At 53.9% G+C, this 57,671-nt stretch carries 50 protein-coding genes (2 of these 50 cut by a window edge); 34 read left to right on the forward strand and 16 right to left on the reverse strand.

Annotation, left to right across the window (positions count from 1 at the left end; translation table 11 throughout):
- Both ompA and DBR37_RS04720 read right to left on the reverse strand, forming a co-directional pair.
- Positions 1–145, reverse strand: the beginning of a protein-coding gene (ompA, locus tag DBR37_RS04715) for an outer membrane protein OmpA (protein WP_124573344.1). It extends 476 nt beyond the left edge of the window; 145 of the gene's 621 nt are visible here — the first part of the coding sequence; its start codon is at positions 143–145; its stop codon lies off the left edge, out of view.
- 316 nt (positions 146–461) lie between these two features.
- Positions 462–1,130, reverse strand: coding sequence for an OmpA family protein (locus DBR37_RS04720; RefSeq protein ID WP_124573345.1), 669 nt, complete (start codon positions 1,128–1,130; stop codon positions 462–464).
- Positions 1,131–1,383: 253 nt separating this feature from the next.
- Here DBR37_RS04720 and gyrA point away from each other — a divergent pair, with 253 nt between their 5' ends.
- The 13 genes from gyrA (at position 1,384) to cysM (ending at position 15,917) form a co-directional block, all read left to right on the forward strand.
- Positions 1,384–4,005 (forward strand): DNA gyrase subunit A, encoded by a 2,622-nt coding sequence (gene gyrA, locus DBR37_RS04725; protein WP_124573346.1) that lies wholly within the window; start codon positions 1,384–1,386, stop codon positions 4,003–4,005.
- The gene (gene serC / locus DBR37_RS04730; protein ID WP_124573347.1) at positions 4,005–5,099 is read left to right on the forward strand and encodes a 3-phosphoserine/phosphohydroxythreonine transaminase; all 1,095 of its coding nucleotides are present in this window, start codon (positions 4,005–4,007) and stop codon (positions 5,097–5,099) included. The genes gyrA and serC overlap by 1 nt, the downstream gene beginning before the upstream one ends.
- Positions 5,100–5,132: 33 nt before the next feature.
- Positions 5,133–6,209 (forward strand): prephenate dehydratase, encoded by a 1,077-nt coding sequence (pheA, locus tag DBR37_RS04735; protein ID WP_124573348.1) that lies wholly within the window; start codon positions 5,133–5,135, stop codon positions 6,207–6,209.
- A gap of 76 nt (positions 6,210–6,285) precedes the next feature.
- Complete coding sequence (hisC, locus tag DBR37_RS04740) at positions 6,286–7,392, forward strand: histidinol-phosphate transaminase (protein WP_124573349.1); 1,107 nt, start codon at positions 6,286–6,288, stop codon at positions 7,390–7,392.
- 39 nt (positions 7,393–7,431) lie between these two features.
- On the forward strand, positions 7,432–8,334 hold the full coding sequence (locus DBR37_RS04745; RefSeq protein ID WP_124573350.1) for a prephenate dehydrogenase/arogenate dehydrogenase family protein: 903 nt from the start codon (positions 7,432–7,434) through the stop codon (positions 8,332–8,334).
- A complete protein-coding gene (gene aroA, locus DBR37_RS04750) occupies positions 8,331–9,656 on the forward strand; it encodes a 3-phosphoshikimate 1-carboxyvinyltransferase (protein WP_124573351.1) in 1,326 nt (441 codons plus the stop codon). Before DBR37_RS04745 ends, aroA begins: the two co-directional genes overlap by 4 nt.
- Positions 9,657–9,749: 93 nt before the next feature.
- Positions 9,750–10,427, forward strand: coding sequence for a (d)CMP kinase (cmk, locus tag DBR37_RS04755; protein WP_124573352.1), 678 nt, complete (start codon positions 9,750–9,752; stop codon positions 10,425–10,427).
- 207 nt (positions 10,428–10,634) lie between these two features.
- Positions 10,635–12,311: a 30S ribosomal protein S1 gene (gene rpsA / locus DBR37_RS04760; protein ID WP_041296608.1), complete on the forward strand. Its 1,677-nt coding sequence runs from the start codon at positions 10,635–10,637 to the stop codon at positions 12,309–12,311.
- An 11-nt stretch (positions 12,312–12,322) separates the two neighbouring features.
- Positions 12,323–12,628: an integration host factor subunit beta gene (locus DBR37_RS04765; RefSeq protein ID WP_011871954.1), complete on the forward strand. Its 306-nt coding sequence runs from the start codon at positions 12,323–12,325 to the stop codon at positions 12,626–12,628.
- A gap of 130 nt (positions 12,629–12,758) precedes the next feature.
- A complete protein-coding gene (locus tag DBR37_RS04770; RefSeq protein WP_124573353.1) occupies positions 12,759–13,073 on the forward strand; it encodes a lipopolysaccharide assembly LapA domain-containing protein in 315 nt (104 codons plus the stop codon).
- Between the two features lie 57 nt (positions 13,074–13,130).
- Positions 13,131–14,306, forward strand: a complete 1,176-nt coding sequence (lapB, locus tag DBR37_RS04775) for a lipopolysaccharide assembly protein LapB (RefSeq protein ID WP_124573354.1) — start codon at positions 13,131–13,133, stop codon at positions 14,304–14,306.
- Positions 14,307–14,531: 225 nt separating this feature from the next.
- Positions 14,532–14,861: a helix-hairpin-helix domain-containing protein gene (locus DBR37_RS04780; RefSeq protein WP_124573355.1), complete on the forward strand. Its 330-nt coding sequence runs from the start codon at positions 14,532–14,534 to the stop codon at positions 14,859–14,861.
- Between the two features lie 153 nt (positions 14,862–15,014).
- Positions 15,015–15,917, forward strand: a complete 903-nt coding sequence (gene cysM, locus DBR37_RS04785; RefSeq protein ID WP_124573356.1) for a cysteine synthase CysM — start codon at positions 15,015–15,017, stop codon at positions 15,915–15,917.
- Positions 15,918–15,945: 28 nt separating this feature from the next.
- On the opposite strand, the gene DBR37_RS04790 is transcribed toward cysM, so the two are convergent.
- Positions 15,946–16,281, reverse strand: a complete 336-nt coding sequence (locus DBR37_RS04790; RefSeq protein WP_124573357.1) for a hypothetical protein — start codon at positions 16,279–16,281, stop codon at positions 15,946–15,948.
- A gap of 397 nt (positions 16,282–16,678) precedes the next feature.
- Positions 16,679–17,260: a DUF1415 domain-containing protein gene (locus tag DBR37_RS04795; protein WP_124573358.1), complete on the reverse strand. Its 582-nt coding sequence runs from the start codon at positions 17,258–17,260 to the stop codon at positions 16,679–16,681.
- A 183-nt stretch (positions 17,261–17,443) separates the two neighbouring features.
- On the opposite strand from DBR37_RS04795, the gene DBR37_RS04800 reads away from it, so the two are divergent.
- The gene (locus DBR37_RS04800; protein ID WP_124573359.1) at positions 17,444–17,998 is read left to right on the forward strand and encodes a YaeQ family protein; all 555 of its coding nucleotides are present in this window, start codon (positions 17,444–17,446) and stop codon (positions 17,996–17,998) included.
- Between the two features lie 32 nt (positions 17,999–18,030).
- On the opposite strand, the gene mltB is transcribed toward DBR37_RS04800, so the two are convergent.
- From mltB to DBR37_RS04825, 5 genes are all read right to left on the reverse strand, one after another.
- Positions 18,031–19,149 carry a lytic murein transglycosylase B gene (mltB, locus tag DBR37_RS04805; RefSeq protein WP_124573360.1) on the reverse strand — a complete coding sequence of 373 codons (1,119 nt, stop codon included), beginning with the start codon at positions 19,147–19,149 and terminating at the stop codon, positions 18,031–18,033.
- The gene (locus DBR37_RS04810; protein ID WP_124573361.1) at positions 19,146–21,155 is read right to left on the reverse strand and encodes a DUF3488 and transglutaminase-like domain-containing protein; all 2,010 of its coding nucleotides are present in this window, start codon (positions 21,153–21,155) and stop codon (positions 19,146–19,148) included. The genes mltB and DBR37_RS04810 overlap by 4 nt, the downstream gene beginning before the upstream one ends.
- Positions 21,152–22,147 carry a DUF58 domain-containing protein gene (locus tag DBR37_RS04815; protein ID WP_124573362.1) on the reverse strand — a complete coding sequence of 332 codons (996 nt, stop codon included), beginning with the start codon at positions 22,145–22,147 and terminating at the stop codon, positions 21,152–21,154. The genes DBR37_RS04810 and DBR37_RS04815 overlap by 4 nt, the downstream gene beginning before the upstream one ends.
- 14 nt (positions 22,148–22,161) lie before the next feature.
- Complete coding sequence (locus DBR37_RS04820) at positions 22,162–23,082, reverse strand: MoxR family ATPase (RefSeq protein ID WP_124573363.1); 921 nt, start codon at positions 23,080–23,082, stop codon at positions 22,162–22,164.
- A 164-nt stretch (positions 23,083–23,246) separates the two neighbouring features.
- Complete coding sequence (locus DBR37_RS04825) at positions 23,247–24,272, reverse strand: transporter (RefSeq protein ID WP_370454228.1); 1,026 nt, start codon at positions 24,270–24,272, stop codon at positions 23,247–23,249.
- Between the two features lie 330 nt (positions 24,273–24,602).
- Here DBR37_RS04825 and ylqF point away from each other — a divergent pair, with 330 nt between their 5' ends.
- Complete coding sequence (gene ylqF, locus DBR37_RS04830; protein WP_124573364.1) at positions 24,603–25,514, forward strand: ribosome biogenesis GTPase YlqF; 912 nt, start codon at positions 24,603–24,605, stop codon at positions 25,512–25,514.
- A 139-nt stretch (positions 25,515–25,653) separates the two neighbouring features.
- Here the strand turns inward: ylqF and groL are convergent, their stop codons facing one another.
- Positions 25,654–27,300: a chaperonin GroEL gene (gene groL, locus DBR37_RS04835; RefSeq protein ID WP_124573365.1), complete on the reverse strand. Its 1,647-nt coding sequence runs from the start codon at positions 27,298–27,300 to the stop codon at positions 25,654–25,656.
- A 106-nt stretch (positions 27,301–27,406) separates the two neighbouring features.
- A complete protein-coding gene (gene groES, locus DBR37_RS04840; RefSeq protein ID WP_012080503.1) occupies positions 27,407–27,697 on the reverse strand; it encodes a co-chaperone GroES in 291 nt (96 codons plus the stop codon).
- 395 nt (positions 27,698–28,092) lie between these two features.
- Here groES and DBR37_RS04845 point away from each other — a divergent pair, with 395 nt between their 5' ends.
- On the forward strand, positions 28,093–28,554 hold the full coding sequence (locus DBR37_RS04845; protein ID WP_124573366.1) for a Panacea domain-containing protein: 462 nt from the start codon (positions 28,093–28,095) through the stop codon (positions 28,552–28,554).
- A 3-nt stretch (positions 28,555–28,557) separates the two neighbouring features.
- The gene (locus DBR37_RS04850) at positions 28,558–29,493 is read left to right on the forward strand and encodes a hypothetical protein (RefSeq protein ID WP_233588273.1); all 936 of its coding nucleotides are present in this window, start codon (positions 28,558–28,560) and stop codon (positions 29,491–29,493) included.
- Between the two features lie 314 nt (positions 29,494–29,807).
- Here the strand turns inward: DBR37_RS04850 and DBR37_RS04855 are convergent, their stop codons facing one another.
- The 4 genes from DBR37_RS04855 to DBR37_RS04870 are packed head-to-tail and all read right to left on the reverse strand — an operon-like array spanning position 29,808 to position 33,802.
- On the reverse strand, positions 29,808–30,932 hold the full coding sequence (locus DBR37_RS04855) for a DUF1116 domain-containing protein (RefSeq protein ID WP_158610225.1): 1,125 nt from the start codon (positions 30,930–30,932) through the stop codon (positions 29,808–29,810).
- A gap of 19 nt (positions 30,933–30,951) precedes the next feature.
- Positions 30,952–32,160: an amidase gene (locus DBR37_RS04860; RefSeq protein WP_233588274.1), complete on the reverse strand. Its 1,209-nt coding sequence runs from the start codon at positions 32,158–32,160 to the stop codon at positions 30,952–30,954.
- Complete coding sequence (gene hpxZ / locus DBR37_RS04865; protein ID WP_124573368.1) at positions 32,157–32,540, reverse strand: oxalurate catabolism protein HpxZ; 384 nt, start codon at positions 32,538–32,540, stop codon at positions 32,157–32,159. The genes DBR37_RS04860 and hpxZ overlap by 4 nt, the downstream gene beginning before the upstream one ends.
- A complete protein-coding gene (locus DBR37_RS04870; RefSeq protein WP_124573369.1) occupies positions 32,537–33,802 on the reverse strand; it encodes an amidohydrolase/deacetylase family metallohydrolase in 1,266 nt (421 codons plus the stop codon). The genes hpxZ and DBR37_RS04870 overlap by 4 nt, the downstream gene beginning before the upstream one ends.
- Before the next feature lie 180 nt (positions 33,803–33,982).
- Here DBR37_RS04870 and DBR37_RS04875 point away from each other — a divergent pair, with 180 nt between their 5' ends.
- The 12 genes from DBR37_RS04875 (at position 33,983) to DBR37_RS04930 (ending at position 46,545) form a co-directional block, all read left to right on the forward strand.
- Entirely contained in the window at positions 33,983–34,498 is a 516-nt protein-coding gene (locus DBR37_RS04875) for a MarR family winged helix-turn-helix transcriptional regulator (RefSeq protein ID WP_124573370.1), read from the forward strand.
- 681 nt (positions 34,499–35,179) lie between these two features.
- A complete protein-coding gene (locus tag DBR37_RS04880; protein WP_233588275.1) occupies positions 35,180–37,579 on the forward strand; it encodes a xanthine dehydrogenase family protein molybdopterin-binding subunit in 2,400 nt (799 codons plus the stop codon).
- On the forward strand, positions 37,576–38,394 hold the full coding sequence (locus DBR37_RS04885; RefSeq protein WP_124573371.1) for a xanthine dehydrogenase family protein subunit M: 819 nt from the start codon (positions 37,576–37,578) through the stop codon (positions 38,392–38,394). The genes DBR37_RS04880 and DBR37_RS04885 overlap by 4 nt, the downstream gene beginning before the upstream one ends.
- Positions 38,391–38,927, forward strand: coding sequence for a (2Fe-2S)-binding protein (locus DBR37_RS04890; protein ID WP_199739042.1), 537 nt, complete (start codon positions 38,391–38,393; stop codon positions 38,925–38,927). The genes DBR37_RS04885 and DBR37_RS04890 overlap by 4 nt, the downstream gene beginning before the upstream one ends.
- Positions 38,917–39,528, forward strand: coding sequence for an SRPBCC family protein (locus DBR37_RS04895; RefSeq protein WP_124573372.1), 612 nt, complete (start codon positions 38,917–38,919; stop codon positions 39,526–39,528). The genes DBR37_RS04890 and DBR37_RS04895 overlap by 11 nt, the downstream gene beginning before the upstream one ends.
- A 70-nt stretch (positions 39,529–39,598) precedes the next feature.
- On the forward strand, positions 39,599–40,756 hold the full coding sequence (locus DBR37_RS04900; RefSeq protein WP_124573373.1) for an ABC transporter substrate-binding protein: 1,158 nt from the start codon (positions 39,599–39,601) through the stop codon (positions 40,754–40,756).
- A 127-nt stretch (positions 40,757–40,883) separates the two neighbouring features.
- Entirely contained in the window at positions 40,884–41,756 is an 873-nt protein-coding gene (locus DBR37_RS04905; protein ID WP_124573374.1) for a branched-chain amino acid ABC transporter permease, read from the forward strand.
- 14 nt (positions 41,757–41,770) lie between these two features.
- A complete protein-coding gene (locus DBR37_RS04910; RefSeq protein WP_233588276.1) occupies positions 41,771–42,799 on the forward strand; it encodes a branched-chain amino acid ABC transporter permease in 1,029 nt (342 codons plus the stop codon).
- Positions 42,796–43,590 (forward strand): ABC transporter ATP-binding protein, encoded by a 795-nt coding sequence (locus DBR37_RS04915; RefSeq protein ID WP_124573376.1) that lies wholly within the window; start codon positions 42,796–42,798, stop codon positions 43,588–43,590. The genes DBR37_RS04910 and DBR37_RS04915 overlap by 4 nt, the downstream gene beginning before the upstream one ends.
- Positions 43,577–44,281, forward strand: coding sequence for an ABC transporter ATP-binding protein (locus DBR37_RS04920; protein WP_199739043.1), 705 nt, complete (start codon positions 43,577–43,579; stop codon positions 44,279–44,281). The genes DBR37_RS04915 and DBR37_RS04920 overlap by 14 nt, the downstream gene beginning before the upstream one ends.
- Before the next feature lie 9 nt (positions 44,282–44,290).
- On the forward strand, positions 44,291–45,325 hold the full coding sequence (locus DBR37_RS04925; RefSeq protein WP_124574152.1) for an XdhC family protein: 1,035 nt from the start codon (positions 44,291–44,293) through the stop codon (positions 45,323–45,325).
- A 149-nt stretch (positions 45,326–45,474) separates the two neighbouring features.
- A complete protein-coding gene (locus DBR37_RS04930; RefSeq protein ID WP_124573378.1) occupies positions 45,475–46,545 on the forward strand; it encodes a linear amide C-N hydrolase in 1,071 nt (356 codons plus the stop codon).
- Positions 46,546–46,554: 9 nt separating this feature from the next.
- Here DBR37_RS04930 and DBR37_RS04935 read toward each other — a convergent pair whose 3' ends face one another.
- Positions 46,555–47,238 (reverse strand): response regulator transcription factor, encoded by a 684-nt coding sequence (locus tag DBR37_RS04935; protein ID WP_124573379.1) that lies wholly within the window; start codon positions 47,236–47,238, stop codon positions 46,555–46,557.
- Positions 47,239–47,317: 79 nt separating this feature from the next.
- Between DBR37_RS04935 and DBR37_RS04940 the strand changes: the two genes are divergently transcribed.
- From DBR37_RS04940 to pgaB, 5 genes are all read left to right on the forward strand, one after another.
- Complete coding sequence (locus DBR37_RS04940; protein WP_158610226.1) at positions 47,318–49,345, forward strand: sensor histidine kinase; 2,028 nt, start codon at positions 47,318–47,320, stop codon at positions 49,343–49,345.
- A gap of 150 nt (positions 49,346–49,495) precedes the next feature.
- Positions 49,496–52,585 carry an autotransporter domain-containing protein gene (locus tag DBR37_RS04945; protein WP_124573381.1) on the forward strand — a complete coding sequence of 1,030 codons (3,090 nt, stop codon included), beginning with the start codon at positions 49,496–49,498 and terminating at the stop codon, positions 52,583–52,585.
- A 674-nt stretch (positions 52,586–53,259) separates the two neighbouring features.
- Positions 53,260–53,889, forward strand: coding sequence for a tetratricopeptide repeat protein (locus tag DBR37_RS04950; protein ID WP_233588277.1), 630 nt, complete (start codon positions 53,260–53,262; stop codon positions 53,887–53,889).
- Between the two features lie 9 nt (positions 53,890–53,898).
- Positions 53,899–55,740, forward strand: a complete 1,842-nt coding sequence (pgaA, locus tag DBR37_RS04955) for a poly-beta-1,6 N-acetyl-D-glucosamine export porin PgaA (protein ID WP_124573383.1) — start codon at positions 53,899–53,901, stop codon at positions 55,738–55,740.
- Positions 55,737–57,671, forward strand: the 5' portion of a protein-coding gene (gene pgaB / locus DBR37_RS04960) for a poly-beta-1,6-N-acetyl-D-glucosamine N-deacetylase PgaB (protein ID WP_233588278.1). The gene runs 144 nt beyond the window's last position; only the first 1,935 of its 2,079 coding nucleotides appear in the window; its start codon is at positions 55,737–55,739; its stop codon lies beyond the right edge, outside the window. The genes pgaA and pgaB overlap by 4 nt, the downstream gene beginning before the upstream one ends.

The raw sequence follows: 57,671 nt of genomic DNA on the forward strand, positions 1-57,671 counted from the left end.
AACCGGTCGAGTTGCGAACGATCGTACCGTTAGTAGCTTGTGCATAAGCGCTGTTTGGTGTGCTTGCTTTGATGTCGGTCTGTGCTTGAGCAGACATTGCGACAATCGCGGACGCAGCGAAGACGAGTTTTGCTAATTTATTCATATTTCTTTCTCCTCTCGAGTGAGATATCCGCAGACTAAACTGCGCAAAATTACGTGAATGACATCGGAAATGGATATTAACACGCGCTTCAACAACCACATGAAACAAATTGTTCGCATGCAATGGTTTAACTTGGCTCCATTCTGCCACAGCCAGTCACGACAACGACCGATTGCTAAATCGACTAATTAACGTTTTTTCCAAAGCGTTGTGTTTAAACAACGCTTGCTAAGAATCATTTCCCCTGGCAAAACATTGACCTTTGGACATCAAAAACGTTCATGTTTTGAGGAAATTTTTAATAAAAAGCACTCTTTTATTTCGGCAAATTGTGCACTTCTATTAAAACGCGCCGATTTGGTGCTAAACATGTAACTAATTTGGTGCGGCTCAATTTGCTGTCACATTCCTTGATGGGTTGTGTTGCACCTGCACCGACAACCTTCATATTGACCGTTACGCCCTTTTTCTTTAGATAGTCGGCGACCGCGGCGGCACGCTTTTCCGACAAGGCCTGATTGGCGTGTGCGTTGCCCAGCAGATCTGTGTATCCGGTAATTGTCATACCGCTGGCGCCATTGCAGGTGGTCAGTTTCGGCAAGACATCGCGATCGATGCGATTTTTGGCTGCTCTATTTAATACTGCCTGGTTCAGGCCAAAAGTCTGGTCGCTTTCCAGTGCGATAGTGAAATCGCAAGATTTGGCGACCACGGCAACCGGCGCCACCTTGCCATCCAGGTGGCTGGCGACATCAGGTGCGATCGGATTCGGGATAGGGGATGCCAGTGCGCCGTCGCAACCTGCGACCGCATCAGCCGGTGTCCATGTGCCGGAGCGCCAGCACAGGCCAAAAGCACTGCGTGTTACTACGCCGCGGCTATCCTGGGCGTAGGCATTGTTTGCCGGGACCTGAATATCAGTTTGCGCGGCAACGTAGGACGAGGAGGCGCCAAGCAGCAAACCAAGGACCACTTTGTTGATCATGTTTTTCTCTTATTAATAGATGAGTGCCGAAAAAGCAGCATATTTTCGATAGTCAGCATTTAAACATATTTTCTTCTTGCCACGTGACCGCAATGGTCGCCACGGTGAAAGCTCCCGGATTGCCGAAAGCGGGGAGCGGAGGCCTCTGCCGTGTTAAAATCTTACGATTTGCCGGATCGCCCGTAACTAAGCTTTACTGCTCAAGCGATTCTTCATTATTAAAACCCCTAGCCAAAGACCAGACGAACCGCCAATGGATCAATTCGCTAAAGAAACAATTCCTATTTCACTCGAAGAAGAGATGCGCAAGAGCTACCTCGATTACGCGATGAGCGTTATCGTTGGCCGCGCATTGCCCGATGTGCGTGACGGCTTGAAACCGGTGCATCGCCGGGTATTGTTTGCCATGCATGAGATGAATAACGTGTGGAACCGCCCGTTCGTAAAATGTGCGCGCGTGGTCGGTGAAACCATGGGTAAGTATCACCCGCACGGCGACGCGTCGATTTACGACACGCTGGTGCGTATGGCACAGCCATTCTCGCTGCGCTATATGCTGGTCGACGGGCAGGGTAACTTCGGTTCCATCGACGGCGATAACGCAGCGGCTATGCGTTACACCGAATGTCGTCTGGATAAGATCGCAGGCGAATTGCTGGCCGATCTGGACAAGGAAACCGTCGATTTCGTACCGAACTATGACGGCAAGGAAAAAGAGCCGTCGGTATTGCCGACGCGTATTCCTAATCTGCTGATCAACGGCTCGTCCGGTATTGCGGTCGGTATGGCGACGAATATCCCGCCACACAATATTACTGAAGTCATCGATGGTGCCTTGCATGTCTTGCGCAATGCAGATGCGACGGTCGATGAGCTGATCGAAATCATTCCGGCACCGGACTTCCCGACGGGCGGCATCATTTATGGTGTGTCCGGCGTACGTGATGGTTATCGCACCGGCCGTGGCCGTGTGGTGATGCGCGCGAAGACGCACTTCGAAGAGTTCGGCAAGGAAAACCGTGCGGCCATCATCGTTGACGAGTTGCCGTATCAGGTAAACAAGAAGTCGCTGCTCGAGCGCATCGCTGAATTGGTACGTGACAAGAAGCTCGACGGTATCTCTGACATCCGCGATGAATCCGATAAATCGGGTATGCGCGTAGTGATCGAACTGAAGCGCAATGAAGTACCGGAAGTCGTGCTGAACAATCTGTACAAACAGACTCAGTTGCAAGACACCTTCGGTATGAATATGGTTGCACTGGTCGATGGTCAGCCTAAGTTGCTGAACCTGAAGCAGATGCTGGAATGCTTCCTGTCGCATCGCCGCGAAGTGGTAACACGTCGTACCATATTTGAACTGCGCAAAGCACGCGAACGCGGTCACGTACTGGAAGGTCTGGCAGTCGCATTGGCGAACATTGATGATTTCATAGCGATCATCAAAGCAGCGCCGACTCCGCCGGTGGCAAAGGTAGACCTGATGTCGCGTGCCTGGGATTCGTCCGTGGTACGTGAGATGCTGGCACGTACCGGTGAAGCATCTATCGGTGGTGTAAATGCATTCCGTCCGGAAAACCTGCCTAAGCATTACGGCATCCAGACTGACGGTTTGTACAAACTGTCCGATGACCAGGCACAGGAAATCCTGCAGATGCGTCTGCAACGCCTGACCGGTCTGGAACAAGACAAGATCGTTAATGAATACAAGGAAGTCATGGAGCAAATCGCTGATTTGCTCGACATCCTGGCCAAGCCTGAGCGCGTCACCGTCATCATCACTGATGAACTGACGCTGGCTAAAAACGACTACGGCATCGGCAATAAAGATGAACGTCGTTCGACCATCGAACTGAACGCTACCGACCTCGGTACCGAAGACTTGATCACACCGCAGGATATGGTCGTGACCTTGTCGCATACCGGTTACATGAAGGCGCAGCCGATTTCCGAATACCGTGCGCAGAAGCGTGGCGGTCGCGGCAAGCAGGCGATGGCGACCAAGGATGATGACTGGATCGATCAGCTCTTCATCGCGAATACACATGATTACATCCTGTGCTTCAGCAACCGCGGTCGTTTGTACTGGCTGAAGGTATGGGAAGTGCCGCAAGGTTCGCGCAATTCGCGCGGCAAACCTATCGTCAATATGTTCCCGCTGCAGGATGGAGAAAAGATCACGGTGATCCTGCCTATCTCCGGCGAGAACCGCAGCTTCCCTGAAGATCACTACATCTTCATGGCAACCAGCCTCGGTACCGTGAAGAAAACCTCCCTCAGCGATTTCAGCAATCCGCGTAAGGCCGGCATCATCGCGGTCGATCTGGATGACGGCGACTTCCTGATCGGTGCAGCGCTGACCGACGGCAAGCATGACGTCATGCTGTTCTCTGATTCCGGCAAGGCTGTGCGCTTCGACGAAAACGATGTACGTCCTATGGGCCGTACAGCACGTGGCGTGCGCGGTATGAACCTGGAAGAAGGTCAGCAGGTTATTGCATTGCTGGTCGCCGAGAACGAACAGCAATCGGTGCTGACGGCAACGGAAAACGGTTTCGGCAAACGCACGCCGATCACCGAGTACACCCGCCATGGCCGTGGTACCAAAGGCATGATTGCGATCCAGACCAGCGAACGTAACGGCAAAGTTGTGGCTGCGACCCTGGTCGACGCCAGCGATGAAATCATGCTGATTACGACCGGCGGCGTATTGATACGTACCCGCGTTGCGGAAATTCGCGAAATGGGTCGTGCGACACAAGGCGTGACGCTGATTGCAGTCGAAGACGGCACCAAGCTGAGCGGACTGCAACGCATACTTGAATCAGATGTAGAAGTTGATGATGATCAATCCGGTACGGAGGAAGCAGAATAATGAAGCGTGTGTATAACTTTTCGCCGGGTCCGGCTGCATTGCCGCAAGAAGTAATCAAGCAGGCAGCAGAGGAAATGACAAACTGGAGAGGTAGCGGTTTGTCAGTGATGGAGATGAGCCATCGCGGGCGGGAATTTACGGAAATCCTGGCAACAACCAAGGCTGATCTGCGTTCCTTGTTGTCGATTCCGGATAATTACAAAGTGCTGTTGATGCAAGGTGGTGCGATTGCCGAGAACGCGATTGTGCCTATGAACTTGCTGGGCCTTAAAGGGCAACAACCAGCCACTATCGACTTCGTTAATACCGGTCACTGGTCGAGCAAGACGATAGAAGAAGCGCACAAGTACGCGAAGGTGAATGTGGCTGCTTCGTCTGAAGACAAGGGTTTTACCTATGTACCTGCACGTGACACCTGGAAGCTGACGCCGGACGCTGCTTACGTGCATATCTGCACCAACGAAACCATCGGCGGTGTCGAGTTCGACTTTACACCTGACGTTGGTAACGTACCTTTAGTCGCGGATATGTCGTCGAATATCCTGTCGCGCGAAATCGATATTTCCAAGTACGCGGTGATTTACGCTGGCGCACAAAAGAACATCGGCCCGGCCGGTGTAACGATTGTCATCGTGCGTGACGACATGCTGGGCCACGCATTGCCTATCTGCCCGTCCGCATTCGACTGGAAGCAAGTGGCTGAACATGACTCCATGTTTAATACGCCACCGACTTATCCTATCTATATCGCCGGCCTGACCTTCCAATGGATGAAGCGCCAGGGTGGCGTAGCTGCGATGGAACAGGTCAATATCGCGAAAGCGAAGTTGATGTATGACTACCTGGATTCGACCGGCTTCTACCTGAACAATGTTCCTGTAGCGAATCGCTCGCGCATGAACGTGCCGTTTTTCCTGAAAGACGAATCGTTGAACGGGAAGTTCATCGCGGAAGCGGACCAGCAAGGTCTGGTGCAACTCAAAGGTCATAGCTCGGTCGGCGGCATGCGTGCGTCGATCTATAACGCGATGCCGATTGAGGGTGTGCAGGCACTGGTCGCGTTCATGAAAGACTTCGAGAAAAAGTACGGCTGATTTTTATTCAAATAAAAGATTGTTTGCATAACTATGACGACCGACGACAAGCTTAAACCACTGCGTGAACAGATCGACGCGATCGACGCGCAAATTCTCGATTTACTGAATCGGCGCGCACGCGTCGCGCAGGAAGTCGGCCATGTGAAGGCGGAGACCAATGCCCCGGTCTTCCGTCCGGAACGCGAAGCGCAGGTTTTGCGCAGCGTGGCAGAACGCAATCCCGGGCCTTTGCTCGATACCGATATCCAGACCGTCTTCCGCGAAGTGATGTCGGCATGCCGCGCGCTGGAAAAGCGCGTGACGGTCGCTTACCTGGGGCCGGTCGGTACTTTTAGCGAGCAGGCTGTGTATCAGCAATTCGGCCGTTCTGTCGATGCGATGCCATGTGCCTCCATTGATGAAGTATTCCGCGCGACCGAGGCCGGTACTGCCGATTTCGGCGTTGTGCCTATCGAGAATTCATCGGAAGGCGTAATCAATCGCACGCTGGACTTGCTGCTGCAAACCACGCTGACGATCAGCGGTGAAGTGTCGATCCAGGTGAATCACAGCCTGATGACGCGTACCGGTTCGATGACAGGTGTAAAGACTATCTGTGCCCATTCGCAGGCACTGGCGCAATGCCAGGTCTGGCTGAACCAGAATTACCCGAACATCGAGCGCATGGCGGTTGCATCTAATGGTGAAGCGGCACGTCTGGCGGGCGAAGATCCGAGTGTGGCTGCTATTGCCAGTGAAATCGCCGGACAAAAATACCAGTTACAAGTCATCAAGGCACACATTCAGGACGATCCGCATAACCGTACCCGCTTTGCGGTCATCGGCCGTTTGCAAACGTCGGCCAGCGGCAAGGATCAAACCTCGCTGGTACTCTCGGTGCCGAACAAGGCGGGTGCGGTCTACAACCTGCTGGCGCCACTGGCCAAGCATGGTGTGTCGATGACGCGTTTCGAATCGCGTCCGGCACGCATGGGTACGTGGGAATACTATTTCTACGTCGATGTGGAAGGCCATCTGCAAGACGTCAAGGTCGAAAACGCCTTGAAAGAACTAAAAGACAACGCAGCATTCTTCAAAGTGCTGGGTTCGTATCCATTCAGTTTGTAATCTGTTTGTGAAGTATGGCGGGCGCTGCGTGCGGTGCCCGACTGTACTTCAGACGTGATTTATTTTGGAATCTGCTATGTCAATTAAGTTTGGTCCTGACTACGTTCGTGCGATTGCGCCTTATCAGGGTGGTCGCCCGATTGCTGAAGTCGCGCGTGAGTTCGGCCTCGATGAAGCAAAAATCGTCAAACTCGCTTCAAATGAAAATCCGCTCGGCATGCCCGAATCTGCGAAGCAGGCGATGGCTGCAGCGCTGGAGGATGCCGGTCGTTATCCGGACGGTAATGGCTTTGAACTGAAGGCAGCACTGACCGCCAAGTATGGTGTGCCTGCTGAATGGATCACGCTGGGTAACGGCAGCAACGACATCCTCGAACTGGCTGCACATGCGTTTGTGCAGCCGGGCCAGTCGGTCATTTATGCGCAGTATTCTTTTGCCGTCTATCCATTGGCCGCGCAAGCTGTCGGTGGCCGCTCGCTGGTGATCGCCGCGAAAGATTTTGGTCATGATCTGGATGCGATGGCGGATGCGATAGAAGCCGATACGCGTTTGATCTTTGTTGCGAATCCAAACAATCCAACCGGTACCTTTATCCCGGGTGCGCAGATCGAAGCTTTCCTCAAGCGCGTGCCACCTGAAGTTGTGGTGGTGCTGGATGAAGCTTATACCGAATTCCTTGCGCCGGAACAGCAATACGATTCCATCGCCTGGGTCGCCAAGTATCCTAATTTGCTGGTGTCGCGCTCCATGTCCAAGGTCTATGGCCTCGCAGGTTTGCGTATCGGTTACGGCATCGCGCAAGCGGGCATTACCGATTTGCTCAATCGCATACGCCAGCCTTTCAATGTGAATTCGCTGGCGCAAGCAGCTGCGATTGCGGCATTGAATGACCATGCTTTCGTACAAAAAAGCGCGCAACTGAATGCGGCCGGTTACCGTCAGCTGACACAGGCTTTTGATGAACTGAAGCTGCGCTATCTGCCGTCTTCCGGTAATTTTGTGATGGTCAAGGTCGGTGATGACGACGGTGCTGGTGCACGCGTCAATCTGGCTTTGCTGAAGCAGGGCGTGATCGTGCGTCCGGTCGGTAACTACGGCTTGCCGCAGTGGTTGCGCATTTCCATCGGACTGGAAGAAGAAAATACAATCTTCATCGCGGCGCTGAAAAAAGCCCTGGCCTGATGTTGTACTAATCCGATCAACTTTAATCCTTACGCTCTCGTGCTAAAAAAAATCGTCATCTTTGGAGTGGGTTTGATAGGCGGATCGTTTGCGCGCGCTTTGCGCCAGGCGGGAGCAGTTGAGCAAATCGTTGGCGTAGGGCGTACTGCTGCGGTATTACAGCGCGCCAAAGAACTGGGCATCATCGATGTCGCCAGCACTTCAGTGGAAGAAGCTTTGCGCGATGCCGACCTGGTGTTGCTGGCAGCACCGGTTGCGCAAACCGAAGTGATCCTGAAATCCATCAGACCCTATCTGCAAGCCGGTACGGTAGTGACTGACGCCGGTAGTATCAAAGGCGAAGTCGTTGCTACTGCGCGTGCAGTACTGGGTGAGAAGATTGCGCAATTCGTGCCGGGTCATCCTATCGCCGGCCTGGAAGCCAACGGCCCGGAAGCAGCTATTCCCGATCTGTATGTCGGCAAGAAGGTCGTGCTGACACCGCTGGCGGAAAACTCTGCCGCCGATGTCGCATTGGTAGCGCAAGCATGGCAGCAATGCGGTGCGATCATCCATCAGTTAACACCAGAAAACCACGATGCAGTATTTGCTGCCGTCAGTCATTTGCCGCACTTGCTGGCGTTTGCACTGGTGGACGATATTGCGAACAAGCCGCATGCTGATTTGCTGTTCCAGTATGCGGCCAGCGGCTTTCGTGACTTCACACGGATAGCCGGTTCTTCGCCCGAGATGTGGCGCGATATCAGTTTGTCGAACCAGGACGCGATCCTGACCGAACTGGACGCCTATATTGCCCAGCTGACGCGCTTCCGCGCGCAATTGGCGGCTGGCGACGGCGCAGCGATGCAGGCCATGTTTGCGAACGCACAGCAGGCGCGCCAGAATTGGCAGCGCAGCATAGAAACGGCTGAACCTCAGCACCAACCAGATGGCGATAAATGAAACACTATCCGCATTATCTTGACCTGAAACCGGCGATGCACGCGAAAGGCGTGGTGCGTTTGCCTGGCTCCAAAAGTATTTCCAACCGTACCTTGCTGTTGGCTGCATTAGCGCAGGGCACGACGCATATCCGTGATTTGCTGGCTTCCGACGATACGCATGTAATGCTGATGGCTTTGCAAAAGCTGGGTGTCAAATGGGAACAGATAGGCGAGTCGCAGGATTACATCGTGCATGGTGTCGATGGCAGTTTCCCGGTACATCAGGCTGATCTGTTCATGGGTAATGCGGGTACCGCGATACGTCCGTTGACAGCGGCGCTGGCAGTGACAGGTGGTGATTACACTTTGCATGGCGTGTCGCGTATGCATGAGCGTCCTATTGGTGATCTGGTCGATGCCTTGAATGCGATCGGTACACATATTGAATATACCGGCGAGCCGGGTTATCCGCCGCTGCACATTCAGCGTGGTCGCATCCACGCGCATGAGATGTCGGTGCGCGGCAATGTTTCCAGCCAGTTCCTGACGGCGCTGCTGATGGCTGCTCCTTTGATGGCGCGCGAACAGGATGTGACCATCAATGTGATCGGTGAGTTGATCTCCAAACCGTATATCGAAATCACGCTAAACCTGATTCAGCGTTTCGGCGTGGAAGTGCAGCGCAGTGGCTGGCAATCGTTCACGGTGAAAGCCGGACAACGCTATGTCAGTCCGGGCAATATCCATGTTGAAGGTGATGCCTCGTCGGCGTCCTACTTCCTTGCGGCTGGTGCAATTGCTGGTGGTCCGGTTCGTGTTGAAGGTGTGGGGCAAAACAGTATCCAGGGAGATGTACGTTTTGTTGAGTCGCTGGAACAAATGGGCGCCACCATACGCATGGGCGATAACTGGATAGAAGCGGAATCGAATGGCGTGTTACGCGCGATTGATGCCGACTTCAACCATATTCCGGATGCCGCGATGACAATCGCCGTAGTGGCTTTGTATGCCGACGGTCCAAGCATCTTGCGCAATATCGGTAGCTGGCGTGTGAAGGAAACCGATCGCATCAGTGCGATGGCGACCGAGCTGCGCAAGCTGGGTGCGATTGTGGAAGAAGGCGAAGATTATCTGAAGGTGACGCCACCGGCAGAGATACTGTCCGCTGCGATTGATACTTATGACGATCACCGTATGGCGATGTGCTTCTCGCTGGCGACACTGGATGGCGCCGCGCGTCGTGGCAACAAAGAGCGCATCAATGACCCGCAATGCGTGGCCAAAACCTTCCCTGATTATTTCGAAGCCTTTGCCAAGGTTACCGAAGAAAGTTTGTTTTAAGGTATAGCGGAATGCGGCAGTATTCCGCTACCTATCCATCCCCTTTATGACTGTGGCTTGAGGCCTCAGTTGTATTTTTGACACACTTGTTAAATGACATCCACTCCATCTTCTGCCATTCCGGTCATCGCTATTGATGGTCCGACCGCTTCCGGCAAAGGCACGGTTGCCCAACTGGTAGCAACCGAACTCGGTTTCCACTACCTGGATTCGGGCGCTTTGTACCGCCTGACGGCCTTGTCTGCCTTATATCGCGGCATCGCGATTGATGACGAGCAAGCTATCGCTAATTCCGTCGAAACCCTCAAATGTGGCTTCAAAGATGGCGACATCTTCCTTGATCGTGAAAATGTCACGATGTCGATCCGGGCGGAAGAAGTTGGTAATACAGCATCAAAAATTGCTGCTTTGCCTGCAGTGCGCAAGGCGCTGGTCGATTTGCAGCTGCGCTTCCGTGAAGCGCCGGGCCTGATTGCCGACGGACGGGATATGGGAACCGTGATTTTCCCGGACGCCGAACTCAAGGTCTTCCTTACCGCCAGTGCCGAGGCGCGCGCCGAAAGACGTTATAAGCAATTGATTGACAAGGGATTTTCTGCTAATATAGAAGACCTTCTGAAAGATTTGAACGAACGGGATGCACGTGATGCGAATCGCGCCATTGCCCCGCTCAAACCCGCCGAAGAGGCATATTTGCTGGATACCTCGAATCTGACTGTGCAGCAAGCAGTGGATCAGGTGCTCACCTGGTATGCAGCTGTAAAGGCTTAGGCTGTAAAGAATTAAGTAGTAAAGCTAGTAGCTGTTTGTAGTACCTGGTGTCTGTCCGGTGCAAAGTCGGGCAGACGTTGAAAAACCTAACCCATAATTCGTTCCTTTTGCTGTTTTTATATATGGCAAATCGAGTAAAACCGAATTCTGGTCAACTTGTTTAAATCTATGACTACTGTTGTCACCTCCGAAGCAACACCTGTTGGTATGGAAAGTTTTGCCGCTCTTTTTGAAGAATCGTTGTCACGTCAGGACATGCGTTCTGGTGAAGTGATTTCGGCTGAAGTTGTCCGCCTCGACCATAACTTCGTTATCGTCAACGCTGGCTTGAAGTCGGAAGCATTTATTCCAATCGAAGAATTCAAAAACGACAATGGCGAACTCGAAGTCAACGTTGGCGATTTTATTTCCGTCGCTATTGAATCCCTCGAAAACGGTTTTGGCGACACTATCCTGTCGCGCGACAAGGCTAAACGCCTGGCATCGTGGCTCTCGCTTGAAAAAGCGATGGAATCCGGTGAAATCGTTGTCGGTACCGTTAACGGTAAAGTCAAAGGCGGTCTGACCGTTTTGACCAATGGCATCCGCGCATTCTTGCCGGGTTCGCTGGTTGATACCCGTCCTGTCAAAGACACGACTCCATTCGAAGGCAAAACGCTCGAATTCAAAGTTATCAAACTCGATCGCAAACGTAACAACGTTGTGCTGTCGCGTCGCGCTGTCATCGAAGCATCGATGGGCGAAGAACGTCAAAAACTGATGGAAACCCTGAAAGAAGGCACCATCGTTACTGGCGTCGTTAAAAACATCACCGACTACGGCGCGTTCGTGGATCTGGGTGGTATCGATGGTCTGTTGCACATCACCGATCTGGCATGGCGTCGTGTGCGTCACCCATCGGAAGTACTCACCGTCGGTCAAGAAATCACCGCGAAAGTACTCAAGTACGATCAAGAGAAAAACCGTGTATCGCTGGGCGTCAAACAATTGGGCGACGATCCTTGGACCGGTTTGTCCCGTCGTTACCCACAAGGCACACGCCTGTTCGGTAAAGTCACCAACCTGACCGACTACGGCTCATTCGTTGAAGTCGAACAAGGTATCGAAGGTCTGGTGCACGTTTCCGAAATGGACTGGACCAACAAAAACGTGGCACCAAACAAAGTCGTTCAATTGGGCGATGAAGTTGAAGTCATGGTTCTGGAAATCGACGAAGAACGTCGTCGTATCAGCCTCGGCATGAAACAATGTAAAGCCAACCCATGGGATGACTTTGCTGTGACCCATAAAAAAGGTGACAAAGTTCGTGGCGCGATCAAATCGATCACCGACTTCGGCGTGTTCATCGGCCTGGCTGGCAACATCGACGGTCTGGTTCACTTGTCCGACCTGTCCTGGACAGAAACCGGCGAAGAAGCTGTTCGTCGCTTCAAGAAAGGTGACGAGCTGGAAGCAATCGTGTTGGCTATCGACGTGGAACGTGAACGCGTATCCCTCGGCGTTAAACAACTCGAAGGCGACCCATTCAACAACTTCGCTGCAATGAACGACAAAGGCGCGTTGGTAACTGGTACCGTTAAATCGGTTGAGCCTAAAGGTGCAGTGATCCAATTGTCCGATGAAGTTGAAGGCTACTTGCGCGCTTCCGAAATCTCCCGCGATCGCGTGGAAGATGCTGGTACGCACCTGAAAGTCGGCGACACAGTTGAAGCTATGGTCATCAACGTTGACCGCAAAGCACGCGGCATCCAACTGTCGATCAAAGCTAAAGACAATGTTGAAACGCAAGAAGCAATGCAAAAAATGTCGTCGGATTCGAACGCTGCATCCGGTACGACCAGCCTCGGCGCATTGCTCAAAGCTAAGCTCGATAACAAGAACTAAGACCATCGTCAATGACAAAGTCGGAGCTGATTGCTCGCTTGGCTGAGCGTTATCCGCAACTGGTAGCTAAGGATGCGGATTACGCGGTCAAAACCATCCTTGATGCAATGTCCGATGCCCTGGCAACCGGACAACGCATCGAGATACGTGGTTTTGGCAGCTTTGCACTCAATAGTCGCCCGCCGCGTATCGGTCGCAACCCGAAGTCGGGTGACAAGGTGATGGTCCCGGAAAAACGGGTACCACACTTCAAGCCAGGCAAGCAGTTGCGTGAGCGTGTGGATGCGATGGTTGGGCAACCAATCATCGAAGACTGAGTTGTTTGTAACGAAATAAGGACGGCATCTTCGGATGCCGTTTTTTTTCACGTACAATTTCGTTAATCTATTACTGTGCCAAACTGATGGCATGCAGTAGTCCGGATCAGCTTATAAAGGAACGAACGCCATGAAAATCCTGCTCAGAATTATTGCTGTCCTACTTTTCATCGTGTTCTTTGGTTTCGCCATGAAGAATACGCAGGAAGTATCGCTGCAGTTTTTCCTCGGTTACGAAATGCGCGGACCTTTGGTGTTGCTCCTGCTTGGTTTCTTTGTTGGTGGTGCCGCATTGGGCGTATTGGCGATGACGCCGACCCTGTTCCGTCACCGCCGTGAACTGGCAAAACACAAGAAGACGATCGCAACAATACAAAAAGAAGTACAAGAACAGGCTTTGGTGAAATCGCAGCCGCCACAGCCGGATGCCGTGATTCATCTGTGAACCCCATGAGTCGTGCGTCTTTGAATCATTTGATTACTCTCTACAACACAACATTGCATGGAATTTGAAACTTGGTGGTTGCTTGCCATACCGGCCTTTTTTACCCTGGGCTGGATTGCTGCGCGCGTTGATATCAAACAGTTGGTTTCGGAATCGCGCAGTCTGCCGCGCGGCTATTTCAAGGGTTTGAATTTTCTGCTGAATGAACAGCCCGATAAGGCGATCGATGCTTTTATCGAAATCGTCAAACTGGATCCGGAAACCGCAGAGCTGCATTTTGCTCTGGGTAATTTGTTCCGCCGTCGTGGCGAGACCGAGCGCGCAATACGTGTGCACCAGAACTTGCTGGCGCGTCCTGACTTGCCGCTCGAGCATAAGGTGCATGCACAGTACGAACTGGGGCAGGATTACCTGAATGCCGGTCTGTTGGATCGGGCGGAAGAAACCTTCAATCAGTTGATCGATACCCAGTATGGCGCACAGGCGCGACGCGCCTTGCTGGAAATTTATCAGCGTGAAAAGGAATGGGAGCGTGCAATTGAGGCTGCCCATGCGCTGCAGGAATCAGGTGCCGGTGGTCGTCAGAAGGAAATCGCACAGTTCTATTGTGAACTGGCGCAGGATGAATTGGTGCACACGCATCCTGACACCGCGATCAGCCTGCTGGAAAAAGCATTGGCGGCAGATCGCACCAGCGTACGGGCGACCATCCTGCTGGGCGATGCGCAACTGGCACAGGGCGATACCGAATCTGCATTGCTGACCTGGCGCCGTGTCGAACATCAGAGCGTGCCGCACGTGGCATTGGTGGCACAGCGTCTGATGGATGGTTATCGTGCAGTAGGGCGCGCGCAGGAAGGCGTGAATCTGCTGAAGTTCTATCTGGCTGAGGCATCCTCGATTGATTTGCTTGAGGTCGTGTTCAAAGCCGTGCTGGAGCTGGAAGGTGTGGACGCAGCAAACCAAATGGTCAGCGATGAATTGCGTCGTACGCCAACTCTGCTGGGGCTGGATAAGCTGCTGGAAGCGCGGCTGATGGAAGCGCCGCCGGAAATGCGTTCTGAACTGTCGCTGGTCAAAAACCTGGTGCATGGTTACACGCAAAAACTGGCCCGCTACCAGTGCAGCCATTGCGGCTTCAAGGCGCGTCAGTATTACTGGCAATGCCCTGGTTGCAGCAAATGGGAAAGTTACCCGCCACGCCGCACCGAAGAATTAAATGTCATGAATTAAGATGTCGCAACATCGCCGGCTAAGCTGCTTTATGCGTAGTTAAATGCGCGCAGGTTAGCCGGTACTCACTTTCCTCTTGCTTCCCCTTTTATGCATTTCCTTTCGGAAATGTCCGATTCAAATCCCTTCTTATTTTTTCTACATTCGGCGCTGGGCTAGCGATAAATATGGCTGTCTGACGTCGTTATCTCTGTGCATTTTTACAAACTGAATAGGGAGATTCAAATGTTGAAAAAAGTGTTTTTCGCACTTGCAGCTGTGTTTTTCTCAATGAACTTTGCCTGGGCACAAGTCGATGTCAATAAGGCGGACCAGGCGGCGCTGGACAGTATCAAGGGCATTGGTCCGACTACTTCCAGGGCCATACTCGACGAACGCAAGAAAGGTGGGAATTTCAAGGATTGGGATGATTTGCAGAAGCGCGTCAAAGGCGTGGGTGACAAGAGTGCAGAAAAGCTCTCTCAAGCCGGGCTTACCGTGAACGGCACGCCGAAGTCTGGCGTCGCCAAACCGGCAACAAAAAAGGTCGCTGCGAAGGCCAAGTCAGAGAAGTAATCGCACCAATTGTTTGTGTATCCCCGCAAAAGCCCCGCCCCGGTATAGAGGTGGGGTTTTTTTATGCCTGCATGGTTTTTATCGAGTTCGTACGCGCAAGGGCATCTGCGATTAAAATGGCGTTTTCCCGGAAACACCATACAAGCACTCACTATGCAATATTTGACCATCGAAGACACCATCGGCAATACCCCACTGGTACAACTCAAACGACTGGGCGGTGAAGAAGCAGTACGTCGCAACAACGTCATACTCGGCAAGCTGGAAGGCAATAACCCGGCCGGTTCTGTGAAAGACAGGCCGGCACTATCCATGATCCTGCACGCAGAAGAACGCGGCGTGATCAAGCCGGGCGATACCCTGATCGAAGCGACCAGTGGCAACACCGGGATTGCGCTGGCGATGGTGGCAGCGATGCGTGGTTACAAGATGGTTTTGCTGATGCCGGAGAACCTGAGTGAAGAGCGGAGACAGGCGATGGCCGCATATGGTGCGCGCATCGTCCTGACGCCGAAAACCGGCGGCATGGAGTATGCGCGTGATCTGGCCGAGCAAATGCAAAAAAATGGTGAAGGTTTGATCCTGGATCAGTTCGCCAATCCGGACAATCCGCGTGCACATTATGAAACGACCGGCCCCGAAATCTGGCGCGATACCGGTGGCAAGATCACCCACTTCGTCAGCGCGATGGGTACCACCGGCACCATCATCGGCGTATCGCAGTATCTGAAAGAAAAGAACCCGGATATCAAAATCATCGGCGTACAGCCGGACGAAGGCTCGCAAATCCCTGGCATCCGCAAATGGCCAGAAGCCTATCTGCCAAAAATTTATGACGCCAGCAAAGTTGATCAGCTTGAATACGTCAGCCAGGCAGTAGCCGAGCAAATGGCTCGTCGTCTGGCGATAGAAGAGGGGATTTTCTGCGGTATTTCAGCGGCGGGCGCATGTGAAGTTGCGCTCAGGATTTCTCAGACGGTAGAAAACGCAACGGTGGTCTTCATCGTCTGCGACAGAGGTGATCGTTACTTGTCGACAGGCGTATTCCCGGCCTAAGCCGAGAATACTCTGCGGGTAATGTTCATTACTCTTGCGGCTCGGTAGCGACGCCGCCTTCTTTTGGTTTGAATTGCTTGTCGCTGATACGGAATTTATCGCGACGGTCACCCATCAGGATACGCAGGTCACGAATACTCAAATCGCTTACTTCGTGCATGCGAATCAGCAGGGATGCGCCTACCGGCAGACGGCGATGGCGGATTTTGCTGATGACTGGTGGGGCAACTTCCAGTGCGCGCGACAGAGCTGCATCATTTTTAAGATGCAGTCTTTCAATCAAGGAGTCCAGCAGATGATTGGGGTCGTACGCAACTTGATCTGCAAGTCGGTTACTTGTGATTTGGCTATCTGGAGTAGTCATAATGTCTTCGATTTCAAAGTGTCAAACGAGGGATCGGTGAAACGCAAGGTGACTTGCAGTTTCGTCGGCTACTGATATTGGAGTCTTGTCATATTAGTAAAGTTGCAAACGGTGATGATTTTTTCAGCGTATTACGGGATATATGAAAAAATTAACTATATGCAATCAATATAGCAAGGAATTTCAAAAAAGCAATTACAACTCAGTGTTCTTTTGGCCTCACATTTAGTCAAGAGTTCCTTCAAACAATCTTTTCTTTTTGAGAAAAGTAGCGTTATTGAAATTTTATTCTTTTCTGTCATATTTCACAAAAAAACCTTAAAAATCAATGCTTGGTGTTGTTTTAAGGAATGATTCTACATGGTAATTCTTACACTTAAATAACACTTGTATGCCGTTATTTGCACCCTTTCCCGGGTGCGGCCAATTGTAAATTCCGCCATCCCTGCAAGCCCAACTTACGTAACGTTTCCATATTCTTTTCATAAATTTCCTCTGCTTCGGGGAACGCTTCGACTGCGCGTTCTATGCTCGCCTCGCGCAAAAGATGCAAAATTGGATACGGTGAACGATTCGTGTAGTTTTCTATATCGTCTGCTTTGCTGTCTGCAAATTGATAGTCAGGATGGAAACTGGCAATCTGGATTTCACCATCCAGTTCCAAATCATCAATTGCTTCATCGGCAATATCGAGGAAGTCGTTGTAATCCAGGAAGTCAGCCAGGAGCTCAGGCAGGATTAACAAAGTGGTATCGATTTCGGCCGGATCGCTCTGATGCAAATGCTGTAACTCCGCACTGAGTTCTTCATATAAGGCATCGGTGTTACGCGCACTGCTGACGACATAGCGGATTTGTTGTTTGACGTGGACCGCTTTGGCAAAGGGGCAGAGATTCAGGCCGATAACGGCTTTTTCCAACCAGGCCTGGGTAAGGGCGATGACTTCATCGGGTGCGGCTGGGGGAGTAGGTGTGTGCATGCAAGCCATCCTGTTGATCATTCGCTATTTTAAACGTTTGCCGCAATTGGCTTTGGACAGCAGCGATACGCAGATGCGTATATGGCGCAAATAAAATTGATCGCGGAGCAGGGCCGGATCGGCTATTCTTGCCACCGTTCCGTCTTGCGCATACGTGCGACATTTTCATCAAAGTAGAATTTCATGGCTCTTAAATCCACCATTTTCAAAGCTGACCTGCAAATCGCCGATATGGATCGGCAGTATTACGACGGTCATGCACTGACGATAGCGCGCCATCCGTCCGAGACCGATGAGCGCATGATGGTCAGGATACTGGCCTTTGTGCTGCATGCGCATGAGGCGCTGTCCTTTGGCAAAGGTTTGAGTACGGACGATGAGCCGGATCTGTGGCAAAAGGATTTAACCGGTGCGATCGAACTTTGGATAGACGTCGGTCAGCCGGATGAGAAGCGCATCATGAAAGCATGTGGCCGCTCGAATCAGGTGATGATTTACAGCTATAGCAGCATGAGCAATATCTGGTGGAATCAGATCGCCAGTAAGGTGGACAGAGCGAAGAACTTAAGCGTGTTCAATTTGCCGGCTGCGACCAGCCAGGCGCTGGCCAAACTTGCGCAACGCAATATGCAATTGCAATGCACGATACAGGACGGCCAGGTCTGGATTAATGGTGAGGGCGAGTCGATCCAGATTGACCTCGTCCGTCTGAAAGCGCCTGCGGACGCAGTGCGCTGAGTGTGGCCGCCGGGCAGGCGGTCACAGCATGCCTAGAAATTGCGCGCAGCGCGGACTGCGCGGCTCAGGTCTATCACTGACATCGCATAGAAGAAGCTGCGATTGTATTGCGTGATCGCAAAGAAGTTATCCGCACCCAGCCAGTACTCACTAGGATCAGCGCCATTCTGCAGATCGACCAGGCCGAACAGCATATCGGCTGGTGGCTCGGCTAGCGGCGTCACGCCCGCTTCCTTCATTTCCTGCAAGCTGAACTTCGCGCTCAGTCCCTGATTGATAAAGCGCTGCCAGTTTTCCGTCATATCCACTTTGGCCGGGAAGACGGTGGGCTGTCCGCTGCGCCAGCCATGCTGCACCAGGAAGTTGGCGACGCTGCCGATGGCATCGACCGGCGAGTTGCGCAGATCGATATGACCGTTGCCATCGAAATCAACGGCAAATTTACGTATGCTGCCCGGCATGAATTGCGGCCAGCCTATCGCACCTGCGTAGGAGCCGAGCAGCGAGAATGGATCGATCTGTTCATCACGTGCAAACAGCAAGGTGTTTTCCAGTTCGCCACGGAAGTAGTTCATGCGTGCTGTGCGATTCGGTGTTTCCGGATAGGCGAAGGCCAGCGTCGTGATGGCATCCATCACGCGGAAATTGCCAGTATTACGACCGTATACCGTTTCGACACCGATGATGGCGACGATGATTTCTGCCGGTACGCCATACCTTGCTTCGGCACGTGCCAGTGCATCGGCATACTGGTTCCAGAAGGCGACGCCGCCATTGATGCGCACCGGTTCAACAAAGCGGGCGCGGTAGGCGGCCCAGTTCTTTGGTTTGCCAGGTGGCGCCGGCTTCATTAACTGGATCGCACTATCGACGTAGTGAGTCTGGTTCAGTGTGGCTTGCAACTGTTTTTTATTGAAGCCGTTCTTTTCCACCATCTGGTCGATGAAGCTGGAGACATCGCTCCATTGCGAGAAGTTGGCGAATTCATCGCCTTGTACCGGTTTGACGACTTTCTTGGCTTTGGCCGCGGTCTTGTTCGCGGTGGCTGTTTTTTTGCTGGTTTCGCCGGCGGAGGCGCAGCCGCTCAAGGCGAGGATGGAAGAGAGTGCGATTAGCGGCAGGGCTTGTCTGGAGAGCAGTGGAAATGTCATCGAATTTGAGTCAGCAGTGATTTGAGTGTGGCAAGTACGTCTGATGGCGATAAATGTTCAACGCGACCATAACGAACTTGTTCATAAAGCGTTATAAATTTCCCGGCGGCATGTTTGCGTTTTTCTGTCAGCGCAGTATCAGCAGCCAGCAATCGTTGTGCATACGTGCGCGGTCCTTCATGCGGATGGCGCGGATAGCCGCGGCGCGTCATCAGTTTGCCAAATTGCACATAGACGGCTGCCAGCGGATCGGTTTTGCGACGCACGCCCGGCAGCAGGGCGGCAAGTGCAGTCATCACCGTAGCACCCGCGAGCAGTAGCAGCAAGACTAGTGTTTGCCAGTCGATGTTACCGAAGCCAAGTGAACGTAGCAAATTCTTTTGCTCATCCGGCGTGTAGTTCAGCACCCATTGGTTCCAGCCATTGTTAATCGCTTCCCATTGAAAGCGCATGCTGCGCAACCATGTGGCTGTGCCGCTGTTTGCAGCGACCAGACCACCCAATACGGGTTCGGCTGCATCCGCAGTAGCTGCATCGCGTGAGATGCGTTCTGGTGCGATCACGGCGGTCGGGTCGATACGTACCCAGCCACGCTGCGCCAGCCACACCTCGGTCCAGGCATGCGCATCGGATTGCCTGATGATCATATAGCCGTCGACCGGATTGATTTGGCCGCCTTGATAACCTGTCACTACGCGTGAGGGTATGCCCATTGCGCGCATCAGTACGACAAAGGCACTCGCATAATGTTCACAAAAACCTGCGCGTGTAGAAAATAAAAAATCATCGACGCTATTCACGCCCAGCAGTGGTGGTTCCAGCGTGTAGCGGAAAGGAGCGCTGCGAAAGAGTTGCAGCACGCGCTCGATGGCGGCCTGATCGCCGGAAGTGTCGCGCCGGATTTGTGTGGCCAGCGCCAGCGTGCGCGGATTGTAGTTTGGTGGCAGCGACAGCAATTGCTGCAATATGGTGGGATCCGGCTGCGGCAAGAAGTCAACATGCAGGTGCGATGTGACGTCATAACGTATGCGTTCAGTGATGGGGCGCGCTGCGCGTAATTCATATGCGGACGTATAAGCGATGAATTTGCCCGCCAGCTGCGGTGCTGCGGTGGGCATTTCAAGTGCGAACAGCCAGGACTCGGAACTGGCTTCCTGTGTCACCTGATAACCTACCGGAGTGCCTTGCGTTTGTAGCGGAGTATGGCTGCTTCTGCGGCTGTCTGCTGCTTTGGTCCAGGTGCGACCATCGTACTGATCCAGTACGATGCCGCGCCAGTAGAGTTGATGGCTGGGCGGGATCTGATCTGTAAATTTAACCCGGAAGGCGACCTCACCAGACAAGGCCAGCTTGGCAATGTTGCCGGGACTCATGCTGCTGGAGAGCCCGCTACGTGCAGTCTTGCTGTCGTTCGGCATACCCCACAGTGGTCCTTGTATGCGCGGGAACAGCAGAAATAGTACGACCGTCAGCGGCACGGCCAGCAGCAGGATTTTACCGGCGAGCTGCAGTCGTTTGCGCAAGGAAGGGATGGCATCGGTGTACTGGAATGATAGCTGGGCGGCCAGCATGACGATGACGGTGCTGATACTCAGCGCAGCGATAGCCAGCGATTGGGAATTGAGAAAATTCGTCAGCAGTAAGAAGAAACCCAGAAAGATGACTGCAAACAAATCACGGCTGGCGTGCATCTCCAGTAACTTGAATGTGAGCAGCAAGGTCAGGACGGCGACGCCTGCTTCGCTACCGACAAATGTCCTGAAAGTCAGATAAACGCCGCCCATCGTCAGCAAGGCGAGTGGCAGCAGCAACCAGCGTGACGGCATGCGATTACCACGGAAAGTGATCCAGCCGCGCCATAGCAGCATCACGCTGCAGGTGGCGACTACCCACGGTGGCAAATTCAAAACATTGGGTGCCAGCACCAGTGTGCATGCAAACAGCAGGAGCAGGGTATTGGCCTTGTCGCGCGACATCGGTCGCAGCATGGTTGCGAGTTGCTTCATGGTGCGTGCCCGTATAAGGCGAGTACCTGCAGGCAGGCTGCCTGATGTGCCGGGCCGATGGAAGGCGGCAGGTACAAATGCGCGAGGTGGAATGCATACGGCAAGCCCTGTGCTTCCGCCATCAATACCCAACTCGTCATGCGTGCCAGCTTGTGTTCCACATCCATGGTTGGCGGCAGTTTGCTGTAGTCCAGTACCAGTTCACTGGCCGCACCACCTTCAAACTGTTTGCTGACCAGTGCGCCATCGTTGCTGCGCGCAATCTGGCGCCATGCGAGCTGGCGCATGGAGTCGCCGCTCTGATATGCACGGATGCCAGCGAAGTCGTCATACCCGGCATTGCCGCGACCATCTGTCTGCGTGCCTGCGCTTAATGGCAGCGGCGGGCTGTCTGCTTCCGGGCGTGGATAAACCAGCACCTGCATGGCTGGTTGCCAGTAAGCCCATGCTTGCAGCAAACCAAGCGGGAAGGTGGTTTGCAGGCGTATGCGTGGCGCCGTCAGCCAGCCGCGTTCGCTTGCAGGCGTACTCGGGGTCACATCACTGCTTGCATGCGACGGAATATCGGTAAAGTGCGGGATGCCGACTGCGCCGTCAGTGATAAAGGCCAGTCGTATCGCGTAGCGTTCATAGCTACGGCGATTATCCAGTTGTACGCTGAACTGTGCGATTTCTCCGGCGTACACTGGTGACGTGCGTCCCGGTGACAGATGCAAATAGGCGAGGTTGCGAAAGGTCAGGTGCATGCCGACGATGGCGCAACTGGCCAGCAAGAAAGTCAGCGCAAAGCCCAGGCTCAGGTTGTAGTTGATCGAACATATAAAGAGCACCATCAGCATGAGGCCGAAGATCAGACCCGCGCGCGTCGGCATGATAAAGATGCGGCGCTGCTTCAGGAATACGGTGCCTGTCTCGGCCGTGCTTAGTCTGAACAGGCATTTCCCTGTCCATTGCGTGAACATCGTTTGCAGCTGTGTAGGTATGAGGCGCACGCAGTGACCCTGGCTCAGACGCTGACCGACCTCATTAATTGCAGCACCAGGTCACGACTGGCGAGAGCACTTGCACTGCCGGTTTTGAGCGGACGCAGGCGATGTGCGGTGACGGGTACCAGCACCGCTTGTACGTCTTCCGGAATGACATGATTGCGTCCTTCGAGCGCGGCCCAGGCGCGTGCTGCCTGCAACAGCGCAATCGTCGCGCGCGGGCTCAGACCCTCCGCAAACATGCCGTTTTGCCGTGAAGCTGCGGCCAGTGCCTGGATGTAGTCTATGAGGGCTGCGGAGACATGTATGTTCTTCAGTTCCGCCTGTGCCGCCAGCAGGTCGCTGGCTTGCATTGCCATCGGCAGTGATTTCAATAGCGTGCGCCTGTCTTCACCCATCAGCAAGGCGCGTTCCGATGCTGCATCTGGGTAGCCAAGCGACAAGCACATCAGGAAGCGATCGAGTTGTGATTCCGGTAAGGGAAAGGTGCCGAGCTGATGCGTCGGGTTTTGTGTGGCGATGACAAAAAAAGGCTCGGGTAAAGCGCGGGTGACACCGTCGGAGGTGACTTGTCTTTCTTCCATCGCTTCGAGCAATGCCGATTGCGCCTTCGGTGTGGCGCGGTTGATTTCATCTGCCAGCAAGACTTGCGTAAAGATAGGACCGGGATGAAACACAAAACCGTTTTTCTCGCGGTCGAAGATGGAAATGCCGACCACGTCTGCCGGTAACAGGTCGCTGGTGAATTGTTGCCGGTTGAATTGCAGGCCGAGTGAAATTGCCAGTGCGTGCGCCAATGTCGTTTTGCCGACCCCGGGCAAATCTTCTATCAGCAGGTGACCGCCGGCCAGCAGGCAGACCAGCGCCTGGCGTATCTGTACATCCTTGCCGACCACGATTTCGCCTACTTGCCTGGCGACTGCATGCACTTTTGCGAACATTCGATTTTCCGTCGTTGATAAGCGCCGTAGCGACGCAGTGAGGGCGAATTTCAGATTCTATGCGAAATCACTTGCCGGGGCGCAAGTCTTGATGAAGTGTTGTGGTCAGAACTGCACCGATAAATTGAATGAATGTTCGTTTGCAAAAAAGGATGTGACAGCCGTCAATCCTGTTTTTGTTTGCGAATTACCAGCCAGCCGACGATGGCGGTACAGGTAGGTACGATCCCCGCCACTATCCAGAAGCCGTAAGTGTGTTCGGCAAACGGTATGCCGCCCACGTTCATGCCGAGCAAGCCGGTAATGATATTGATCGGCAGGGCGAGGACGGTCACGATGGTCAGCACGTAAAGGCTGCGGTTGTTTTCTTCATTGACCTGCGCCGCGATTTCTTCCTGCAACAGTTTGATGCGCTCCTGGAGTGAGCTCATATCGCTCAGCACGACGGTAAATTCCTCGGTGGACTGACGTAATTCCTGCGCCGCCAGTTCGGCAACCCAGGTCGGTGGTTTTTGCAGCAAGCGAAACAAGGCGGCCGGTTCCGGTGCCAGCAAGCGTTGCAGGCGCACCAGGATGCGTCGTAATGCACCGAGGTCGGTGCGTTGTTTATTCACTCTGCCGGAGAGCAGGGTGTCTTCCACTTTATCGACGCGTGCGACGGCATCGCGCACGATCTTGACCAGCACATCAGCCTGATCGCGCAGCAGGTGTACCAGCAACTCGACCGAGGACTGTATCTGGTCGCCGTGTTCGACAGCCTGACGCAAACGCTCTATCGATTTCAACGGCGTGCGGCGGGCGCTGATCACGACGTTTTGTGTGACGTTTAGCCACAAGGTGGCGATATCGGCTGATTCAAAGGAAAAGCTGTGCAGCACATCATTGACGACGGCAATCAGGGTATTGTCGGCCTGCTCGATACGGGTTGAACGTGAGCCGTCATGCAACGCTTCATTGAATTCATCGGCGACCTGCGCGTGCTCGTTCATCCATTTTTCACTGGCCGTATTGCTCAGGTTGAAGTGCAGCCAGATGAATTCCGCCGGGTCATGTTCCCGTACTCCTTGCAGCCATTCCGCTGCCTCGACTGAATTGATGCGGCTCGCTGTTTGTCCTGGCTTGAAGCGGAAACCCCAAATCAGACCGGACGGATCCGAGCCATAGCTGAAACCAGTGACGCCTGTCATCATTTATCGGGAATACGTGGTGTGAAGTAATTTCTTCGCGTGGCAGATCCAGCCGCGCAATAAGTCGGCAGACGGGCCAAGAAGGTGCACGAGAGGTGCGTTTCTTGCAATGTCGGGTAGGGCTGGCAACATTACTCAGGAATTGGTCGGGGCCTTTATGTGCGCCGGTCCCCGTTAGCGCTAGCGGATGCCAGTGTGCATGCCGGATATGACGCGCGTATGACAATTTCGCCCATTTAATGCGTGGAATATGACGAAACCCGGTCTGGCCAGCCGTTGAGGGGGCTGCGAGCAGGTAAAATAGCGGCTTGCTTCCCTCAGATAAAGTCACGCATGTCCATACAATGGTACCCAGGTCACATGAACGCCGCCCGCAAGAAGGCGGCGGAAGCCATGGAAAAGACCGACATGATCATCGAGGTGCTGGACGCGCGCGTACCGCAGGCCAGCCGTAATCCGATGATCGAAGAGCTGCGCACCTTCCGCCAGCGTCCCTGCTTAAAGATACTTAACAAAAGCGACCTGGCCGATCCGGTCGCGACGAAGAAATGGCTGGATTTTTATAACAGCCAAAAGAATGTGCACGCGGTCGCCCTCAGCTGCAAGAAGCCATCCGACGTGGCCAAGATTCCGAGCCTGTGTTTAAAAATCGCTCCGCATCGTGGTACGCCGCTCAAGCCTTTGCGCATCATGATCATGGGCATACCCAACGTCGGTAAATCGACGCTGATGAATGCACTGCTGAAAAAGCGCGTGGCCAAGGTAGGCGACGAACCGGCGGTCACCAAGACGCAACAGCGCCTGTATCTCGGCAACAATATGGTGCTGACCGATACCCCGGGCATGATGTGGCCCAAGATCGAACATCCGAGCGATGGCCTGATGCTGGCAGCCAGCCACGCCATCGGCAGCAATGCCCTGATTGAAGAAGAAGTCGCGACCTTCCTCGCAGACGTGATCCTGGTGCACTATCCACAGCTGTTGACGGCGCGTTATGGTTTCCCGACCGAGGGGATAGATGGCGTCAGCGTGATCGAAGGCGTCGCCTTGCGTCGTGGTTTCCGTATCAAGGGTGGAGAACTGGATCTGGAGAAAGCGGCGCACACTTTCCTGCAGGATTACCGCGTCGGCGCAATTGGTCGCGTCAGCCTGGAGACACCGGAGAGCCGTATTGCCTTGCTCGCCAGTTATAAACCACCGCCATCATTGAGCGATGTGGAAGATGAAGTGGATGAAGAAGAATAAGTGCAGATGTCAGCGTAATTGATTAGCTGAAGCACAAACAAAAAGCCCGCAAGGCATAAACCTTGCGGGCTTTTTTGATGTGCGGGAAGCGCATCGGGCTTCGGCATCGTGCAGCACGACGCCGAAAGCAGACCGGCAATTACATCATGCCGCCCATACCACCCATACCACCCATGCCGCCCATATCACCCATGCCACCTGCTGGTTTGTCTTCGACAACTTCAGCAACCATGCAATCGGTGGTCAACAACAGGGCAGCGATCGAAGCAGCATTTTGCAATGCCGAACGGGTCACTTTAGCTGGATCCAGCACGCCCATTTCAACCATGTCGCCGTAGGTACCGTTAGCAGCGTTGTAACCGAAGTTACCTTTGCCTTCCAATACTTTAGCTACAACAACCGAAGCTTCTTCACCAGCGTTTTGTACGATCATGCGCAGTGGTTCTTCCATTGCACGCAGAACGATACGGATACCAGCGTCTTGATCCGAGTTGTCGCCTTTGATGTTGATTGCAGCACGTGCGCGCAGCAGGGCAACGCCACCGCCAGGAACGATACCTTCTTCAACCGCAGCGCGGGTTGCATGCAGAGCATCTTCAACGCGTGCTTTTTTCTCTTTCATTTCGACTTCGGTAGCAGCACCGACTTTGATCACTGCAACGCCGCCTGCCAGTTTGGCAACGCGTTCTTGCAGTTTTTCACGGTCGTAGTCCGAAGTTGCTTCTTCGATTTGCGCGCGGATTTGTTTAACGCGTGCTTCGATGTTGATAGCTTGGCCGTTACCGTCGATCAGCGTGGTGTTTTCTTTGCCGATTTCGATACGTTTAGCCTGGCCCAATTCTTCCAGAGTGATTTTTTCCAAAGTCAGGCCGACTTCTTCAGCAACAACCTGGCCGCCGGACAAGATAGCGATGTCTTCCAGCATTGCTTTGCGACGGTCGCCGAAGCCTGGCGCTTTTACTGCGCAGGTTTTCAGGATGCCGCGGATGTTGTTCACAACCAGGGTTGCCAGTGCTTCGCCTTCGATGTCTTCTGCGATGATCAGCAGTGGACGGCCAGCTTTAGCAACTTGTTCCAGTACCGGGAGCAGGTCACGGATATTGGAGATTTTCTTGTCGCACAACAGGATGAACGGATTGTCCAGGATAGCGGTTTGCTTTTCTGGGTTGTTGATGAAGTATGGCGACAGGTAGCCACGGTCAAACTGCATACCTTCAACGATGTCGAGTTCGTCGTTCAGGGATTTGCCGTCTTCAACAGTGATGACGCCTTCCTTGCCGACTTTTTCCATCGCTTCAGCGATGCGCTCGCCGATCGATGCATCGCTGTTAGCGGAGATCGAACCAACTTGAGCGATTTCTTTGGTGGTGGTGCATGGTTTAGCAATGGCTGCCAGTTGTTCGACAGTTGCTGCAACAGCTTTGTCGATGCCGCGTTTCAGATCCATTGGGTTCATGCCTGCAGCAACGTATTTCATGCCTTCGCGAACGATCGCTTGTGCCAATACGGTTGCAGTGGTGGTGCCGTCGCCTGCGTTGTCGCTGGTGCGGGAAGCCACTTCTTTCACGAGCTGCGCGCCCATGTTTTGCAATTTGTCTTTCAGTTCGATTTCTTTAGCGACCGAAACACCGTCCTTGGTGACGGTAGGTGCGCCGAACGAACGTTCCAGAACCACGTTACGGCCTTTAGGGCCCAGAGTTACTTTAACTGCGTTGGCCAGAACGTTAACGCCTTCGACCATCTTGGCACGGGCTGCGTCGCCGAAAATTACTTCTTTAGCTGCCATGTTGATTGCTCCTGATTATTCGTTGAGTGACTGAATCACTGAATTCCGACTAGGAATGACACCGTTTCGAGCTCTGCGGCACGGCCGCCACGCTCGAGAAACGGAATCACTTTTGTACGATTGCCATGATGTCTTCTTCGCGCATCACGAGAACTTCGTTGCCATCAACTTTGACGGTTTGACCAGCATATTTGCCGAACAGAACGCGGTCGCCGACTTTAACGTCGAGTGGGCGTACTTTGCCGTCTTCGAGGATTTTGCCGTTGCCGATTGCCAGGATTTCACCTTGATCAGGCTTTTCAGCTGCTGCTTCAGGAATGATGAGGCCGGACGCAGTTTTTGTTTCCTGGTCGAGGCGCTTGACGATGACGCGATCGTGCAAAGGACGAAGGTTCATACAAACTCCTTAGTTTTCAATAAGTTAGGGTGATTTGCGGCATAAGGCTGCAAAGCTAGCTTTACAGTGCATACATGCCGCACTAGAAAGTTGGTCGTACGGGGAAAGTTGTTAGCACTCTCGCCAGGCGAGTGCTAAGTATATGGATGCTTGTTGGATAATTCAAGTGATCAATATAGGAATATTGAGTATAGGACCGAGGACTTTGGATTTTTTGGACTTGAATTTAATTACTCAGCTTTGGACTAGTGTTGGGGGAAACTACTTATATATTCTAATAGTCTTTTGAAAAAATCGAGGAAGCGCAACTCTATGATTTTGAGAGCCAAAAACGATTGTATAATTGCAAGCTGAATTCTATACTGTACAAATAAACAGCCCTTTAAGGTGAAAATATGTCAGCTCCCCTCCAAGTTGCAAGTGAAATAGTCCGGCAACAGACGGCAGCCGGACGGAGCGCCCCTACAAACTTAGAGTTGCAGAAGTTGCTCTACTTTTGCCATGGTTGGCATTTGGCGCTATTAAAAACACCGCTTGTAGATGAGTCTTTTGAGGCGTGGAGATATGGACCTGTGTTGCCTAGTGTTTATCAAGCATTCAAGGTGTTTTCGTCTAATCCGATACCAGCAGATCATCCATTGATTGCTCAACAACCCGCACTTACTAATGTTGATTCTGCTGCATTGGTGCGCAAAGTATTAGATGTTTATGGCAATCATTCTGGCTACCAATTGGTTAATCTTTCTCACCACCCGGATGGCCCTTGGAAGCAAGTATGGAATTCGGGATCCAGTTTTAGCGACACAATAGATGACGCTATGATCCTTAATTATTTCTCTAGTTTGGCAAATCACTAAACGATGGCTGATTCGCATGTTATTAAAGGAGAGGTAGTGCCCTCGCTGGATAAAGTCAAATTACCTGAACAGGTGTCTTCGGAAAGTGGTGGGCTTGTTGAGTTCGCAGATAGCCCGAAAGGCGTGAAATACGAGGAGCGAGTTGTTGCGTTTGTCGATATTCTCGGTTTTAGCGAAATTATTAGAAAATCTAGAAGCGACCCGGAATTGGTTGCTCGTATTTTTGATGCGTTAGATGTGCGCAATGATGATTGGGCGAAGGTGTACGCTGCAGAAATTGGGGCAGTCAAGAATCCAGAAGAGTTTGATGAATTCTTTTATTCTTTTTCAGATTTCATAACTATGTCAGTCAAGCCAGAGGCTGAGGATATAGGTTTATTGATTTATACAATTTTCAAAGTATGTCGTCAGCTGTTAGGACGAGGTTTTGCAAGTCGAGGTGGGATCGCTGAAGGGCAGCTTTTTCACCGGAATGGAAATGTCGCCGAGGGGAAAGCTAGCGCTGCATCTTCTATGATTTTTGGGCCAGCTTTTATTGATGCGTATCAATTTGAGTCTGCCCATGCAGATGGGCCTCGTGTGATTTTGCAGGGAAAAGTTTGGCAAAAAATAGAAGATTACAAACGAAAAAATCCAAATACCAAACTCACTAAATTTTTTAAAGTACATATTAAAAGGGCAGAGGACGGCCCCGCGTTTATTGATTTATTCGCAGATTTTCATACGAATGAATACTATGAAAATCATCGTGATCTTGATTCTGAAATGGATCGTATTAAGAATTACATATGCGAGTCATTGGATGAATCAATTGATCGTCCCCTTCATTTTAAAAAGAATGCTCAGCTTGCGAATGAGTTTAATCTAGCTATACGTACAGCCGAAAAGCATGCACATATGATTCCTGGTTCAAAATTGCCAAAGCGCTCTAACTCTTAATAATTTAGTGCATATCCGCTTAGTAATCGAATAGGACCATTTCGGTCGGTAGATAGCGTTGCGCCTTACGACATTTCAATAGAAGTACATTTTCTTTGAATGGATATAGGGATATGTCCTCATTTCAGGCAATCAAAGTTGTGAAAATTTGGTGGTATTAATGGGGAGTTGATCGCAGTCTGATGGCCTACCATCAGAGATGGTGACACCAGAGACCATACGGGTACTGTATGGTGTAGATGTGGCAGCCTTCCATTCGCTGCATGGCCATGTAGCGTTTCATCCGGTGTCACGATAACTTTCATCCAGACATGCTATTTTGCGCGTGCGACCTCGTTTGGATCCGCAAACAACTCCGTAGACACCTCAAACACCCCACGTCCTATTAAGCCCGCTTCCGCTGCATGATCCAGTATCGCCAGATTGACCATAGGCGGGCAATCATTGCTCAGTATGCTTTTCAAATCAACGATACCGCTGCGGGAGTTCACGACTTGTGATCTGTGCATGTGCAAGTCTTCCGGCAAATATTGTGCCCAATCCCGCGCCAGGCTGGGTACGTAAGCGAGCGCTTGTGCGCCCAGTCCCGAGAAATCAATGACGGCGCTGTCGCCTATCGCGCCCAATGCAGTCGTGAGTTCGTGCCCGACAAAGCGGGTACCTTGTGGTGGCGTGGCGGGTATGGTTTGCCAGATAGACGTATCGCGCAGGCGATAACCGAAGGCGAGGCCGTTACCACCTGCAGCGACGATATGACCGGTTTGTTCCAGGCGCAGCGAGCATGCTGCCATCAGCAACGGTAGTACAAAACCGGGGTTGGCGAGTATGACTTGTCTGTCTCGTGCGTGTAGTGCATCCAGCTGTGCCGCCAGTGCCGCATTGGCACGTGCGGTGAGTGCATGGCATTCTTCGCCGCCTTGCAACGCATAGTGTATGGCTGGCGACAGTGCGGGTGGATGCGCTTGTACAACTGGTTTTAATACATGCATGCCGAATTGCGACAACAGTTGCAACTGCGCGCGTGTACCGGCTACCGGTTTGCCGAAGCGCAGTGCGGGCGCAGGTCCTTCCACCAGCGGCGCATAGCGCGTGCTGTCATTGCTACGGACGACGAACAGCGGCATGGAGGCTGATACCACTTGTGCCAGTGGCGTGACCAGACCGTGATCCTGCGCCGGGAGCAGCTTGATTTTTTCTTGTGCCAGCAGCTCTGTCGCAGCGCCATGATCGTCAGCAAGTCCTTCAAACAGGATGGCTTCGATCGCCGCCTGGCGGATCGGGGCTGGTAGCTCACCTGTCAACGGTGGGCCAGCGTGCAGGAGTACATAGTCTGAAAGATCAGGCAATGCCTGTGTACGTAGCTGAACATCGGTCCAGCGTATGTCGTCGTAGCGGCTGGCTATTTGTACGATTTCTTCATCGAACTTGCTGGTAGTCATGGCTGTTCTCCGTGAGGGTTCAATACGCAATACGAGCCTGCAACTGGTGCGCTGCATGCAGCACGATCTCATCGCAACCGCGGCCACCGATGATGGACAATCCAACCGGTGCGCCGTTGACCTGTATCCACGGCATGCTGAGTTGCGGTAAGCCTGCCAGTCCTGCGATGCAGAGCAATTGTTGCGAGCGCATACGGATGTCATCGACTGCCGCAGCGTCAGCGGCGAGTAGCGGTGCTGGTGTCGGTACGGTCGGGATCACGATGACCTTATGTTGATCATCCAGGATGTGGTTCAGTGCGCGGATGGCGGCTACCCTGACTTCCTGCGCGCTGCGGACCTGACCTGCAGTGACGCCAGAGGCGATATCGAAGCGACGACGGATATCCTCGCCCAGTTCTTCTGCATGGCGCGATACCCAGACGCCGTGTTCCATCCATGCTTCTGATGCCTGCAGGATACGGAAGGCGCCAGCCCAGTTGCTTAATTCCAGCGCGCTCGTTACCGGAACAAAATCTACTTGCTGGCTTTTCAGGTCATTGAAAGCCTGCAGGACGGCCGGATCGAGCAGATTATTGATGACAGCATCGTTGAGTGCGACGAAGACTGGTTCTGTGTCGGTGGTTTCTGCATGTGCCAGTGCACAGAAAGTTTGCTCCAGATGTTGCAGGTTACGGGCAAACCAGCCGACTGTATCAAAGCTATGCGCCAGCACCAGGCAACCATGTCCTGACAAGCGGCCATGCGTAGGTCGCATGCCCCACACACCGCAGTAGCTGGCCGGTAGCCGCACCGAGCCGCCGCAATCCGTGCCCAGCGCAACATCGGCCAGGCCTGCTGCGACTGCTGCGACCGAACCGGATGATGAACCTCCGGGCAGGCGATCCGGGCTGGCCGGGTTACGTGGTACGCCGTAATGCACATTGATACCAGCGAGGCTGTAGGTGAGTTCGTCTGTCAGTGTTTTACCGACGAAGGTGGCACCGCCGGACAAGAGGCGTTCGACTGCGGTTGCATGTTTGTTCGCAACCTCATGATCGGAAAACCAGACCGGGTTACCAGCGCCAGTGCGCGTACCGGCGATGTCGAATACATCCTTGACTGCAAAGCGTATGCCTTCCAGATTGTTGTTGACTGGTCGGTGCGCCTGTAAGGAATAACCATATGCCTCAGTCAGGAAAGCACCGCCGGTATCTGGTTGTAACTGACTCATGAGCGGGATGTTCATTTGACGTCCATCCAGCTCACGTGGGCAGCGACGACATGCCAGCCATCCGGGAATTTCACCCAGGTCTGGGTTTGTCGGCCTATGCGCGTATCGCCGTTTTTACTAAAGGTGATGTTGGCGACCGCACAGTCGGTGCCGAAGGTGGTGACGTGTCGGCTGGTGACCGTTCGCGCCAGGTTGGCAGCCGGGCGCTGTGAACGGAAATCACGGATGGCGTCGTAGCCGACCAGATTTTCCGTGGCGCCATAGCGCAGCGTGGCGTCGTTGTTCCAGAATAGTTCGTCCAGTTTGACCACATCGTTACCGACCAGAGCTTGTTCGTAAGCATCGAACGCCAGCTCGACTTCTTGCAGGGTAGGGGCGTGATTGATATCCATCATGCCGCCTTTGCAACGGGAAGTATCGTCGCGTTGGAGTCGAAACGTTCGCCGGCACGGTAGCAGCACACAGGGAACAGCATGCGATCGGTGATGACTTGTGTGCCTTCGTTATCGTGCAGTGCCCAGCGGCCGCGCTGGTCTTCCATCACGCTGACGTCTGCCACGCCACCGATTTTGAGGGTGCCGATTTCATCTTCCATGCCTGCCAGTTTGGCGGCATTGCTGGTGACCATGGCGACGACATGATTGAGTGGAAGACCGACCGCCAGCATGCTGCTCATTGCGGAGACCAGGCTGAAGCGCTCATTGCCCTTGAAGATGTGCACGCTTTCATCCGGGTGCCAGTTGGGTGTGCCAGCCGGCGGCGGCACGATGGTGTTGTAACCGTGCATATCTGCACCCAGGGTATCCGGGATGACGCCTGCATCGAGTACGATGCGCGCGGTTTTGAAGCTGAAGTGCGAGCCGTGGCCGACGTCTATCTTCAGGCCGCGAGCGATCGCTTCTTTCACCATAGGATGGATGGAACCGTTGACTTCCACGAAGCCACCCGGATGACGGCTGAACGGATGGGCGAGGATGTCGCCTGGTTTCAGCATGTCTACAACCTGATTGAAGATGCTGTCCGGGTTGACTGGCGAGCCACCGTCTTCCGGTTTCGGCCAGAGCTGACCGAAGTGTATATATACAGGCAGCGCAGCTTCGCGTCCGATCTGCGACGCGATGCGCATGACATCAACGCCCCAGCGTGCAAAGCCGCCGACTTCTGCATGTGCTTTCAGGCCGCGTACGATGTCGCCGTTCTTTTTGGCGGCGGTAACGGTCGCTTCCACGTCGAGGCAATCCGGGCGATATAGCTCAGGATAAAAATGTCCCTCCAGGCCGCCTACCAGATAGGCAGACATATAAGACAGCACGCGCGTCTTCGATGGTTCGATTACATATTGGCGGAAGCCGGGCAGGGTAATGCAGCTGGCGCCACCCTGGTCGACGATGGTGGTAACGCCTGAATACACGCCGCACATATCGGCGTTGAGGCCGAAGCGACCGGTTACGCCCTGGTATACATGGCCATGCGTATCAATCAGGCCGGGAGTGACCAGTTTGTCGCGGCAATCCACTACTGTCGTTTTACTGTCCGGAGGCGTGATATCGCGTTCTACAGCGGCAATGACATCATCTTTGATCAATATATCGAATACACCATCGCGGTTGGCCTTTGGATCAATGACGTGGCCGCCCTTGAGAAGAATATGATTCATGGCAACTCCTTTAAGTTAAAATAATATGTGGTGCACCGCATATTCTATGCCAACTTTAAATAAATGTGGTGCACCACATTTGCAATCTATTTTTATTGTCGTTTTTGTTGTGGATTCACATATACTTCTGGTTTGTGGCATACCGGATTCCATCCTGTTCCCTTATATACCCGACCATTCATGAATAAGATTGAAGAAGCAGCTTTTCCCTCTCTGCTGAGCGATATGGAGTCAGTGCAGGCACGTTCCCTGTTGTTTACCCGTCCCGGGTTTTTGATACGCCGTCTGCATCAGATTCATAGTGCCTTGTTCACGGAAGAGACGCTGGAGCACAACATCACGCCTGTGCAATACAGCTTGTTGACTGCACTGGAAGAGTACGGCGAGCTGGATCAAAACTCATTGGCGCACCATATTGGGTTGGAGCGCACCAGCGTGGCCGAAGTCTTGCCGCGGCTGGAGCAGCGTGAGCTGATCGTGCGCAGCCAGTCGGAACACGACAAGCGCGTGAAGTACGTCAAGCTGTCTCGTAAGGGGCGTGCGCTGGTCAAGAAGATGCGTCCTGCCGTGCAGCGCGCGCATGACCGCACTATAGAAAACCTGTCGCCGGAAGAGCGCAAGCTGTTCGTACTCCTGATGGTGCGGCTGGTTGATTCAGAGGCCACTGATCGTGTGCCCTTGCTCAAAGCCCGTTAATACTTTTCCGTTTTTTAATTGCGCTGCATTGCACTGCAGCGTGCAATATCTCATTTGCTTTGAGATGATGATCCACGTCTGTGGTCGTCAAGACTGATCGCAGTGTGATCATGTTGTTGTACTGAAGTTGTCGTTCGCTGGAAGTTTGAAGAGATACAAAGTAGTGCGCAGATGAAGATGTTGTTGCACCTTTTTGAGACAAAATCTTTCCAATTTGATGCAAAGCGCGTGATTTTCATGTACAACAGCAAATATCGGTATTTATTCAAGAACCTTACTTGATTAAAGTCCAATAAATGTGCTGTACCACACAAATTGAAATTTAATATTATTTATTAAAATCAATTACTTGACTAACGTTTCGCCTGACATGTCTGCGTAGTTGGCATGGTCGTTGCTAAAGGTATTCGGTAAGTTTGAAGGTTGTGGACCTGGCTTGAAAAAGCGCATTTAAGTTGATGTTTGGTATTCAGTATCGCGACAGTTGCATAGTGCCCGGTTGATTGCAGGGACTCTGAAATAAAATCGTAGTACAGCGCATAGGAGGTGAAAAATAATTCATGCTCGTAACGCAAAAATGAATCACACATAACAACATAAATGTGGTATGCCACATAATTATTGGAGATGCTCGAAGCATGGAATTTTATTTCAGCTTCCGGCAACGTTCAGGAGATATCGATGAATGATCTGGTTATGCCCGATCTGCTCATGCAAGCCGGTACCGATCAAGGAATTGGTCGCGAAGTACTGCGCAAGGAAGACAAGCGGCTCTTATTAGGCCAGGGTAAATATGTCGGCGATATGCGCATGCCGGATATGCTCGAAGTGGCATTTGTCCGTTCACCCGTGGCGCATGCCCGTCTCGGCCAAATCGAGAAGCCGTCAGGCATGGAGCATCTGGTCTACACGATGGCGGACATGACTGGTGTGCGTCCCATCGTCGCGGCATCCTCATTGCCCGGTTTCAAACTCTCAGCACAGTATCCACTCGCACAAGATAAGGTGCGCCACGTCGGTGAACTGGTCGCGGCTTGCATCGCACCGGACCGTGCGCGTGCAGAAGATATCGCGGCGAGTGTGTTCGTCGATTACCAGGAACTGCCAGTCATGGCAGATATGTACGGCACGCTGCAAAGCGACACCCGTGTACATGATGACTGGAGCGAAAACGTCTTTGCCGAAACCAATATAGACAAACGCGTCAGCGCGACAGATGAAGAAGTGCACACAGTCAGCCGCAAACTGCGCATGGCGCGCCAATGCATGGCACCGATGGAAGGTCGCGCCGTGCTGTGCTTCTGGGATACCCGTGTCGACCAGCTGATCATGTACACCGCGGCACAAGTGCCGCATATTAATCGCACCGGCCTGGCTGAATGTCTGGGTCTGGATGAAGGACAGATACGCGTCATCTCGCCGGATGTCGGCGGCGGCTTTGGTTACAAGGGTATCTTGCTACCGGAAGAAATCTGCTGCGCATGGCTGGCGATGCAATTGAAGCGTCCTATTCGCTGGCTGGAAGACCGACGTGAGCAACTGACGGCGAATGCCAACTGCCGTGAACATGGCTATGACCTCACCGTCGATGTGACCAATGAAGGTCGCCTGGCTGGCATACGTTGTGATGCGGTCGTTGATTCCGGAGCCTATTCATCGTATCCATTCAGCGCCTGCCTCGAAGCTGCGCAGATCGGCTCCATCCTGCCGGGTCCGTATGTGATGGACAGTTTCGTGTGTCGCACACGTTCCGCCGCTACCAATAAACCTCCTATCCTGCCGTATCGCGGTGTCGCACGTACCGGTGTCTGCTTTGCGCTGGAAGTCATGCTGGATATCGCCGCACGTGAACTGGGCATAGAGCCGCATGTCTTGCGTGCCAGGAGCCTGGTGCCGGCATCGGCCATGCCTTACGCCAATATCACCAACAAACTGTTCGACTCCGGTGACTACACGACATGTATGAATAAGGCTGTCGAAGCGATTGACTGGGACGGTTGCCGCGCACGTCAGAAAGCACGACACGCTGCGAATGGTAGCGACCCGGCGCAGAAGCGCCTCGGTCTCGGCATGGCAGTCTTCTGTGAACAGGGTGCGCATGGCACTTCCGTTTATCACGGTTGGGGCATCCCTATGGTGCCGGGCTACGAACAATGTACCGCGCGCTTTACACCGGATGGCGTACTTGAATTGCGCATCGGTGTGCACTCGCACGGGCAGGGGCTGGAAACCTCGATGGCGCAGGTGGCGCATACGGTACTCGGTATCGATATCGCCAAGGTACGCGTGATCCACGGCGACACCGGCATGACACCTTACTCTACCGGGACCTGGGGTTCGCGTTGCGCGGTCATGGCGGGTGGCGCAGTCGGTACCGCCTGCGAACAACTGGCCGAACGCGTCAAGGTGATGGCAGGTGTCTTGCTCGATACCGATGCCAGCCTGATTACCCTGAAAGACGGCACGGTCGGTGTGCAGGACAGCGTCAAGCGTTTGTCCTTGTCAGAGATTGCACACACCTGGTATCGCGCCCCACAAAAACTACCGGTCGGTTCGGTCGATCCGGGTGGCCTGGAAGTGGTGGCCGGTTACAAGATGATGCCGGATGCCGGTACCTTCAGCTATGCCTGCCATACCTGCCTGGTGGAAGTTGATACCGCTACCGGTCATGTCGCGATACTCGATTACGTTATCTGCGAAGACGGCGGCGTGCTGCTGAATCCGATGATCGTCGAAGGCCAGATCTATGGCGGACTGGCGCAGGGCATAGGTACAGCACTGTATGAAGAGATGCCTTTCGATAGCGAAGGTCAGCCGCTGGCCTCGACGCTGCAGGATTATCTGTTGCCGGGTGCTGGTGAAATGCCGCCGCTCAAGATGTTGCATATGGAAACCCCGAGTCCGAACAGCAAGTACGGACAAAAAGGCATAGGCGAAGGCGGTGCGATTGCACCACCGGCTGCCATCATCAACGGCATCAACGATGCGCTGTATGACATCGGTGCAGAACTTTTGCAGTGCCCGGCCAATCCGCGTCGCGTGCTGGAAGCCATCGCTGCAGCGAAAGGGGAACACGCATGAAGCCTTCCGCTTATAGCCTGATCAAGGCCGACGACCTCGCACAAGCATCCGCGCAACTCGCCGAAAACGGTTGGGGCAGTAAGCCAGTTGCCGGTTGCCAGTCATTGGGTGCGATGTTGAATCTGCGCCTGGCACAACCAGAAAGCTTGCTGGATCTCGACGCTTTTGAATCCCTGCGTGCAGTTACCGATACCGGCGCGGCAATTCGCTTTGGCGCGATGACCACCCATGCCGCGATAGAAGACAAGCGCGTGCCGGATCCCAGTCAGGGCCTGATGCCTTATGTGGCACGCGGCATTGCCTACCGTGCGGTACGCAATCGCGGCACGCTCGGCGGCAGCCTGTGCCACGCCGACCCAGCGGCTGACTGGATCAGCGCCATGCCTTTGCTGGGCGCGACGCTGCATGTAATCGGACCATCCGGTCAGCGCGATATCGCGGCACGCGATTTCATGACCTCCGCTTATGAAACACAACTGGTCGACGGTGAAATCCTGGTCGCCGTCAGTGTTCCTAAGCGTACTAACACTATGCAGTGGTCATATCGCAAGTTATGCCGCAAGACGGGCGAACTGTCGCATGCGATGACCTCAGGCATACGCGACAGCAGCGACGGTACTGAGCGCATCGTGATCGGTGCATTGGACGGTGCACCGTGCGTGGTCGAAAGACCGGGCCTGATGACTGAATTGCTGCAAGGCGCAGTACGTGAGCAGATCGTGCGGCAGGCTGCGCCCGAGCTGGAACTTGATCGTCGCCACACCTTGATGGAGATGTTGAGGCTGGTGGCATTGGATATGGGGAAAACACGATGAGCGCATTACCAATCGCATTTCCAGCGGTGGAAACCACCGAAGTGGAGCTGACTGTCAACGACCGTTGCTACCAGCTGACCCTGCAACCGCGCACACATCTGGCAGATGCCCTGCGTGACCACTGCGGTCTGACTGCCACGCATGTCGGTTGCGAGCAGGGCGTATGCGGTGCCTGCACCATAGAAGTGGACGGCGCACCACAACGTAGCTGCCTGCAATCGGCGAAACGCTTTGAAGGCAGGCAGATACGTACGCTGGAAGCCTTCGATGACGACCCTTTGATGGCGCAGCTGCGTGCGGCATTTTCTGCCGAGCACGCATTGCAGTGCGGTTATTGCACGCCCGGCATGCTGATGACAGCGCGCGACATCGTATTGCGTTTGCCTGACGCCGACGAGGTCAGGGTATGCGAAGAATTGGCGGGCAATCTGTGCCGCTGCACCGGTTACTTCGGCATCGTGCGCGCAATCCTGCGTGTGCTGCGCGAACGCGACTCAACAGTTTCATCTCAGGAGATTACTCATGCAGCTTGAACAATCCTTTCATATTGCAGCCCCGACCGACGCCGTCTGGAAAGCCTTCCACGATATCGAATTGCTGGTCGATTGCCTGCCAGGTGCTTCTATTAATAAAGAGGCGACAGCGACCGAAGAAGGATCGATACCCTTGTTGTTCAAGGTCAAGCTCGGCCCCATCGCGGCCAGCTTTGCCGGACAGGGACGCCTGAACCTGGATGAAGCCTCGAATACCGGCGCCATTATTGGCACCGCCGTCGATGCGCGCAGCAATAGCCGCGTCAAAGGTGAAGCCAGCTTTACCGTTACTGCAGCCGGCGATGGCACTGATGTGCAGGTCAAGGTCGATCACAGCATCACCGGCTCACTCGCGCAGTTCAGTCGTGAAGGCATCGTCCGCGCACTGGCTGAACAGTTGACCAAACAATTCGCGGAAAACCTGCAGGCACGCCTGCCGCAACCCGTCAGCGCCGGCGCCGTGCATGGCAGCGGTATCGCCGATATGGCTACGCCGGCTCCGGCCAAACCGCGTGCAGCACAACGAGATACGTCTTCTATAGACCTCTGGACCCTACTTAAAGCGTGGCTGGCTGGTTTGTTTTCCAGCCGTCGCAATTAATCGCATAGCACCCACACTCTGAACTGATCAATCAGATATTTACTCACTTCGGACACTAAGGATATTTAATATGAACTGGCAAATTTCAAAATCACTGGCAGCCTGTCTGGGCTTCGCCATGTTTACCGCTACCTCTGCTTATGCGCAGGAAACCATCAAGATCGGCGTCAGCGAACCACTGACCGGACCGGTCGCCGCTTCCGGCACCTATGTCACGAACGGTGCACGCATCGCTGCCGATTACGTCAATCAGAACGGCGGCGTATTGGGCAAGAAGCTGCAACTCGTCATCGAAGACAACAAGTCCAATCCACGCGAAGCAGTCAACTCGGTTGAGAAGCTGATTTTGAAAGACAAGGTTCCGGTCCTGATGGGCGCCTGGAGCTCCACCTTCACACTCGCGGTCATGCCTAAACTGGTCGAATACGGCGTACCGATGGTGGTAGAAACCGCGTCGTCCAGCAAGATCACAACCGCAGGTAATCCATGGATCTTCCGCACCAGCCCGACTTCGGCGATGGAAGCCAAGGCGTTTGCCAAACTGATCGACAGCTATAGCCCGGCCATCAAAAAGGTCGATTTCCTCGCGGTCAACAATGACTGGGGTCTCGGTGCTGCGGTTGAGTTTAAAAAAATGCTGGAAGCCAAAGGCATCGCTATCGGTCGTACCGAAACCATGACGCCTGACATGACCGATTTGTCGGCACAACTTGCGGCATTAAAAGGCAGCGGTTCCGATACCGTCATCGTGACTTCGGGTATCGAGCAACTGACACTGGCGATCCGCCAGGCCGGCGAGCAACGTTTGCCACAACGCATCATCACCACCGGTGGTTCCTTTCCTGAGCCTTTGCTGAAGACTCCGGGACCTAAAGGTTATGTCAGTCAGCATCTCTTGTTCTTTGCACCGTGGTCGCCTGAGCGTGCAAAACATCCTGCGGTTGCCAAAGCCTTTATGGACGGCTGGAAAGCACGTGGCCTGGAATTCGCGGGTCAGACTGAAGGCTTTCGTGGTTTCGACGCGATCCTGACGATCGCTGAAGCAATCCGTATTTCCGGCAAGGCTGAACCTGCAGCGATCCGTGATGCGCTGTGGAAGGTACAAGTGCAGGGCGCGAATGGCGATATCGCCTTCGGCAAGGAAGGTCCCGCAGGCAAGGAAAGCGGCCAGGCGGCACCGAATGTCTATGTGGTCGAACTGAAGGACGGCCAGGTATCGGTTAAATGACACGCGTGTACAACGCCGTCGAATAAGACCTAGCGTCCGGGCTGAATGTAGCGGCCCGCATATTTTCCACCTATACGCGGGGTGTGCGTGACAGCTTGCTGGGCGCGCACCCTGCCGAAGGATACCTATGGACCAATTATTACAGCATACGTTAAACGCGCTTGTGCTTGGCTCGACGTACGCCTTGCTCGGGATCGGCCTGACCCTGATCTTCGGGATCATGCGGGTGGTGAACTTTGCGCATGGCGAGCTCTATGCACTCGGTGCGTATGTCGCTTATGGCGTGGTCGCCATGTTCGGCATGAATTTCTTTGCTTCCTTGCTGGTCGCCGCCGTTGTCGGCTTCCTGTTCGGTACTGCCATCGAATACTTCCTGCTGCGTCGTCGTGACCTGAAGGCAATCGATGAAGTCATGCTGATCATGATAGGCGTGATGATCATCATGCAGAACGCGGAGTTGCTGATGTGGGGTGGTGTCGCCAAGTCGGTGCCGTCGCCGTTCAGCCAGGAGCCGATAGTCTGGGGTGCGATTTCAGTATCACCTATCCGCCTGTTCGTACTGGTGACAGCTGTCGCCTTGCTGGTGATCTTCTATCTGTTGATCGAACGTTCGCGTCTGGGCCTGGCGATGCGCGCCACCTTCCAGGATAAGGATGCAGCCAAGATCGTCGGTGTGAATGTATCGCATATTTACACGCTGACTTTCGCACTGGGTTCCTGCCTGGCTTCGGTAGCGGGTGCCTTGCTGGCACCGGTGTTCGTGGTGACGCCGACCATGGGTGATCTGGCCAGCCTGAAGGCATTTGCCATCGTGATTCTGGGCGGGCTGGGCAATCTGCCGGGCGCAGCGCTGGGCGGTTTCATCCTCGCCATCGTGGAAGAGTTTGGCGCCGGGTATATCTCCACTGCTTATCGCGATGCACTGGGCTTCCTCGTCATTCTTGCGGTCATGATTTTCCGTCCACAAGGTTTGTTCACCATCAGGGAAAGGGTGGGTTGATCATGAAAAAGAAAATGACTTTTTTCATTTCCGTACTGGCGCTGGCCTTGCTGCCACTGGCGTGGCCGGATCCGTACATATTATCGGTGGTGGCTTCAGTCGGCATTTTCATCATTGCCGCGATCAGTCTGAATCTGCTGCTGGGTTACACCGGGCAACTGAGTCTCGGTCATGTCGCTTTCTTCGGACTGGGTGCTTATACCACCTCGCTGTTGTCGCTGGGCTTTGACGTCACCTTATGGGGAATGACAGAGCCGCTGGTGGTGACGCCGCAGCCGGTATGGCTGGCTTTCGTTTGCGGCATCGCGTTCGCAGCAATCGCCGGCTGGTTGCTCGGCAAGCTGGCGTTCCGGGTACGCGGCGCTTACTTTGTGATTGTCACCATCAGCTTTGCTCAGGTGATGCGTATGGTGGCCCTTAACTGGGTAGATCTGACCGAGGGGCCGATGGCCTTGAACAATATCCCGGCATTGACGATGTGGGTGCCGGGTGAAGGCGTGATTGATCTCACTACCAAGTTATCGACCTACTGGCTGGTGCTGGCGGTGGCAGTATGCGCGTATCTGCTGGTGGCTGCACTGGTACATAGTCGTATCGGTCGTGCCATGATCGCCCTGCGTGAAAACGAAGTACTGGCGCGCTCGGTCGGGATCCGGGTCACGCACTACCTGGGCATTGCCACCATTTTTGCTGCAGGTATCGCGGGTGCGGCAGGCGGACTGTATGCACATACGGTACGGATTATTGATCCGGACGTCTTCATGTTTATGTTCACCATCATGATGGTCATCATGGTCATTGTCGGTGGCAAAGGTACGCTGGCCGGGCCGGTGGTTGGCGGCTTGTTGTTTGGTTTGTTGCCGGAAGTGCTGCGTGGCGTCGTGTCGCCGGAAATCCAGTGGATGATTTACGGCGTGTTGATGATCGCAGTCCTGGTCTTCATGCCTAAAGGTGTGGTGCCGTCAGCCGGTAATCTGCTGCGTCGCTATTCTTCCCAGCCCCTGCAAGAGCAAACCCCTGTCGTGCGGAGGAAAGCAGCATGAGCCCAAACAATCAGATACCTGCACTCGAGCTGGAAGGCGTGACCATGCGCATCGCCGGATTGACGGCGGTGGACAATGCCAGCTTTGCTGTTCCGGCTGGCAAGATCGTCAGCCTGATCGGCCCGAACGGGGCTGGCAAGACGACTACGTACAACGTGATCTCCGGTTATATGAAACCGACTGCGGGGCGCGTTAAATTATTTGGCCATGACATTACCGGCATGGCACCTGAGCAAATCTCCGCGCTTGGGCTGGTGCGCAGTTTTCAGCGTACCAGCATTTTTTCAGCGTGTACTGTGGCGGAGAACATACTCACTGCGCTGCATCTGAAGGGCGAGTGTGGTGTGCTGCAATCGTTGTTGCGCACGCATAAATTCCGCAAGGAAGAAGCGGATTTGCAAGCGCAGGCGCATGAACTGATCGCCTTCCTCGGCCTGAGTGCCAGGGCAAATACGCTGGCTTCCAATTTGTCCTACGGTGAGCAGCGTTTGCTGGGTGTCGGCCTCGCGCTGGCAGCCAAGCCGAAAGTGCTGTTGCTGGATGAACCGGCAGCGGGGCTGAATCCGTCGGAAACCGAAGCCTTTAAGGAAATGGTCAGGCGCATCGGGCAGGGTGGCGTCACCGTGCTGCTGGTCGAGCATGACATGCATATGGTGATGTCGATCTCGGATCACATTGTGGTACTGAACTACGGTCGCCTGATCGCGACCGGCTCGCCATCTGAAATTCAGAATGACCCTGAAGTCATTCGCGCCTATCTTGGATCGGGGATTGAACATGCTGAAAATTGAAGAAATCACCGTGCGCTATGGTGCCACTACCGGCATCAACAAAATCTCGCTGGAAGTGAACGAAGGCGAGATCGTTACCTTGATCGGCGCCAATGGTGCCGGCAAGTCGACCACGCTGCGTGCCATCAACGGGCTGGAGCCGCTGGCGCATGGCAGCATACGCATGGATGGGCATCTGGTCTCCGGGGCTTCTCCGGCCGAAGTGATCGATCACGGCATCTCGCATTGTCCAGAAGGACGGCGCGTATTCCCGCAACTGACTGTGCGCGAAAACATGGAAATGGGTGCCTACAGACGCAAGGACAAGCCGCAGGTGCGCGACGATATGGAGCGCATGTTCGACAAATTCCCGCGTTTGCGTGAGCGGGTACAGCAGGTTGCCGGCACCCTGTCCGGCGGCGAGCAGCAGATGCTCGCCATTGCGCGTGCCTTGATGTCGCGGCCGCGGCTGGTGATGTTCGACGAACCATCGCTCGGCCTTGCGCCGAATATCGTCGAGCAGATCTTCAGCCTGATCCAGGAAATCAATAAGGAAGGCACAACGGTGCTCATCGTCGAACAGAACGCATACGCTGCGCTTGCCATGTGTGATCGTGCTTATTTGCTGGAGAACGGTCACATCGTGACGCAAGGGACGTCGGCAGAAATGCGATCCAATCCGGAAATTCGTCGCGCTTACCTGGGCGGTTAAGGAGCCATGATGGAGAACCTAGACCTGATCGTATTGCGCACCTTGCGCGACTGGCGTTTGCAAGGCAAGCACGCAGTGCTGGCAACCGTGACGCGAACCTGGGGCGCTTCACCGCGTCCGGTCGGCTCGCTGATGGCATTGTGCGAAACGGGCAGTGTGGTCGGGTCAGTCTCCGGTGGTTGTATCGAGGACGACCTGATCACGCGCTTCACAAGCAGAGAGGCTTTTGTTACGGATAAAGGGCAGGCACGACGTCCGCAATGGGATTGTTATGGCTTATCGGCGGATGAAGCACATCGCTTCGGCCTGCCTTGCGGCGGTACGCTGGAATTGTTGCTGGAGTTCAATCCGGATGCACAGTTACTGGAACAACTGGTCAGCCAGCTGGAAGCAGGTGTACTGGTGCAGCGTACAGTGGATTTGGTCAGCGGCGTGGTCGTACTGGCTCCGGCGGATAGCCCATCGGCCCTGGCCGTTACCAGGTTTGCGATGAAGGCGGTGTTCGGACCGGGTTACCGTATGTTGCTGATCGGTGCCGGACAATTGACCGAGTACCTGGCAACGATGGCTGCCTTCAGTGGTTTCTCTGTGACAGTGTGCGATCCGCGTGAGGAATACAGGCGTGGCTGGAGTGTACCGAATGTGCGCTTTGTTGAAGGAATGCCGGATGATGCTGTACATGAGATGAAGCCGGATCAGCGTACCTGCGTCATCGCCTTGACCCATGATCCCAAGCTGGATGACCTGGCCTTGATGGAAGCGCTGGTCAGTCCGGCATTCTATGTGGGCGCCATCGGCAGCCGCCGCAACAATGCGGCGCGCCGTGAACGTCTGTCCGAGCATTTCGAACTCAGTGGCGAAAGTCTGGCGCGTCTGCACGGCCCGGTTGGTATTTATATAGGCAGTAAAACGCCATCTGAAATAGCCATCAGCATCATGGCTGAAGTGGTGGCGGCGAAGAACGGCATACAGCGGCCGGATCTGGATGTCGCCGTCAACAAGCGTGTATTTGAGGATGCTGTGCCTGCCATGCACATGTCCTGAAATCTTTATCACATCATTAGTTTGCATGGCATCCCATAAGTCTATGGGATGCCGTCCGCATCCCTGCCATTCGCATCTCCCTGATTACCGGTTATATTGACGCTTGTCAGCAGGAAGGCGTTTCACTATCCATTTCTACAGGAGGTCTCATGGGATTCCGGTTCAGGCGGTGGCGACAATTGACAGCACAGCTGTGCGTACTAGGCTTGCTGGCAGCACCTATGCATGGCAATGCATGTACGCGCTTCGTTTATCTGGGACAGGACGGCAATGTCGTGACCGCCCGCTCCATGGACTGGAAGTACGACATAGGCAGCAATCTCTATATCCTGCCACGGGGCATCGAACGCAACGGTGAGGCCGGCCCCAACTCGCTGCGCTGGACAGCGAAATATGGTTCGGTGGTGACAACGGCTTACGATGTTTCCACGACCGATGGCGTCAACGAAGCCGGTCTCTATGCCGGCGTCTTGTGGCTGACGGAATCGCAGTATCCGAAGTTTGAGGCCGGCAGCAAACCGGGTTTGACGATAGCGGCGTGGACGCAGTATGTGCTGGATAACTTTGCCAGCGTGGCGGAAGCGGTGGCAGTACTCAAAAACGAGCCGTTTACGCTGGTTACCGATAACGTCCCCGGCCAGCAGCGCCTGACTACCTTGCATCTGGCGATCTCTGACGCCAGCGGCGACAGCGCAGTGTTTGAATACATCAACGGGAAGCAGGTGATCCATCATGGTCGCCAGTATCAGGTCATGACCAACTCGCCTACCTACGATCAGCAACTCGCGCTCAATGCATACTGGCAGCAGATAGGCGGTACCGTAATGCTGCCGGGTACCAATCGGGCATCTGACCGTTTTGCGCGCGCATCATTTTATGTCAATGCCATTCCGCAAAAAGCCGCGCCTGATGAAAGCCTGGCCAGTGTGTTCAGCGTGATCCGCAATGTTTCGGTGCCGCTGGGCATTGCAACGCCGGATCAGCCTGAAATTTCGTCTACCCGCTGGCGCACCGTCTTTGATCACAAGCGCAAGCTCTATTTCTTTGAATCGGCAATGACGCCCAATACATTCTGGGTCGATATCAGAAAAGTCGATTTCTCCAAAGAGACGGGGCGAGTGAAGAAACTGGACCTGGGGCCGCATCAATCGCATACATACTCCGGAGAAGTGAGCAGTAGCTTCGTACCGGCCAGGCCTTTTGTCTTTCAGGGTATATAAGTACGACGCTCAGACCCGGATCAATGCTTCGGCAAAGAAGCTATAGCCGACATTGCGCGAGGTATTGACCGGCAACGGGATACCGAGTGTCTCTTCTGCTTTACGCCGCAGGCGTCGTATTTGCGTATCCAGCCGGCGTTGGTCGTAATGCAGGAAGTCTTCGCCCAGTGCCTGCACGATGTGCTGGCGCGTGACGGTTTCTCCTTGCGCAGCCATTAGGGTATGCAGCACGGTGACATCCTGTCGTGAGAGGGGGATGGCAGACAGCCCCGGTGGCAGCAGGCGACGACGGCCGACTTCCAGTATCCAACAGCCATTGGCTTCTGGTAGGGCCAGTCGACGTTTCAGTGCCGCCAGGGTAGCGGCGAGTTCGTCGAGGTCGGCTGTTTTCGCCAGATAGTAATCAGCGCCTTCGTCCAATCCGGCGATTTTGTCCGGCGTGCCGCCGCGTGCAGTCAGGACCACGATGCCGATGCGATGTCCCAGCTGTCGCAATTCCCTGATCAGATTCATGCCGTCGCCATCCGGCAGGGTCAGATCGAGGACCGCCATTTGATGACTGCTTGCCGAATAAAGCTGACGAAATTCGGCCAGAGTGGCGACCGCATCGACTTCGTAACCGAGGTCACCCAGAAATTCGGCTAATTCCTGGCGCAATACGTTTTCGTCTTCGAGCAAAATGAGCTTATACATCGCATAAGCATAGCTGATTCTGGTCGTTCCGGAACTGAGTGTTTCTGAGCGTTTGCAAAAATCAAAAAAAGCGATGCGCATGTTATTCTCGCCGCCGATGAAACGTCTCTATTTATTCTTACTTTTGTTCAGCCTGCTGCTGCCTGTAGCGGGGTGGGCGCAATCCGCCATTGATTTGCGGGCGACGACACATAAAGCGTCGGGTGGTGGCCATCTGTCCATGCTGCGTGATCCCGACGCGCAGCTGACGCCTGATCAGGCATTGGCGTCCGGGGCCTGGCAGGCGATTCCCGCCGCTCTTAGCGCTGGATATACCAGCGACGCGATCTGGCTGCGCCTGGTGGTGGTGCGGGCGGCCGATGCGCCGCAGGACTGGTTGGTACGTTTCACGAATGCCTTGCTGGATGATGTGCGTTTATATCGGCCGGATGGCGCGCATGCATGGCGTGAACAACGCGCAGGGGAAGACACCGGGCGTGCATCCTGGCCACTGGATACGCGCAATGTGGTGTTGCCGGTACAGATGGAGACTATCGGTCAGGAAGTATGGTTGATACGCCTGCAGAGCAAGAATGCAATGTCCACCAATGTGGAAGTCTGGTCTGAAACTGCTTTCGGCGATACGTCACGACGCGAGTATTTGTTTTATGGCTTGTACTTCGGCTGTCTGGCATTGCTGATCATCTTGCACGTGTTCTTCTGGCGCATGACGCGGGAGAAGCAGAGTGGCTTGTACCTGCTGTATGTGCTGATGAATACCCTGACCGAATTGATGACGGTCGCACTGCCGCAGCAAGTTTTGCATATCCCGGTCACTGTGTCCGATCCCTTGTTGGGTTTATCCATGTGCGTCAGCCTGGCGGTAGGCGTGCATTTTTCCCTGCAGCAGCTGGAACTGCATCCGGTCTGGCCACGCTTTAGTCGCGTGGTGCTGTATGGCGCGCGCGCAGTGGCCTTGCTCAGTGCCTTATTCATATTAAGTGGCCGCTTTTCTGTCGGCGTGATTCTGATGCAGCAAGTAGCGATGGCCCTGATTGTGGTGTTTATCAGCATCGCCCTATGGTTGTTGGGCCGAGGTCACAAACCAGCACGCTTTTTCCTGCTGGTGTTCGGCATCTTTTATGCCGGGGCGGTGGTCAGTTACCTGCGCAATATGGCGGTGGTACCGACGAATTTCTGGACCGATCATGCGATCGCCATCGGTGCCTTGTTGCACATGATACTGATGAGTTTGCGACTGAATTTGCGCTATGACGGTTTGCGGCGCGATAAGGAAATCGCGCAGGCGGAAACGGTCAATGCGATACGCGAGTTGAATGAAGGTCTGGAAGTGCAGGTTGCAAAGCGTACCGCAGCATTGCAACAGGAAATCGCGCAGCGGGTGCAACTGGAGCAGGAGCTGCGGCAGTCGCTGGAGGCGGAGCGGCGCATCAAGGAAGAGCAGCAGGACTTCGTGGCCATGGTTTCGCACGAGTTCAGGACGCCGCTGGCCATCATCAATACAACAGCACAACAGATTGCGAAGAACCTGGATGCAGCACGTGAACGTACTTTGCAGCGTTGCCAGAATCTGCGCGATGCCGCGCGCCGGATGGCGGCACTGGTCGATGAATACCTGACTGCAGATCGGATGGATGCGAGTACGACGGCATTCCGGCCGGCGCTGTGCGACGCCCGCCAAGTGCTGGATGCCACCCTGGCTGAATGGCCGGAAGACAGAATCACGCTGGTAACACAGCCGCTGCCATCTTCTTTCTTTTGTGATCGAGGTTTATTGCAGGTGGCTTTACGCAATTTACTGGCGAATGCAGACCGTCATTCGACGCCGGGACGGGCTATCCATGTCGATGTCGCCTGCGATGAGAGCGGAGCCTTGCATATCGCCGTCAGCAATCATGGTGAACCCGTACCTGAGGATGAGATCGGGCGTTTGTTCCAGAAGTATTTCCGTGGTCATGCTGCACAACACCAGCCGGGTGCCGGACTGGGTTTGTACCTGGTGCAGCGCATCGCGGAGATGCATGGCGGCAGCGTGCGTCTGGATAATGATGGCAGCGCAAGACGGGTGACTTTTTCCTTGTGCTTGCCGCCATCTGCACCGGCCTGATTGATGGGTGTGCCAGCTTAATTCCGACTTTTTTAGTCTGGTACCGCTCAGATTTGCTCGATTCCGTACGGCAATTTTTCGATAACTTCCAGTCTTGGTTTTTTACAAGACATAGCGCGCGTCAGTCGCGTAACAAGGAAGGAAACTATCGTGAACAAAGCCTATCGCATCGTCTGGAGCAGAGCACGCTCGGCATTTATCGTCACCCATGAAAAATCATCCAGCCGGGGCCGTGCATCCACGATCTGTGCTGCAACCATACTCGGAGTGGTGGCGCTTCTGTTGAATGCGACCCCGGTGTCTGCCGCGGATTTATGTACGAGTAGTCCCACGCTGATCAATGGCGCGACGTCTGGTGACAACTGTGTACTTGGTAGCGGTGCCAGCGTAGAGGTCGGTGCGAATGGTTCCATTTCCAGTACCGGCGTAGCGGCCATTTACACGAGTAGCGCTATCAATAGCATTACGAATCACGGCAGCATCGCTTCGGATACCAATATTGGCATCTCTCTCGATTACGCGAGTGTGGCTGGAGATATTCGCAATACCGGCACGCTGACTGCGGTCGCCAATGGCTACAATCTTTCCAACGGTGCACTGTATGCGACTGGTGCGACCATCAGCGGCTCACTTATCAACGACGGTGGCCAGATTGGCAATACCCTGACTTTGCGTTCCTCCAGCGTGAACAGCATACGCAATATCAATGGCGGATCGATTGACGTCTCGGGCCAGCAAGTTGCCGGCATCAATCTGGACCGTACGACGATAGCCAACGGCATACTGAATGATGTCGGCAGTACTATCCGTGCCGCCAATTACAGGGCCATCAATATGTATGGCGGCAGCATACTGGCTGGCGGGATCGTTAACAACGGCGACATTTTCCAGGGTGGCATCACCCTCAATAGCAATGCAACGGTTGCCGGCGGCATCATTAATACCGGACGTATCGAAGACATCGGGACGGTTGCCATAGGCGTGTACAGCGGTTCCATTCTGAGTGGCGGTATTCACAATACGGGCAGTATTCTCAGCCTGAATACCGGGGTATTGATCGATTACCGGGGGACAGTCAACGGCGGCCTCAATAATGAGGCCATGCTCAGAGGAACGGACAAAGGAATATTTCTCAATGAGACGGGCATCTTGCGCGACGGACTCACCAATAGCGGCACGATAGCCGGGACAAACTTTTACGGTATTCAGGCTGCGGCTAACAGCGAAATTGGCGGCGGCATCCGGAACAGCGGGACGATAGAAGGCCAGCGTACTGCAATCAGGCTGGAAGGTGCTTCTTCGCTGGGTGCCGACACGCATGGCGTCGCGCTTCATAACAGCGGCACGATCCGTGCCAATGCCAGATATGTATGGGACAACAGCGGTCTCCATCTGCTCACCGGCTCGACGATTAACGGCGATATCGTCAACACGGCGAGCGGAAAAATAGATGGCAACTTCGGTATTAACGTGGCAGGCGCGAGTCAGATCAACGGCAATATCGTGAATAGCGGCATCATCAGCGGCCACGTGTATTCCGTTTACGTCAGCGATGATTCAACGCTGGGTGGTTTGGGTGCCCATGGCAGCTCCGCCGCATATGTAGGCGACGTCTATGCGAAAAACAGCGATTTCACTGTGGCATCCGGTGCCTCGTTTTCACTTGGTAATGCGATGAACCTTCAAGGTTTCTCGGTTGCTGCTGATGGTCTCTTCAAAATGTCAGAAGGGAACAGTAGTTCGGGCATGCTGGCTTCCGGTATCACAGTAGGTAGCAATGGTTTTAGCAATGCCGGTACCGTGCAGCTGGCCAGTGGAGTAACGGCGACCATACATGGCAGTTACTCACAAAGCACCACCGGCGTATTGCGTGTCGGTGTCGGCAGCGATACCAGTTACGGCAAGCTCGTGGTGGATGGCACTGCCAACCTCGCGTCCAATGCAAAAATTGATGTCGATGTCAGTCCACGTGATTACTCCTTCAGCGTTGATCGTCTGCAAAATATCCTGCGTGCGACGACATTGAATAGTGATGGCACGTTTGCAGTTACCGATAATTCCATCCTGTTTGATTTCTCGGCCGTCAAGGATGGCAATGCCGTACATCTGACGCTGGCCAAGGCGCCGGTCACAGTGCTCGCGAGTGTCCGGGAAGCGAACAACACGCCGGCACTGGGTGCAGCAGGCGTACTGGATCAAGTCATTACGGCGCATCCTGGCGGCGCGATAGGCAGCCATTTTGTCGGACTGACCAGCAAGCAGGCGGTGTCGGATGCTGTCACACAAACGCTGCCTCTACTCAATGGCGGCTCGATGGCTGCTGCGACGGGATCCATTACGAGCATCAATCGCGTGGTGCAGGCGCGGATAGAAAACAATCGCGGCTTGTCTTCAGGTGATGACGTGATCGGTGACAAATACGTCTGGTTCAAACCATTCGGTTCATGGGCGCGTCAGGACGACCGCGATGGTCAGTCCGGCTTCAAGGCGAACAGCACCGGTTTCGTGGCAGGTGCCGATATGGCTGTGAATGAACGTAGTCGTTTGGGAGCAGGCTTTGCCTATGCCAAGTCCAAGGTCGATGGCAATTCTGCGATTGCGCCACAGCATATGGATGTCGATGTATTCCAATTGTTGGGATACGGTAGCTATACGCTGGATGAAAATACTGAACTGAATTTCCAGGCAGATATCGGCCAGAACAGTAACAAGGGCAGCCGTCGTATCGCTTTCACAGGTAGTACCGCCAGCGCCGATTACAAGAGTCTGACGGCGCACGTCGGGCTTGGTATTGGCCGAGTCCTGCCCTTGAATGCGCATACCAGTTTCACGCCGTCGGTGCGCGCTGATTACACCTGGATCAAGGATCAGTCTTATCAGGAAAGTGGCGCAGGCGCCTTGAACCTGAATGTGGCGGGGCGCAGTGCGAATGAATTGTTGCTGGCGGCCGATGGCAAGCTGGCGCACAAGCTGAACGACAAAACGACTTTCCTGGTCAATCTGGGTGCTGCGTATACAGCTGTTAAAGGGAACACGGCCATCATTGCCGCGTTCGCCGGTGCACCGCAGGCAGCGTTTGCGACCTATGGCATGGAGCAGCGTCCGTGGACTGTGCGTGGCGGACTGGGGTTGGTGCGCAAGACCGGCAATAACACCGAGATTGCTGTGCGTTATGACGCCGAAGCACGAAATGGATTTACCAACCAGACTGCTTCTGTGAAAGCACGCTGGGCTTTCTGATCCGATAACAGAAAGAGATCTTTATATCTCCGGAAGTGCATTTGGCTGCCGGAGATTTTCATTTGTGCAGATGTGAAATGGCCATTATGCGAGGCAAAAATATGACGCTGTTTTTTGCTTCTATTTCCACATGGAAATTAAATTAATTTCCATGTGGAAATATACGGTGCGAGATCGGTTTTGTTTCATTATTTATTTTGCCGTTTGTTTCCTTTCGGCAAGCATATTTAACATACTTTCCCTGCGCAAAAAACTGGCGGAGAGCCGCATAAACACTCGATATTTCAATGGTTTTCAATTGCATTTCACAGTGTGTATTTTTGTTGCCATGAATTATCAATTGTTCACAATGTTTTTCCGCACCTCTGATAAAGTCCGCTCTACTTTTTGAGACTATTCTTTTTGACTTTTTTCACGTGTTTCAGAGTTGTTTTTTGACGCGAAAAAAAAGCTGCGAAGAAGTTTGCGTAGCGCATATTTTTTATCGCTATGTCGCAATTTTTTATAAGTGAATCCGTGTTGCTATCAGGTTCGTATGAACTCTATGTCAACAAAAAAGTCACTTTGTTATTAAATTGGCATATGTTGGCAGCGAGGAGCAATTGCTTGGCGATTCGCTTTTAAAGATGTGTGTTTATTTTTGTAAATTCACATTCCATTTTTTTAGCGAGCTCATGAGAAATAAGCGCAATCGTTTGCAAGTAGCAGTATCTGGGATTACATTTTGTTTTTTTGGTTTCGGCTTGGCAAATCTGGCGCAAGCAGCTATTCCATTGAATGAATATGATGCCGTGATTCTTGCTGCGCGCGACGGTCAGACCGCTGGCGCGATAGCGCAACTGCAGGCGTGGCATCGTGAGTATCCGCAAAATCAGAAAGTCTTACATGACCTGGTCGTCGTACTCGGATGGGGCGGCGACTTTAATGGTGCACTGGCATACGCAGATGAATTGAGCGTTGCCGGCACACCTGCTTATGTCCTGAAATCACTCGGGCAATCCGCCCGTTCTGCCGAACGCTGGGCACAGGCTGAACAAATCTACCGCATGGTGCTGCGTAGCAGCCCCGCTGACATGGAAGCGCGCACCGGCCTGGTCCATGCATTGCTGGGGCAGAAGCAGCCTGATGCCGCTCTCCAGTACGTGCAAAGTTTCCTTCCCGCTTTCGGTTCTGCATACAAGCGCAGCGACGCGCCCATGGTTACCTTGCTGGGCTTTGTTTACATGCGTCGCGATGAACCTCTGTATGCAGCGCAGGCTTACCAGGACGCCTTGCGACTGGATCCACAATCGCGTGAAGCTTAGCGTGGCTATGTGTTTGCACTGAATGGTGCGGGCATGCCTTATCTGGCAACACGGACTGCGGATAAACGCCTGGACTGGTTCAATAAAGACGAGCGCAGACTGCTTGCCCATACAGTCGCAGGTCATACCATTATTTACGGCGAAGCCCAGTTGAATGTGGATGTAAAAACACCACGCTTCCAGACTACAGATGTGGCCATCGTTGAAACGGGATCTGTGTTGCAGCGTTTTGAACCACGAAATGTGACCAGATTTGATCGCATGGTTGCCTTGCGTGACCGGCAGATGATGAAAGCAGTCGTGCAGCTATATGAAGAATTGCTGGCTGCCGATGTCGCGATGCCTTCCTATGCAAAAGCGGCTGCTGCTGATGCTTACCTCTATCTGGAACAACCGGAGCGGGCGCGTGATTTATATATCGCCGCCATCACTGATGCGGGTCGCGGTGATGTCGCGAACGTTGATAGCTGGCGCAACGGCCTGGCGTATGCCTATAGCGAAGCCGAGCAGCACGATGAAGCGCAGGCAGTGGCCGATGGCGTGATGAAGCTGACGCCGACGCTGGCAAATCGCGGTATTCCTTCGGTCGAAGCGCCGAATGGCGACTACCCGACGGCAACCGTCACACCAGCCTTGATGCGCATGTATGCAGAGCGCCTGAACGAGGCGGAAAAACATCTGGCTGAGTTGCGCGGGATCGCACCTTTCAACGGGCAAGTCAGACTCGCATGGGCCAGTCTGCAAAGTTCGCGCGAACATCCGCGTGCCGCGCTGGAAGAATTTACGCTGATGCAAATGGACGATGAAAAGTCCGTAAGTGCAGAGGTAGGGCGCGGCGAAAGCTTGCTGGCGCTGAATGAATTCGCACAGGCCAAAATTATCTCGCTACCGTTGACGCATGAGTATCCGGAAAACAAGGGCGTGCAAAACCTTGCGCGCAGGCTGGATATCCATGACCGTCCATTTTTGAGAATCAGCACGACGCTGGGTAAAGGCGGGCAACTGGCCGCAGCAGAGTCGATTTTTGATGCGCAGTTGTACTCAGCGCCGTTGACTAATTCGCTGGGTGAGGAATTCCGCGTATTTACCCATCTTTCACGTTCGACCGGCAGTGTCGATCGTCGCCTGCCGACTGAAGCGAGTGTGCCGCGTAGCCGTATCGGCGTCGGCCTGGATTACCGCGTGCGCGATCTGGAAGTTGAAGGTGAAGTGAATCAGGCCACACAGAACGCGAATAAAAGCGGCATTGCCCTGCAAGTCGTGAAGTACTTCTCCGATTACTGGCGTATCCGTCTGGCCGCCGACAGCAACGTCAATGATTTGTCGGCTGCTGCATACAACGCGAATGTGACTGCTCGTCGCTTGTTGGCGGGCGTGACCTGGCAGCTCAACGAATCGCGCAGCATCGATGCGGCAGTATCGAATACCAAATACAGCGATGGCAATGATCGCGATGTATATGGCATCGGATGGACGGAGCGCTGGATCAGTGGCCCGGTCTTCAAACTGGATACGCTGGTCTCACTGGCGACCTCCCGTAACAGTGCGCAGGGCGTTGTGTACTTCAATCCTGCCAGTGATCAGGAAGCGACCGTCGCCTTGCTGGGTGAATGGCGTACCTGGCGTCGTTATCGCCGTTCGATGCTGCAGCAAGTGCAGGTCTATACCGGTCGTTACTCGCAGGAAGGTTTCAACACCGGCACGACTTCTGGTTTGCAGTATGGTCACCTGTGGTCGCTGGATGATGAGTTCAGCCTCGGTTACGGTCTCGGCGTCAGCATGCACCCGTATGACGGGGTGCGCGAAAAACGTCATTACGGATATATGAATTTGAATTGGGCGATTAAGTGAAGAACCTGTTGGCGATAGCGCTGGGCAGTCTGCGCAAATCTGAAAACGCTTTCCGGCACCTGCTATGTGTGCTGGCCGTGACACTATTACCCGGACTGGCCTGGTCGCAGACCAGTGTGGAAGTAGAGGTGCCACGCTTGCAGATCGCGACGCAAGGGACGGACCCGGCGCAATCCTATCGCGTGCTGTGTTATCACGATGTGCGTGACAACGTGCGGGAGAGTTTCAAGGTCTGGCCTGAAGCGACCGCTGTCGACACACGTGATCTGATCGCGCAGCTCAGCTGGCTGGATCAAAACGGTTATCACCCGGTCAGCCTGCAGCAAATCATCGATGCACGTGCAGGTATAAAGCCGCTGCCTGACAAAGCCATCCTGCTGACTTTTGATGATGGTTTCGAAAGCATGTACACCAAGGTGTTTCCTATGCTGAAGCAATTCGGCTTCCCGGCTTTGATCGCCATCGTCGGTGACTGGATACAGACGCCGCAGGATCAGCCAGTGCAGTTTGGCGATATCAAGGCGCCACGCAATGCATTCGTGAATTGGGATCAGGTACGTGAGATGCAGGCTTCGGGTCTGATCGAAGTTGCTTCGCATTCGCATAGTCTGCACAAAGGCATTATTGGTAATCCGCAGGGCAATATGATGCCGGCTGCGATTACCCGTTTTTACTGGCCGCAGAATAAGCAATATGAAAGTGACGAAGACTATGCCAGGCGCATACGTGCAGACCTGGAGCGCAGCGCACGCCTGATCGAGAAGGAAACCGGCAAACGTCCGCGTGCAATGGTGTGGCCATATGGTGCGAATAGCCAGATTGCGAACAAGATCGCGGCAGAAGTCGGCATGCCGATTTCGCTTAATCTGGAGCCAGGTCCGAATACGCCTAAGGATGATCCGAATTACATTCGCCGTACGCTGGTGGTATTTGATACCGAACTCTCAGGTCTGGCCGAGATTTTGCGCCAGCCGGCGAGTTACGATGGCAGCGAACGTCCATTGGAACGCGTGATCCATATCGACCTCGATTACATTTACGATCCTGATCCGGAAGTACAGGAAGCGAATTTATCGAAATTGCTGGACCGCATCGTGCGTTTGCGTCCGACTACAGTTTATTTGCAAGCGTATGCCGATCCGGATGGCGACGGCGTCGCCGATGCCTTGTATTTTCCGAATCGTCACATGCCGATGCGCGCTGATTTGTTTACACGCGTTTCGTGGCAGTTGCGTACCCGCGGCGGTGTACGCGTGTATGCATGGATGCCGGTAATGGCATTCAAACTGCCGGACACCAATCCGGCAGCTACGCATCTGGTACAGACCATGCCGGGTGCTCCTGAGTCTGCATCGCAGAATCGCTATTTGCGCCTCTCGCCTTTCGATCCTTTGGCGCGTCAAACCATTACCGAAATCTACGAAGACCTGGGTAAGCATTCCGCTTTCTACGGTGTGTTATTTCACGATGATGCAACCTTGTCGGATTACGAAGACGCCAGCCCGGCCGCGCTGGCGGTGTATCGCGATCAGTGGAAATTGTCCGGCTCGATGGAAGAGATGCGTAATGATCCGCAGATGCGTCGCTTGTGGGCGCAAAAGAAAACGGCTTACCTGAACGACTTTACTTTGCATCTGGCAGCGACCCTGCGCAAATACCAGCCGGCCTTGATGACGGCGCGCAACATCTATGCTGAACCGGTTTTGAACCCGGATTCGGAAGACTGGTTTGCTCAGACTTACACGAGCTTTCTCGCGACTTACGATTACACCGCCATCATGGCCATGCCCTACATGGAAGGTGCGAAAGATCCTGCAGACTGGCTGGCGCGTCTGATGGAGGCCGTGAAGAAAACACCAGGTGCACTGCGCACCACAGTCTTTGAATTGCAAAGCAAGGATTGGCGTACCGGCCAGCCGATTCCGTCGGCG

Source organism: Herminiimonas sp. KBW02, assembly GCF_003852535.1.
In the GTDB taxonomy this organism is placed as follows: Bacteria; Pseudomonadota; Gammaproteobacteria; order Burkholderiales; family Burkholderiaceae_D; genus Oxalicibacterium.

What these genes read in the sequence shown, in the direction of transcription:
- DBR37_RS04720 (WP_124573345.1), bottom strand. Translation starts at nt 1,130, where the DNA reads ATGATCAACAAAGTGGTCCTTGGTTTGCTGCTTGGCGCCTCCTCGTCC.
- DBR37_RS04950 (WP_233588277.1), top strand. Translation starts at nt 53,260, where the DNA reads ATGAGAAATAAGCGCAATCGTTTGCAAGTAGCAGTATCTGGGATTACA.
- hpxZ (WP_124573368.1), bottom strand. Translation starts at nt 32,540, where the DNA reads ATGATGGATATCAATCACGCCCCTACCCTGCAAGAAGTCGAGCTGGCG.
- DBR37_RS04910 (WP_233588276.1), top strand. Translation starts at nt 41,771, where the DNA reads ATGACTTTTTTCATTTCCGTACTGGCGCTGGCCTTGCTGCCACTGGCG.
- DBR37_RS04845 (WP_124573366.1), top strand. Translation starts at nt 28,093, where the DNA reads ATGTCAGCTCCCCTCCAAGTTGCAAGTGAAATAGTCCGGCAACAGACG.
- DBR37_RS04860 (WP_233588274.1), bottom strand. Translation starts at nt 32,160, where the DNA reads ATGAACATCCCGCTCATGAGTCAGTTACAACCAGATACCGGCGGTGCT.
- DBR37_RS04925 (WP_124574152.1), top strand. Translation starts at nt 44,291, where the DNA reads ATGGAGAACCTAGACCTGATCGTATTGCGCACCTTGCGCGACTGGCGT.
- aroA (WP_124573351.1), top strand. Translation starts at nt 8,331, where the DNA reads ATGAAACACTATCCGCATTATCTTGACCTGAAACCGGCGATGCACGCG.
- DBR37_RS04890 (WP_199739042.1), top strand. Translation starts at nt 38,391, where the DNA reads ATGAGCGCATTACCAATCGCATTTCCAGCGGTGGAAACCACCGAAGTG.
- pheA (WP_124573348.1), top strand. Translation starts at nt 5,133, where the DNA reads ATGACGACCGACGACAAGCTTAAACCACTGCGTGAACAGATCGACGCG.
- groL (WP_124573365.1), bottom strand. Translation starts at nt 27,300, where the DNA reads ATGGCAGCTAAAGAAGTAATTTTCGGCGACGCAGCCCGTGCCAAGATG.
- DBR37_RS04850 (WP_233588273.1), top strand. Translation starts at nt 28,558, where the DNA reads ATGGCTGATTCGCATGTTATTAAAGGAGAGGTAGTGCCCTCGCTGGAT.
- DBR37_RS04935 (WP_124573379.1), bottom strand. Translation starts at nt 47,238, where the DNA reads ATGTATAAGCTCATTTTGCTCGAAGACGAAAACGTATTGCGCCAGGAA.
- gyrA (WP_124573346.1), top strand. Translation starts at nt 1,384, where the DNA reads ATGGATCAATTCGCTAAAGAAACAATTCCTATTTCACTCGAAGAAGAG.
- DBR37_RS04905 (WP_124573374.1), top strand. Translation starts at nt 40,884, where the DNA reads ATGGACCAATTATTACAGCATACGTTAAACGCGCTTGTGCTTGGCTCG.
- groES (WP_012080503.1), bottom strand. Translation starts at nt 27,697, where the DNA reads ATGAACCTTCGTCCTTTGCACGATCGCGTCATCGTCAAGCGCCTCGAC.
- DBR37_RS04855 (WP_158610225.1), bottom strand. Translation starts at nt 30,932, where the DNA reads ATGACTACCAGCAAGTTCGATGAAGAAATCGTACAAATAGCCAGCCGC.
- DBR37_RS04825 (WP_370454228.1), bottom strand. Translation starts at nt 24,272, where the DNA reads ATGATGACAGGCGTCACTGGTTTCAGCTATGGCTCGGATCCGTCCGGT.
- rpsA (WP_041296608.1), top strand. Translation starts at nt 10,635, where the DNA reads ATGGAAAGTTTTGCCGCTCTTTTTGAAGAATCGTTGTCACGTCAGGAC.
- DBR37_RS04810 (WP_124573361.1), bottom strand. Translation starts at nt 21,155, where the DNA reads ATGAAGCAACTCGCAACCATGCTGCGACCGATGTCGCGCGACAAGGCC.
- mltB (WP_124573360.1), bottom strand. Translation starts at nt 19,149, where the DNA reads ATGACATTTCCACTGCTCTCCAGACAAGCCCTGCCGCTAATCGCACTC.
- cmk (WP_124573352.1), top strand. Translation starts at nt 9,750, where the DNA reads ATGACATCCACTCCATCTTCTGCCATTCCGGTCATCGCTATTGATGGT.
- DBR37_RS04895 (WP_124573372.1), top strand. Translation starts at nt 38,917, where the DNA reads ATGCAGCTTGAACAATCCTTTCATATTGCAGCCCCGACCGACGCCGTC.
- DBR37_RS04795 (WP_124573358.1), bottom strand. Translation starts at nt 17,260, where the DNA reads ATGCACACACCTACTCCCCCAGCCGCACCCGATGAAGTCATCGCCCTT.
- DBR37_RS04900 (WP_124573373.1), top strand. Translation starts at nt 39,599, where the DNA reads ATGAACTGGCAAATTTCAAAATCACTGGCAGCCTGTCTGGGCTTCGCC.
- ylqF (WP_124573364.1), top strand. Translation starts at nt 24,603, where the DNA reads ATGTCCATACAATGGTACCCAGGTCACATGAACGCCGCCCGCAAGAAG.
- DBR37_RS04930 (WP_124573378.1), top strand. Translation starts at nt 45,475, where the DNA reads ATGGGATTCCGGTTCAGGCGGTGGCGACAATTGACAGCACAGCTGTGC.
- DBR37_RS04880 (WP_233588275.1), top strand. Translation starts at nt 35,180, where the DNA reads ATGAATGATCTGGTTATGCCCGATCTGCTCATGCAAGCCGGTACCGAT.
- lapB (WP_124573354.1), top strand. Translation starts at nt 13,131, where the DNA reads ATGGAATTTGAAACTTGGTGGTTGCTTGCCATACCGGCCTTTTTTACC.
- DBR37_RS04820 (WP_124573363.1), bottom strand. Translation starts at nt 23,082, where the DNA reads ATGTTCGCAAAAGTGCATGCAGTCGCCAGGCAAGTAGGCGAAATCGTG.
- DBR37_RS04875 (WP_124573370.1), top strand. Translation starts at nt 33,983, where the DNA reads ATGAATAAGATTGAAGAAGCAGCTTTTCCCTCTCTGCTGAGCGATATG.
- DBR37_RS04770 (WP_124573353.1), top strand. Translation starts at nt 12,759, where the DNA reads ATGAAAATCCTGCTCAGAATTATTGCTGTCCTACTTTTCATCGTGTTC.
- DBR37_RS04870 (WP_124573369.1), bottom strand. Translation starts at nt 33,802, where the DNA reads ATGAATCATATTCTTCTCAAGGGCGGCCACGTCATTGATCCAAAGGCC.
- DBR37_RS04885 (WP_124573371.1), top strand. Translation starts at nt 37,576, where the DNA reads ATGAAGCCTTCCGCTTATAGCCTGATCAAGGCCGACGACCTCGCACAA.
- DBR37_RS04780 (WP_124573355.1), top strand. Translation starts at nt 14,532, where the DNA reads ATGTTGAAAAAAGTGTTTTTCGCACTTGCAGCTGTGTTTTTCTCAATG.
- hisC (WP_124573349.1), top strand. Translation starts at nt 6,286, where the DNA reads ATGTCAATTAAGTTTGGTCCTGACTACGTTCGTGCGATTGCGCCTTAT.
- serC (WP_124573347.1), top strand. Translation starts at nt 4,005, where the DNA reads ATGAAGCGTGTGTATAACTTTTCGCCGGGTCCGGCTGCATTGCCGCAA.
- cysM (WP_124573356.1), top strand. Translation starts at nt 15,015, where the DNA reads ATGCAATATTTGACCATCGAAGACACCATCGGCAATACCCCACTGGTA.
- DBR37_RS04915 (WP_124573376.1), top strand. Translation starts at nt 42,796, where the DNA reads ATGAGCCCAAACAATCAGATACCTGCACTCGAGCTGGAAGGCGTGACC.
- DBR37_RS04790 (WP_124573357.1), bottom strand. Translation starts at nt 16,281, where the DNA reads ATGACTACTCCAGATAGCCAAATCACAAGTAACCGACTTGCAGATCAA.
- DBR37_RS04920 (WP_199739043.1), top strand. Translation starts at nt 43,577, where the DNA reads ATGCTGAAAATTGAAGAAATCACCGTGCGCTATGGTGCCACTACCGGC.
- DBR37_RS04800 (WP_124573359.1), top strand. Translation starts at nt 17,444, where the DNA reads ATGGCTCTTAAATCCACCATTTTCAAAGCTGACCTGCAAATCGCCGAT.
- DBR37_RS04940 (WP_158610226.1), top strand. Translation starts at nt 47,318, where the DNA reads ATGTTATTCTCGCCGCCGATGAAACGTCTCTATTTATTCTTACTTTTG.
- DBR37_RS04765 (WP_011871954.1), top strand. Translation starts at nt 12,323, where the DNA reads ATGACAAAGTCGGAGCTGATTGCTCGCTTGGCTGAGCGTTATCCGCAA.